This window comes from Lentzea sp. NPDC042327 (assembly GCF_040647275.1).
In the GTDB taxonomy this organism is placed as follows: Bacteria; Actinomycetota; Actinomycetes; order Mycobacteriales; family Pseudonocardiaceae; genus Lentzea.
On record NZ_JBEZBX010000012.1, the window covers coordinates 21778 to 76482 of the forward strand.

At 71.7% G+C, this 54705-nt stretch carries 58 protein-coding genes (1 of these 58 only partly in view); 32 read left to right on the plus strand and 26 right to left on the minus strand.

What is annotated here, in order from left to right:
• Nucleotides 1–132 precede the first annotated feature (132 nt).
• From AB0A63_RS27650 to AB0A63_RS27660, 3 genes are all read right to left on the minus strand, one after another.
• Nucleotides 133–540, minus strand: coding sequence for a hypothetical protein (locus AB0A63_RS27650; protein ID WP_360396539.1), 408 nt, complete (start codon nt 538–540; stop codon nt 133–135).
• 112 nt (nt 541–652) lie between these two features.
• Entirely contained in the window at nt 653–1900 is a 1248-nt protein-coding gene (locus tag AB0A63_RS27655; RefSeq protein ID WP_360396540.1) for an MFS transporter, read from the minus strand.
• Nucleotides 1901–2059: 159 nt separating this feature from the next.
• The gene (locus AB0A63_RS27660; protein ID WP_360396542.1) at nt 2060–4882 is read right to left on the minus strand and encodes an AAA family ATPase; all 2823 of its coding nucleotides are present in this window, start codon (nt 4880–4882) and stop codon (nt 2060–2062) included.
• 239 nt (nt 4883–5121) lie between these two features.
• Between AB0A63_RS27660 and AB0A63_RS27665 the strand changes: the two genes are divergently transcribed.
• Together AB0A63_RS27665 and AB0A63_RS27670 are read left to right on the plus strand one after the other, a co-directional pair.
• Nucleotides 5122–6672 carry a S8 family serine peptidase gene (locus tag AB0A63_RS27665; RefSeq protein ID WP_360396543.1) on the plus strand — a complete coding sequence of 517 codons (1551 nt, stop codon included), beginning with the start codon at nt 5122–5124 and terminating at the stop codon, nt 6670–6672.
• A gap of 58 nt (nt 6673–6730) precedes the next feature.
• Nucleotides 6731–8188, plus strand: coding sequence for a serine protease (locus tag AB0A63_RS27670; protein WP_360396545.1), 1458 nt, complete (start codon nt 6731–6733; stop codon nt 8186–8188).
• A gap of 104 nt (nt 8189–8292) precedes the next feature.
• Here the strand turns inward: AB0A63_RS27670 and AB0A63_RS27675 are convergent, their stop codons facing one another.
• From AB0A63_RS27675 to AB0A63_RS27690, 4 genes are all read right to left on the minus strand, one after another.
• Nucleotides 8293–9399 (minus strand): pectate lyase, encoded by a 1107-nt coding sequence (locus AB0A63_RS27675; protein ID WP_360396547.1) that lies wholly within the window; start codon nt 9397–9399, stop codon nt 8293–8295.
• Between the two features lie 253 nt (nt 9400–9652).
• The gene (locus tag AB0A63_RS27680; RefSeq protein WP_360396882.1) at nt 9653–11623 is read right to left on the minus strand and encodes an ABC transporter ATP-binding protein; all 1971 of its coding nucleotides are present in this window, start codon (nt 11621–11623) and stop codon (nt 9653–9655) included.
• Nucleotides 11623–12201 (minus strand): helix-turn-helix domain-containing protein, encoded by a 579-nt coding sequence (locus AB0A63_RS27685; protein ID WP_360396883.1) that lies wholly within the window; start codon nt 12199–12201, stop codon nt 11623–11625. The genes AB0A63_RS27680 and AB0A63_RS27685 overlap by 1 nt, the downstream gene beginning before the upstream one ends.
• 241 nt (nt 12202–12442) lie before the next feature.
• Nucleotides 12443–13576, minus strand: a complete 1134-nt coding sequence (locus tag AB0A63_RS27690) for an epoxide hydrolase family protein (protein WP_360396549.1) — start codon at nt 13574–13576, stop codon at nt 12443–12445.
• 74 nt (nt 13577–13650) lie between these two features.
• Here AB0A63_RS27690 and AB0A63_RS27695 point away from each other — a divergent pair, with 74 nt between their 5' ends.
• The 3 genes from AB0A63_RS27695 (at nt 13651) to AB0A63_RS27705 (ending at nt 14996) form a co-directional block, all read left to right on the plus strand.
• Nucleotides 13651–14280, plus strand: a complete 630-nt coding sequence (locus AB0A63_RS27695; RefSeq protein WP_360396551.1) for a helix-turn-helix domain-containing protein — start codon at nt 13651–13653, stop codon at nt 14278–14280.
• Nucleotides 14277–14684, plus strand: coding sequence for a PPOX class F420-dependent oxidoreductase (locus AB0A63_RS27700; RefSeq protein ID WP_360396553.1), 408 nt, complete (start codon nt 14277–14279; stop codon nt 14682–14684). The genes AB0A63_RS27695 and AB0A63_RS27700 overlap by 4 nt, the downstream gene beginning before the upstream one ends.
• A gap of 96 nt (nt 14685–14780) precedes the next feature.
• Nucleotides 14781–14996 carry a hypothetical protein gene (locus AB0A63_RS27705; RefSeq protein WP_360396554.1) on the plus strand — a complete coding sequence of 72 codons (216 nt, stop codon included), beginning with the start codon at nt 14781–14783 and terminating at the stop codon, nt 14994–14996.
• Between the two features lie 10 nt (nt 14997–15006).
• Here the strand turns inward: AB0A63_RS27705 and AB0A63_RS27710 are convergent, their stop codons facing one another.
• Nucleotides 15007–16632 carry a hypothetical protein gene (locus AB0A63_RS27710; RefSeq protein WP_360396556.1) on the minus strand — a complete coding sequence of 542 codons (1626 nt, stop codon included), beginning with the start codon at nt 16630–16632 and terminating at the stop codon, nt 15007–15009.
• A 344-nt stretch (nt 16633–16976) separates the two neighbouring features.
• Between AB0A63_RS27710 and AB0A63_RS27715 the strand changes: the two genes are divergently transcribed.
• The 3 genes from AB0A63_RS27715 to AB0A63_RS27725 all read left to right on the plus strand — a co-directional run bounded on the left by AB0A63_RS27715 (nt 16977) and on the right by AB0A63_RS27725 (nt 18840).
• On the plus strand, nt 16977–17345 hold the full coding sequence (locus AB0A63_RS27715) for a hypothetical protein (RefSeq protein ID WP_360396558.1): 369 nt from the start codon (nt 16977–16979) through the stop codon (nt 17343–17345).
• A gap of 124 nt (nt 17346–17469) precedes the next feature.
• Complete coding sequence (locus AB0A63_RS27720) at nt 17470–17907, plus strand: VOC family protein (RefSeq protein WP_360396560.1); 438 nt, start codon at nt 17470–17472, stop codon at nt 17905–17907.
• A 246-nt stretch (nt 17908–18153) separates the two neighbouring features.
• Entirely contained in the window at nt 18154–18840 is a 687-nt protein-coding gene (locus AB0A63_RS27725; protein ID WP_360396562.1) for a nitroreductase, read from the plus strand.
• A 6-nt stretch (nt 18841–18846) separates the two neighbouring features.
• Here the strand turns inward: AB0A63_RS27725 and AB0A63_RS27730 are convergent, their stop codons facing one another.
• Nucleotides 18847–19749 (minus strand): AraC family transcriptional regulator, encoded by a 903-nt coding sequence (locus AB0A63_RS27730; protein WP_360396564.1) that lies wholly within the window; start codon nt 19747–19749, stop codon nt 18847–18849.
• A 12-nt stretch (nt 19750–19761) separates the two neighbouring features.
• Complete coding sequence (locus AB0A63_RS27735) at nt 19762–20055, minus strand: antibiotic biosynthesis monooxygenase family protein (RefSeq protein ID WP_360396566.1); 294 nt, start codon at nt 20053–20055, stop codon at nt 19762–19764.
• A 188-nt stretch (nt 20056–20243) separates the two neighbouring features.
• On the opposite strand from AB0A63_RS27735, the gene AB0A63_RS27740 reads away from it, so the two are divergent.
• Nucleotides 20244–20612, plus strand: coding sequence for a MerR family transcriptional regulator (locus AB0A63_RS27740; RefSeq protein WP_360396568.1), 369 nt, complete (start codon nt 20244–20246; stop codon nt 20610–20612).
• 6 nt (nt 20613–20618) lie between these two features.
• On the opposite strand, the gene AB0A63_RS27745 is transcribed toward AB0A63_RS27740, so the two are convergent.
• On the minus strand, nt 20619–21545 hold the full coding sequence (locus AB0A63_RS27745; protein ID WP_360396569.1) for an NADP-dependent oxidoreductase: 927 nt from the start codon (nt 21543–21545) through the stop codon (nt 20619–20621).
• A 316-nt stretch (nt 21546–21861) separates the two neighbouring features.
• Here AB0A63_RS27745 and AB0A63_RS27750 point away from each other — a divergent pair, with 316 nt between their 5' ends.
• Nucleotides 21862–22098 (plus strand): hypothetical protein, encoded by a 237-nt coding sequence (locus AB0A63_RS27750; protein WP_360396571.1) that lies wholly within the window; start codon nt 21862–21864, stop codon nt 22096–22098.
• Nucleotides 22099–22348: 250 nt separating this feature from the next.
• Here AB0A63_RS27750 and AB0A63_RS27755 read toward each other — a convergent pair whose 3' ends face one another.
• The 4 genes from AB0A63_RS27755 to AB0A63_RS27770 are packed head-to-tail and all read right to left on the minus strand — an operon-like array spanning nt 22349 to nt 26395.
• Nucleotides 22349–23341, minus strand: coding sequence for a serine hydrolase domain-containing protein (locus AB0A63_RS27755; RefSeq protein ID WP_360396573.1), 993 nt, complete (start codon nt 23339–23341; stop codon nt 22349–22351).
• Nucleotides 23342–23388: 47 nt separating this feature from the next.
• A complete protein-coding gene (locus tag AB0A63_RS27760; RefSeq protein WP_360396575.1) occupies nt 23389–24048 on the minus strand; it encodes a response regulator transcription factor in 660 nt (219 codons plus the stop codon).
• Nucleotides 24045–25280, minus strand: a complete 1236-nt coding sequence (locus AB0A63_RS27765) for a histidine kinase (RefSeq protein ID WP_360396576.1) — start codon at nt 25278–25280, stop codon at nt 24045–24047. Before AB0A63_RS27765 ends, AB0A63_RS27760 begins: the two co-directional genes overlap by 4 nt.
• The gene (locus AB0A63_RS27770) at nt 25277–26395 is read right to left on the minus strand and encodes a glycosyltransferase 87 family protein (RefSeq protein ID WP_360396578.1); all 1119 of its coding nucleotides are present in this window, start codon (nt 26393–26395) and stop codon (nt 25277–25279) included. Before AB0A63_RS27770 ends, AB0A63_RS27765 begins: the two co-directional genes overlap by 4 nt.
• A 189-nt stretch (nt 26396–26584) precedes the next feature.
• Here AB0A63_RS27770 and AB0A63_RS27775 point away from each other — a divergent pair, with 189 nt between their 5' ends.
• The gene (locus AB0A63_RS27775; RefSeq protein WP_360396580.1) at nt 26585–27364 is read left to right on the plus strand and encodes an IclR family transcriptional regulator; all 780 of its coding nucleotides are present in this window, start codon (nt 26585–26587) and stop codon (nt 27362–27364) included.
• A gap of 34 nt (nt 27365–27398) precedes the next feature.
• Here the strand turns inward: AB0A63_RS27775 and AB0A63_RS27780 are convergent, their stop codons facing one another.
• Nucleotides 27399–28058 carry a GntR family transcriptional regulator gene (locus tag AB0A63_RS27780; protein WP_360396581.1) on the minus strand — a complete coding sequence of 220 codons (660 nt, stop codon included), beginning with the start codon at nt 28056–28058 and terminating at the stop codon, nt 27399–27401.
• A gap of 68 nt (nt 28059–28126) precedes the next feature.
• Between AB0A63_RS27780 and AB0A63_RS27785 the strand changes: the two genes are divergently transcribed.
• The 7 genes from AB0A63_RS27785 (at nt 28127) to AB0A63_RS27815 (ending at nt 35675) form a co-directional block, all read left to right on the plus strand.
• Nucleotides 28127–29356 (plus strand): sarcosine oxidase subunit beta family protein, encoded by a 1230-nt coding sequence (locus AB0A63_RS27785; RefSeq protein ID WP_360396583.1) that lies wholly within the window; start codon nt 28127–28129, stop codon nt 29354–29356.
• 179 nt (nt 29357–29535) lie between these two features.
• Nucleotides 29536–29817 (plus strand): sarcosine oxidase subunit delta, encoded by a 282-nt coding sequence (locus AB0A63_RS27790; protein WP_360396584.1) that lies wholly within the window; start codon nt 29536–29538, stop codon nt 29815–29817.
• Nucleotides 29814–32630, plus strand: coding sequence for a 2Fe-2S iron-sulfur cluster-binding protein (locus AB0A63_RS27795; protein ID WP_360396585.1), 2817 nt, complete (start codon nt 29814–29816; stop codon nt 32628–32630). The genes AB0A63_RS27790 and AB0A63_RS27795 overlap by 4 nt, the downstream gene beginning before the upstream one ends.
• Nucleotides 32620–33237: a sarcosine oxidase subunit gamma family protein gene (locus AB0A63_RS27800; protein ID WP_360396586.1), complete on the plus strand. Its 618-nt coding sequence runs from the start codon at nt 32620–32622 to the stop codon at nt 33235–33237. Before AB0A63_RS27795 ends, AB0A63_RS27800 begins: the two co-directional genes overlap by 11 nt.
• A gap of 73 nt (nt 33238–33310) precedes the next feature.
• Nucleotides 33311–33667 carry an OsmC family protein gene (locus AB0A63_RS27805; protein WP_360396588.1) on the plus strand — a complete coding sequence of 119 codons (357 nt, stop codon included), beginning with the start codon at nt 33311–33313 and terminating at the stop codon, nt 33665–33667.
• A gap of 90 nt (nt 33668–33757) precedes the next feature.
• Nucleotides 33758–34093, plus strand: coding sequence for a hypothetical protein (locus tag AB0A63_RS27810; protein ID WP_360396590.1), 336 nt, complete (start codon nt 33758–33760; stop codon nt 34091–34093).
• 46 nt (nt 34094–34139) lie between these two features.
• Nucleotides 34140–35675, plus strand: coding sequence for a PQQ-binding-like beta-propeller repeat protein (locus AB0A63_RS27815; protein WP_360396592.1), 1536 nt, complete (start codon nt 34140–34142; stop codon nt 35673–35675).
• Nucleotides 35676–35689: 14 nt separating this feature from the next.
• Here AB0A63_RS27815 and AB0A63_RS27820 read toward each other — a convergent pair whose 3' ends face one another.
• A complete protein-coding gene (locus AB0A63_RS27820) occupies nt 35690–37312 on the minus strand; it encodes a RecQ family ATP-dependent DNA helicase (protein ID WP_360396594.1) in 1623 nt (540 codons plus the stop codon).
• Nucleotides 37309–38076 (minus strand): alpha/beta fold hydrolase, encoded by a 768-nt coding sequence (locus tag AB0A63_RS27825; RefSeq protein ID WP_360396596.1) that lies wholly within the window; start codon nt 38074–38076, stop codon nt 37309–37311. Before AB0A63_RS27825 ends, AB0A63_RS27820 begins: the two co-directional genes overlap by 4 nt.
• A gap of 186 nt (nt 38077–38262) precedes the next feature.
• Between AB0A63_RS27825 and AB0A63_RS27830 the strand changes: the two genes are divergently transcribed.
• The 8 genes from AB0A63_RS27830 (at nt 38263) to AB0A63_RS27865 (ending at nt 43907) form a co-directional block, all read left to right on the plus strand.
• On the plus strand, nt 38263–39159 hold the full coding sequence (locus tag AB0A63_RS27830) for a hypothetical protein (RefSeq protein WP_360396598.1): 897 nt from the start codon (nt 38263–38265) through the stop codon (nt 39157–39159).
• Nucleotides 39146–39553, plus strand: coding sequence for a phage holin family protein (locus AB0A63_RS27835; RefSeq protein WP_360396600.1), 408 nt, complete (start codon nt 39146–39148; stop codon nt 39551–39553). The genes AB0A63_RS27830 and AB0A63_RS27835 overlap by 14 nt, the downstream gene beginning before the upstream one ends.
• Complete coding sequence (locus tag AB0A63_RS27840) at nt 39529–40194, plus strand: DUF3618 domain-containing protein (protein WP_360396602.1); 666 nt, start codon at nt 39529–39531, stop codon at nt 40192–40194. The genes AB0A63_RS27835 and AB0A63_RS27840 overlap by 25 nt, the downstream gene beginning before the upstream one ends.
• Nucleotides 40195–40237: 43 nt before the next feature.
• The gene (locus AB0A63_RS27845) at nt 40238–40489 is read left to right on the plus strand and encodes a hypothetical protein (protein WP_360396604.1); all 252 of its coding nucleotides are present in this window, start codon (nt 40238–40240) and stop codon (nt 40487–40489) included.
• A 118-nt stretch (nt 40490–40607) separates the two neighbouring features.
• Nucleotides 40608–40883, plus strand: a complete 276-nt coding sequence (locus AB0A63_RS27850; protein ID WP_360396606.1) for a hypothetical protein — start codon at nt 40608–40610, stop codon at nt 40881–40883.
• Between the two features lie 92 nt (nt 40884–40975).
• Nucleotides 40976–42193 carry an extracellular solute-binding protein gene (locus AB0A63_RS27855; RefSeq protein WP_360396608.1) on the plus strand — a complete coding sequence of 406 codons (1218 nt, stop codon included), beginning with the start codon at nt 40976–40978 and terminating at the stop codon, nt 42191–42193.
• Entirely contained in the window at nt 42193–43089 is an 897-nt protein-coding gene (locus AB0A63_RS27860) for a sugar ABC transporter permease (protein WP_360396610.1), read from the plus strand. Before AB0A63_RS27855 ends, AB0A63_RS27860 begins: the two co-directional genes overlap by 1 nt.
• The gene (locus AB0A63_RS27865) at nt 43086–43907 is read left to right on the plus strand and encodes a carbohydrate ABC transporter permease (protein ID WP_360396612.1); all 822 of its coding nucleotides are present in this window, start codon (nt 43086–43088) and stop codon (nt 43905–43907) included. Before AB0A63_RS27860 ends, AB0A63_RS27865 begins: the two co-directional genes overlap by 4 nt.
• 1 nt (nt 43908) lies before the next feature.
• Here AB0A63_RS27865 and AB0A63_RS27870 read toward each other — a convergent pair whose 3' ends face one another.
• On the minus strand, nt 43909–44079 hold the full coding sequence (locus AB0A63_RS27870) for a hypothetical protein (RefSeq protein ID WP_360396613.1): 171 nt from the start codon (nt 44077–44079) through the stop codon (nt 43909–43911).
• Nucleotides 44076–44423 carry a hypothetical protein gene (locus AB0A63_RS27875; protein WP_360396615.1) on the minus strand — a complete coding sequence of 116 codons (348 nt, stop codon included), beginning with the start codon at nt 44421–44423 and terminating at the stop codon, nt 44076–44078. The genes AB0A63_RS27870 and AB0A63_RS27875 overlap by 4 nt, the downstream gene beginning before the upstream one ends.
• Before the next feature lie 69 nt (nt 44424–44492).
• Between AB0A63_RS27875 and AB0A63_RS27880 the strand changes: the two genes are divergently transcribed.
• Nucleotides 44493–44987: a DUF2231 domain-containing protein gene (locus AB0A63_RS27880; RefSeq protein ID WP_360396617.1), complete on the plus strand. Its 495-nt coding sequence runs from the start codon at nt 44493–44495 to the stop codon at nt 44985–44987.
• Nucleotides 44988–45188: 201 nt separating this feature from the next.
• On the opposite strand, the gene AB0A63_RS27885 is transcribed toward AB0A63_RS27880, so the two are convergent.
• Genes AB0A63_RS27885 through AB0A63_RS27900 form a run of 4 tightly spaced genes read right to left on the minus strand, consistent with a single transcriptional unit; the run spans nt 45189 to nt 48962 of the window.
• Nucleotides 45189–46013, minus strand: a complete 825-nt coding sequence (locus AB0A63_RS27885) for an SDR family oxidoreductase (RefSeq protein ID WP_360396619.1) — start codon at nt 46011–46013, stop codon at nt 45189–45191.
• Nucleotides 46014–46017: 4 nt separating this feature from the next.
• On the minus strand, nt 46018–47055 hold the full coding sequence (locus AB0A63_RS27890) for a type III polyketide synthase (protein ID WP_360396621.1): 1038 nt from the start codon (nt 47053–47055) through the stop codon (nt 46018–46020).
• Entirely contained in the window at nt 47052–48194 is a 1143-nt protein-coding gene (locus AB0A63_RS27895; RefSeq protein ID WP_360396623.1) for an acyl-CoA dehydrogenase family protein, read from the minus strand. Before AB0A63_RS27895 ends, AB0A63_RS27890 begins: the two co-directional genes overlap by 4 nt.
• Before the next feature lie 3 nt (nt 48195–48197).
• On the minus strand, nt 48198–48962 hold the full coding sequence (locus AB0A63_RS27900) for a methyltransferase domain-containing protein (RefSeq protein WP_360396625.1): 765 nt from the start codon (nt 48960–48962) through the stop codon (nt 48198–48200).
• Between AB0A63_RS27900 and AB0A63_RS27905 the strand changes: the two genes are divergently transcribed.
• Nucleotides 48927–49766 carry a UbiA family prenyltransferase gene (locus tag AB0A63_RS27905; RefSeq protein ID WP_360396627.1) on the plus strand — a complete coding sequence of 280 codons (840 nt, stop codon included), beginning with the start codon at nt 48927–48929 and terminating at the stop codon, nt 49764–49766. The two genes, AB0A63_RS27900 and AB0A63_RS27905, sit on opposite strands and share 36 nt — an antisense overlap.
• Here AB0A63_RS27905 and AB0A63_RS27910 read toward each other — a convergent pair.
• Nucleotides 49759–50001, minus strand: a complete 243-nt coding sequence (locus AB0A63_RS27910) for an acyl carrier protein (RefSeq protein WP_360396629.1) — start codon at nt 49999–50001, stop codon at nt 49759–49761. The two genes, AB0A63_RS27905 and AB0A63_RS27910, sit on opposite strands and share 8 nt — an antisense overlap.
• Nucleotides 50002–50120: 119 nt before the next feature.
• On the opposite strand from AB0A63_RS27910, the gene AB0A63_RS27915 reads away from it, so the two are divergent.
• Both AB0A63_RS27915 and AB0A63_RS27920 read left to right on the plus strand, forming a co-directional pair.
• Complete coding sequence (locus AB0A63_RS27915) at nt 50121–50519, plus strand: hypothetical protein (RefSeq protein WP_360396631.1); 399 nt, start codon at nt 50121–50123, stop codon at nt 50517–50519.
• Entirely contained in the window at nt 50516–51685 is a 1170-nt protein-coding gene (locus AB0A63_RS27920) for a zinc-dependent alcohol dehydrogenase (protein ID WP_360396633.1), read from the plus strand. Before AB0A63_RS27915 ends, AB0A63_RS27920 begins: the two co-directional genes overlap by 4 nt.
• Nucleotides 51686–51726: 41 nt before the next feature.
• Here the strand turns inward: AB0A63_RS27920 and AB0A63_RS27925 are convergent, their stop codons facing one another.
• Complete coding sequence (locus AB0A63_RS27925) at nt 51727–52053, minus strand: hypothetical protein (RefSeq protein ID WP_360396635.1); 327 nt, start codon at nt 52051–52053, stop codon at nt 51727–51729.
• A gap of 94 nt (nt 52054–52147) precedes the next feature.
• Between AB0A63_RS27925 and AB0A63_RS27930 the strand changes: the two genes are divergently transcribed.
• Together AB0A63_RS27930 and AB0A63_RS27935 are read left to right on the plus strand one after the other, a co-directional pair.
• On the plus strand, nt 52148–53239 hold the full coding sequence (locus AB0A63_RS27930; protein WP_360396637.1) for an amidohydrolase family protein: 1092 nt from the start codon (nt 52148–52150) through the stop codon (nt 53237–53239).
• Nucleotides 53240–53341: 102 nt separating this feature from the next.
• On the plus strand, nt 53342–54705 hold the 5' portion of the coding sequence (locus AB0A63_RS27935) for a M28 family peptidase (protein ID WP_360396639.1). Its footprint extends 907 nt past the window's final position; only the first 1364 of its 2271 coding nucleotides appear in the window; the start codon lies at nt 53342–53344; the stop codon falls past the right edge of the window.

The window sequence follows — 54705 nt, forward strand, 5'->3', positions numbered from 1 at the left end:
GGGGGGTGGGGGGGGGTGGGGGCGCGCCCCCGGGGGTTTCGTTGCGGGGGTGGTTGTCTGGGGGTCGGCCCCCCCCCCCCCTGGGGGGGGGGCCCCCCACCTCCCCCGAGCGTCGCCCTGTGCCCGACGGGCTCAGTCCTCCACGCAGCCCTGCCTGGTGCAGACCACGCCACCGCGGTAGGTGTCGCCTTCCCACAGGGCCACGTAGACGTTGGTGAGTCCACCCGGGTAGTCGCAGTTGAGCCCGACGTTGAACCCCCTGTTCTCGCCGGGTTGTGCCGTTCGCGTCTCGAGAGGTGTCACGCAGTTCGCGGACGTACCGCGGAACCGGCCCTGCTTCTCGGAGGAGCGAGCCCTCAGCTCACCCGGGATGGAGACGCTGCGGTTGTACCACGTGATGGAACCGGAGAGGACGCTCGCGCCGTACTCGATCCGGAAGGGCGTGACCGGGTAGTCGCTCGTGCCGGCGACGCCGATCCCGGGAGCCGCGGCGGCCATCAGGGTGACCGCGCTCAACGTCGCGATGATTGTCTTGCGCATTGTCGTGATCCTTCGTCCGTTCAGCTGGAGCGCGGATTTCCGCACGTTGAACGAACGTAATGAGGCGTTCTACACGGCACCTACACGTGACACCGGGACGCGGCCCTCGCCGTCAACGGCTGAGTTCTTTCTCGTCACGGTCGGCGCCGAAAGTGCGCACACCGCGCACGGCGAACGGCAGCGCTGTGGTCGCGACGAGCGCGCTGATGCTCACCCAGATCGCCGCCGCGATGCCCGCGACCGCCGCGAACGGCGCGGTGAGTGCCAGCCCGACCGGTTCGAGCCCCAGCTGACCCAGGTAGTCCAACGACACCACCCGCGCCAGCACGGTGTCCGGCACCCGCCGTTGCAGGGCGCTGACCCACAGCACCGCGAACAGCGATCCGCCGGCCCCGTAGACCGCCATCAGCAGCGCGAGCACCGGTACCGGGAACCCAGCAGCCAACCCGACGAGCACCGGACCGGCACCCAGCATCGCCAGCAGGGCAACGGTTCCGGGTTCCTTCGGCTTCCACCGCCCGGCCATCAGCGCGCCGCCCACGGCTCCGGCCGCCTGCAGGGACAGCAGCCAGCCGTAGGACCCCAGCTCCCCGCGGGAACGCAGCACGATCGGGGCGAGCACCGCCAGCGGCGCGTGCACGAGCAGGACCTGCACCGCGCCCTGGAGGATGACCGCACCCACCCACGGCTGCCGCCCGACCGCCCGAACCCCCTCCAGCGCCTCCGAGACGGGCGACCGGCCGGACTCGGCCCGGCGCGGCGCGGAGCCGGTCGTCCGCAGGCCGATCAGAGCGACCACCGAGATGAGGAAGGTGGCGGCGTCCACCGCGAACACGACCGACGGGCCGAGGGCGGTGAACAGCGCCGCGCCCACCGGGGGCCCGATGATCAGCGCCACCCGGTTGGTCACGCCGTTGAGCCCGTTCGCCGCCTGCAGGTCGTCGTCGGGCACCAGCGAGGGGAGCAGGGCTCGCGCCGCCGGTTCGAACATGGCGCCGCCGACCCCGAGCACGAACGTGATCACCATCAGCGTCGGGACCGCCGCACCGGAGCCGACGGTGGCCAGCACCAACACGGCCACGAGCCGGACGACGTCGGCGAGCGTCATCAGCAGCACCCGGTCGCCCCGGTCGCCCAGCATCCCGCCGACCACCACGAACAGGATCAGCCCTGCGCTCTGCGCACCGAGCACCCAGCCCAGCGCGCTGGCCGGCCGGTCACCGCCCAGGACCAGCAACGTCAAAGCGACCGGTGTGAGCCCGTTTCCCAGTGCGCTGAACACCTGCCCGGTCCACAACCGCCGAAATCGCCGATGCCGGAGCGGGTGGAAAGCCTTCGGCAACCGCATGCGCGGGATCATGCCACCGCCGAATGATCGTCCTCCGGCACCGAACCGATCGAGAGTTCCTGACGTCCGATGAAATTGATGCACGTGCGGATGTCGTTCGGGGAGCCGTGCCCTGCGCAACCGCGACCACGTGCGGTGGCTGGTCGACGGCCGGCTCGGGTGACGTCGTGCTCAGCCGAGCCGGACGTCGTGCCGGGAACGGGCGTTGAGCTTGCGGCGGACCTTGACGACGTACTCCTCGACCGTGCGGCGGGAGAGGAAGAGGGCCTGGGCGATCTCCCGGTTGGTGTGGCCGCCCGCCAGGAGGCGGGCCACGTCCTGCTCGCGCGGGGAGAGGTCGTCGCCGTAGCCGCGTCGCCCACGGTGGGACGGGGTGGTCGCGCCGGTGCTGCGGATGCGGTGGCGGCAGCGCGCGGCGTCGACCGTCGCCCCCAGCGACTCGTAGGACCGGGCGAGGGCGTCGAGCACGCCGGCCGGGGGAGTGTCGCCCTCGGCCTGCTCGGCGAGCTGGGTGACCCGGTAAGGCAGACCCAGCTGCCGGTGCAGCTCGATCGCCTCGCGGTAAAGGTGGTCTGCCTCGGCGCGGTCCCCGGCCGCGGAGGCGAGTCGCGCCCGGCACGCGGTCAGCGCCGCCTGGGCCAGTGGAGCGTCGGCACCTCGCAGGCCGGCGGCGGTCTCCGCGACGAGCATCCGCGCGGTGTCGACGCGGCCGAGGGCCAGCAGGCAGTCCACGGCCTGGGGCAGGACGTCGCCCGACCACACCCACGCGTCCTTGCTCCGCAGCATCTTCACCCCACGGCCGACGTGCGCCTCGGCCGCGGCGGCCTGGCCCCGGCTGAGCAGCATCCCCGCCATGCCGCCCGCCGCCGAGATGCCCACCGGGAAGACCGGGGCGCCTGAGTGCGAACCCGCCGCCAGGAAGGCCTCCTCGGCCCGCACCCACTCACCCCTGGCCGTCGCCAGCCAGCCGCGCGTGAGGTTCAGGTCGGTGGCGAGCAGCAGGTTCGCATAGGTGCCGAGCAGGCGGTCGATCCGCTGTCCCAGCCCCGACCACCGCCCGCTGAGCCAGTCGAGCCGGACCTCGGTGGCCTCGGCGGTGCCGACGACGTAGGAGGCGCCGGCCCGCTCGGCCAGGTCGAACCCGTGGCGCAGGAACTCCCGTGCCCGCGAGTAGTGCCCGATCCACGAGCACGCGTCCGCCACGTTGCAGTGCGCCCTGGCCAGCTGGTGGACCTCTTCGGGATCGTGCACCTCCGCCGGGGAGGGCAGCTGGGCGATGCGCTCCCAGGTGCTCGGGTCACCGGCGATGAGCCGCCCGCCGAGCGTGGTGGCAAGGACGGCGATGCGCAGGGCCGGGGTGGGCAGGTGGTCGACGACCCCCTCCACCCGGCTGAGCGAGGCGCGATGCTCGGTGATGGACCCCATCCCCAGGTACGGGCCCGCCGCGGCCGCCATGCCGCGCACGGTGCGTTCCGGTTGCCCGCCGAGCAGGTCGAGGGCGTGGGCGATCTCCTCGGCACCCCGGTCCACCTTCCCGGTCTCGCGCTGCAGCAGCAGTCCGAACCACAGGTGCACCTCGCCCCGGACGTCCGGGTCCAGCCGGTGGTCCGACAGCAGGGCCTCGACCCGCGCGGTCACCACTCCGCCGGGCAGTCCGGTCAGGGCGTAGCCGCACATCCTGGTGGCCAGCCGGTTGGCGTCCCGCGCGCTGGTCCCCGGGTCGGCCAGCACCTCCGAGAGCAGGCCGACCGCGGTGGGCACGTCCTCGACCTCCTCGGCGGCGAGGTCGCCGAAGCGCAGCCACTCGTCCCTCATGCCCGCCGCCTTGGCGTGCACGGCCAGGCGGACAGCCGACGCGTTGTCCAGTGCGGAGAGCACCGCCACCGCGCGTTCGTGCAGCTCCCGCCTGCGGGGACCGGGCAGCGAAGCGCACACCGCGCGCCGGGCGGTGTTGCACCGGAAGCCGAACCTGTTCGCGGTTCCCTCCACCAACACCCCGGACTCCACCAGCGCGACGAGGTGCTCCGTCGCCGTCTCGCCCGCCACCGCGCAGAGGACGTCCGCGGTCTCCGGCACGCCCAGCACCGCGGCGGCCTCGGCCAGCGATCGGGCGGCGCCGGACAGGGCGCCCAGCCGCTCCCGAACCGCATCCGCCACGAGGACCGGCACGTCGAGTCCGGCCACGACCTCTCGCGCGAGATCGCCTTCCGCGCGCACATCGCGCACCGGGTCGCGCAGCGCGCGAACCGTTTCCTCCACCACGAACGGAAATCCGGCCGTCTCGCGCAGGACGGCGTCGGCGAACGCCGCCGAGGTGATCTCGGCCCCCACGAGCGCGTCGGCCATGGTCCGCACGTCCACCGCGTCGAAGGGGCGCAGGACCAGGTCGAGCCCGTGCGGGACGTGCACGACCTGGCCGAGCGGAGCCGCGGTGGGCAGGTCCTCGCGGCGGTAGGTGACCACCACCGACAGGTCCGGCGGCGGGGTGCCCAGCACGAACCGCAGCACCCGGCGGGTCTCCTCGTCCGCCCAGTGCAGGTCCTCCAGCACGAGGACGGTCGGCCCCAGGCAGCGGAGCAGCTCCCGCACCGCGCGGAAGACCCGGTGCCGCTCAGCCGCGGGATCGGGCAGGGGACGCGGCGCGGGTGGCAGCAGGTCGGCGAGTTCGGGCAGGTGGTCGCGCAGCGCGCCGGTGACGGGACCGGGATCGGCCAGCCGGTCACCGCACCGGCTGAGGCAGTCCAGGAGCACCCCGTACGGGAACGGCTCCGGCAGCGGCTGGCACGTACCCACGACCACCCGCGCGTCCCCGTCCCAGACCGCGGTGAACTCGGTCACCAGCCGCGTCTTGCCCACCCCGGCCTGGCCCTCCACGAAGACAGCGGCCGGCGCGTGCCGCACGGCGTCGAGCAGGGCGGCCAGCTCCGCGTCCCGGCCGACCAGCGGTACCGACCCGGACCGGACGGAGAGCGGGCGCACCCCACCACGTCCCATGCCTGCTCGCTCCTGTCGACGGCCCACCCGCAGCGGAACTCCCGCCAGGCTAGGTCGGTCGAGCGGGCACGGTAAACCCCGCGAAATAGAACGCCGTCGACCACGTGTCTTTTCCCGTACCCCTACGGGTCCCAGCCACACTTGTTCACCCCGTCGCCCAGGCCGAATGGTGGTTGCCGAGCGGCCCGACGTCTCGAGCCCCTGCCAGCGGCCGCTCGAAACGCGCGATGGAGGAACAGATGCAAGAGCGCAGAAAGCGGTGGGCGGCAAGCCTGGTCACGGTCGTGGTCGCCACCGCCACCGTGGCGGCCACGGCGGGCCAAGCCGTGGCGCAGCAGCCGGAAGCCGCTGTCGCCCAAGCCGAACGGCACCACCCCGGGCAGTACGTGGTGGTGCTCAAGGCCGAGGCCCGCGCGGCTGCCGGGGGCCAGGCCGAGGCGCTCACCCGGCGCTACGGTGGCCGCGTGACCGACACGTACTCGGTCACCCTGAACGGTTTCGCGGTCCGCGACCTGTCCGAGCAGCAGGCACGGCGGCTGGCGGCCGACCCGTCGGTCAGGTCCGTGCACCAGGACGGCACCAGCAGGGCCACCGGCGAGCAGCCGAACCCGCCGTCGTGGGGGCTGGACCAGGTCGACCAGCGCACCACCGCCCTGGACAAGAAGTACGCCTACCCCAACGAGGGCGAGGGCGTGACCGCCTACGTCATCGACTCCGGGATCAGCGTCCAGCACCCCGAGTTCGAGGGCAGGGCGAGCCACGGCTACGACCTGCTCGACAACGACGCCGACGCGAGTGACTGCTACTGGCACGGTTCGCACGTGGCCGGCACGATCGCGGGCAAGACCGTGGGCGTGGCGAAGAAGGCCAAGGTCGTGGCCGTGCGCTCGCTGGACTGCCGGGGCTCCGGCCCGGACTCGGTCACCGTCAGCGCCATGGAGTGGGTGGCCAAGAACGCGGTGAAGCCCGCCGTGGTGAACCTGAGCCTGGGCATGGACGTCCTCGGCGTCGGTGACGAGCAGGTCAAGGCGATGGTGGCCAAGGGGCTCGTGGTGGTGGTCTCCGCCGGCAACAACGGCGAGGACGCGTGCGGGGTCAGCCCGGCCCGCGTCCCCGAGGCGCTCACGGTCGGCTGGTTCAACAAGGACCGCACGCGCGGCGGGAACTACGGTCGCTGCGTCGACCTGTTCGCTCCGGGTGGCAACATCCACTCCAGCGACAACGCCGGGTCCTTCCGCACCGCCAGCGGCACCTCGATGGCCTCACCGCACGTGGCGGGCGCCGCCGCGCTGTACCTGTCGGCCCACCCCGGCGCGACCCCGCAGCAGGTCGGCGATGCGCTGGTGCGCAGCGCCACCCCCGACCTGGTCAGCAATCCCGGGACCGGCTCGCCCAACAGGCTGCTCTTCGTCGGTGACGTCGGCGGCGGCACCCCGCCCCGGTGCGGAGCCAGGAGCAACGACGAGGACGTGGCGATCCCCGACGCGGGTACCGCGGTCGGCACCTCGGTGACCCAGGACTCCTGTGACGGCAAGGCTTCTGCCGCGCTGTCGGTCCGGGTCGACATCGACCACGGCTACACCGGGGACCTCGCCATCGGTCTCGTCGGACCGAGCGGAACGGCCTACCCGCTCCAGCGCGCCGGCGGTGTCGGCGAGTCCGGCGGCGTGCACCGCAGCTTCACCGTCGACGCCTCGCGCGAGGAGGCCAACGGCACCTGGCGGCTCCTGGTGACCGACACCTACCGGTTCGACACCGGCACGCTCACCGGCTGGTCCATCACGTTCTGACCGAAGTGGACGGACAACGCCCTCCGGCTCCACCACACCCCTGCACCGAAGGAACACGATGAGAACACCACGCTTCGCAGCGGTACTCACCCTGGCACTGGCCGCGGTGACCATGCCCGTCGTCACCGCGGCGGGCGCCACGCCCGCCGGCGGGACCAGCACCGCGGCGACCCCGACCGACCAGCTGCGCCCCGGTGGCGCCGGAGCCCTGATCGTCAACGGGGAACGCACCACCGTGAAGGAACACCCGTTCGTCATCGCCGGCATGCGCGTCGGTGGCAACGGCCCGCAGGGGCAGTCCTGCACCGCCTCGGTGGTCGGCAAGCGCAAGATCCTCACCGCGGCGCACTGCATGGTCGACGCCACCGGCGCCAAGAGCTACGTCTACGGCGACGACGACCTGAACACCCCTGGCGACGAGACGTTCCGCACCGCCGTCGAGTCGTTCAAGACCCACCCCGGCTACACCGGCTCCGGCGGCTGGCGCACCGGTTACGACGTCGCCGTCGTCACCACGGCCGACGACCTGCCGGTCCCGCAGAGCCAGTGGGCCGCGGTGGCCGGCTCGGGGGACAGCGCCCTCACCCGGCCCGGCGGGGCCGGCTTCTCCCTGGGCTACGGCAAGACCTCCTCGGCCGGCGGGTCCGGCGAGCTGCGCAAGACCACCCTGCCGGTCAACGACCCCGCGGGCTGCCAGGTCTTCGACATCAGGGTCAACGGCGACCTGATGGTGTGCACCGGCTACGACGACGGGCGCACCGCCAACTGCTCGGGTGACAGCGGCGGTCCGTTCATCGTGGACGGCGTGATCGTCGGCGTCTCGTCGTGGGGTGCCAGCGGCTGCAACCGCTACAGCATCATGGCGCGGCTGACCAACTCCATGGGCGACTGGGCCAAGGGCGAGATCGGCGGTGGTACCCAGCCCGGCAGGTTCGCGGTGGCGTTGTCGCCGTCCTCCGGCAAGGCCGAGCCCGGCAAGCACGTCTCCACCAGCGTCACCACCACGGCAGGCGACCAGGGCCCGGAGAAGCTGGAGCTGAGCGCGTCCGCCCTGCCCGCGGGAACGACGGCCACGTTCCAGCCCGCGGCCGTCAACTCCGGTGAGGTGGCCAAGCTGACCCTCGCGACCTCGGCCACCACCCCGGCGGGCACGTACAAGGTCACCGTCACGGCCAAGGGCACCGCGGAGTCCAGGACCGCCGAGTACACGCTCACCGTCGGCAGCGGCACCGTGAACGGCCCCACGCCCTCGGTGTCGCCGAACTCCGGCAGCGTCCCGCCAGGCGGCTACGCCACCGCGACGATCACCGTCACCGGTGGCACGGGCACCATCCGGCTCACCGGCGCCGGCCTGCCCAACGCGCCGATGTTCACCCCGCAGACCGTCAACCCGGGCGGCACCACCCGGATGACGCTGATGGGCCCGTACCAGCGCGGCACCTACAGGGTGACCGTCACGGCGACGGACAGCGCGGGCAAGACCGGAACCGCGGAGTACACCCTCACCGTTCGCTGATCTCCCCACCGGGAAGGTCTTGCGAACATGGGGGAGCCCGTGACCGCCTCGGCGGTCACGGGCTCCCCTCGTCGAACAGGATCTCGCTCAGTCCGTGCGGAGTTCTACTGGCAGCTGCCGTTCGACTCCGCCAGACCCGTTCCCGAGCCCGCCGTGCGGCTCACGACGCCCGGAACGCAGGTGGCCTGGTCGAGGGTGAAGGCGTAGGGCACGGAGACGGTCGTCGTGGACTTGACGTCGGGCCCGGCGGGCCTGTGGTCGCTGCTCGGGGCGGACCACGTCACGGTGTCGAAGACGTTGCCGCTGACCTGCCAGTAACCGGCCTCCGTGGTGTAGAAGGTGCCGAGGACGTCGCGGGAGTTCTTGAAGTAGTTGTTGTCCACCTTGGCCTTGGCGCCGGCCCGGGAGTTGATGCCGGACTCGTTCAAGCTCACGTAGTGGTTGTTGTACATGTGGGCGATGCCGCCGCGCAGCAAAGGCGCCCGGGAGTCGATGTTCTGGTACAGGTTGTGGTGGTAGGTGATGAACCCGTTCGAGCGGTCGCTCTCGCTGGATCCGACCAGGCCGCCGCGACCGGAGTTGCGCAGGGTGCTGTAGGACAGGGTCACGTACTGGGTGTTGTTCTTCATGTCGAACAGGCCGTCGTAGCCCTCCGACTCGCCACCCGAGGCCAGGAGGTCGACGTGGTCGACCCAGACGTTGCGGACGTTGCTCTCCATCCCGATGGCGTCGCCGCCGTTCGAGGTGGGGGAGCCCGACTTCTTGACGTTCCTGACCGTCACGTTCCGGATGATGATGTTGCGGGACTCGCGGATGTGGATGCCCAGCTGGTCGAAGACGGCTCCGCTGCCGACGCCGATGATCGTGACGTTGCTGATCCGCTTGAGCTCGATCACGCCGGCGGCGGTCTCGCAGCTGCTGCCGGAGACCTTGGCGGTGTTGCCGTGGTTGATCGTGCCCGACACCTCGATGACGATCGGCGTGCTGCTGCTCGCGCGGCCGCACAGGGCCTGGTGGATCTGGGTTCCCGTGGTGGCCCGGACCGTCGCCCCGCCCTGTCCGCCGGTGGTCCCGCCGTTCTGGGAGGCGTAGCCGGTCGCGGTGCCGGCCGCCGCCGACGCCGGTGACGTCACCAGCACCGCGCCGGTCGAGGTCGCGACGGCCACCGCGGCCACGACAGCGGAGATCCGCCGTGCGACTGGTCGTTTCATTTGTCCTCCTGCGTCTTCGAAGATCGGACGAATTCATCGAAATGACGCTGATCGCTATGGCGGTGGGAGTCAGCGTAGCTGGCGGCGCTTTTGTCGAGTATTGCGCAACAACGCGTGCTGAGCAATAAAATTCACGGTCATGAACTCGAAGCCCCAGTCGTGCGGGTCGTACGGATGATTCATGAATATGAACGATTCGATTTTCCGCAGCCTGGAGGACGTGATTTCGCCTGTTCGAATCGAACAGGACGCGCTATTCGACGCGTGCGCCCGGCACCTCGTCCAGGTACGCCTTGGCCTGCAACGTGAACAGCTCGGCATACCCGGCCCCGGCCGCCATCAGCTCCTCGTGCGTCCCGTACTCGGCGACCTTCCCGTGCTCCAGCAGCAGGATCCGCTCCGCCTGCCGCACGGTGGAGAACCGGTGCGAGATGTAGAGGGTCGTGCGGCCTTCCGAGAGCTCCCGCAGGCGGGCGAACAGGTCGTGCTCGGCCTGGGCGTCCAGCGCGGAGGTCGGTTCGTCCAGCACCAGGATCGGTGCCTCCCGCTGGAACGCCCTGGCCAGCGCGATCTTCTGCCACTCGCCGCCGGACAGGCTGACGCCCTGGTCGAACCAGCGGCCGAGGGGGCTGTCGTAGCCCTGCGGCAGCCGTTCGATGCGCTCGTCGGCACCGGCGCGGCGGGCCGAGTTCTCGATGTGCGGCCGGTCTTCGAGCCGGGCGAGGTCGCCGAGGCCGATGTTCTCCGCGGCGGTGCCCTGGTAGGTCACGTAGTCCTGGAACATCGCGCTGACGCGGGTGCGCAGCTCGACCGGGTCGTACTCGCGGATGTCGACGCCGTCGAGCAGGATGCGGCCGCCGGTCGGGTCGTAAAGGCGGCACAGCAGCTTGAACAACGTCGACTTGCCCGCGCCGTTGCGGCCGACCACCGCCACCGTCTCGCCGGGGCGGATCTCGAAGCTCACGTCGTCGAGCGCGGGTTCCCCCGCGCCGGGGTAGCTGAAGGTCACCGAGTCGAACTCGATGTGCCCCTCCACGGTGGACGGCATCGGCCGCGGTGCCGGTGGGGCGGTGATCTCCGGCTTGGTGTCGAGGAACCGGTACAGCGTGTCGAGGTAGAGGTTGTTCTCGTACATCCCCGAGAACGCCGTGAACAGCCCCGAGACCGACGCCTGCACCGACGCCGCCGCGGCCGTGTACAGCGCCAGGTCGCCCAGGGTGAGCCGGCCGCCGACCGCTTCCAGCGCGATGTACAGCGTGATCGCCGAGCCCGCGAGGGTGCTCAGCAGGCCCCAGGACGTCGAGCTGACGTTGCGGTTGACCGTGAGCTTGCGCTGCCGCTCGTAGGAGACGGTGCCGAGCCGGCGGAACCGGTCGACGAAGTACGGGCCGAGCCCGAACAGCTTCGTCTCCTTGGCGTAGGTGTCGGTCGTGACCAGCGAGGACAGGTAGTCCATCCGGCGCTTGATCGGCGACATCATGAAGGTCAGCCAGAACGCGCGCGATCCGTACCTCGACTGCGAGATGAACGCCGGGATCGGCGCCAGCAGCGCGACCAGCGCCAGCAGGGGGCTGATCGAGACGAGCAACGCGATCATGCTGCCGAACGTGATCAGCGTCCGCAGCAGCCCCAGCGCGGAGTTCATCATCGACAACGGCCGGGTGGGCGCCTCCTGCGCGGCCTGGCGCAGCATGTCGTACGACGCGGAGCCCTCGAAGTAGGCGAGGTGCAGGTCGCTGGCGTGGGTCATGACCCGGTGGCGGATGGTCAGCGTCATGCGTTCCTGCAGCAGCGACTGCGCGATCGACGTCAGCGCGCTGCTGACCGCGGTCGCGGCGAGCACGCCGAACTGGAGTGCCGCGACCTTCGCGATGTCCCCGGTGGTGCCGGTGTGCTGGATCGCCGCGACGACGGAGTCCAGCAGCAGCTTCGCGATGTAGGCGGTCGCGGTCGGCAGCAGCCCGGACAGCAGCGTGATCAGCGTCAGCACGACCGTCAGGACCGGGCTGGCCTGCCACGTCAGCTTCGCGACCTTCGGCAGGCCGCGGACGGTGCCCGCCACGGACGTCCTGACCCGCCTGAGGCGGGAGCGCAGGTCCTTCGGTTGCGGCTCCGGTGTCGGTTCGGGGATGTCGACCGGTCCGGTGAGCCCGCTGTCCGGAACGGTCGTGGGAGCGCGCCTGCGGCCGCGCCGGCCCATCAGGAACTCCACGCCGCCCGGCATCATGCGGCCTCCACGGCGCCGTGCAGGAAGAAGTCGACCACCTGGCGCGTGGTGGGCGCGTCGACGTCGGAGGCCAGCCTGCGGCCGCCGAACAGCAGGGTCAGGAACAGGGCGGCGAGCTGGTCGGGTGGCAGGCGCAACCGGTCGGTGTCGGGCACGAACAGCTCGACCACGGCCTCCCGGATCGCGATCATCGACTCGTGCCGCCGGCTCCTGCCGCCGTGCTCCCCGCGGCGGTGGTCGCGGTGCTTGGGACGGCCGGACGCGCGCAGCGCCCCCATGAGCGCGCCCATCCGCTCGAGGTGCGCGCCGAGCGCTTCTGCCGCCTCGACGAGGCGGTCCTCCAGCGGCTGGTCGAGGGGGATCTCGGCGATGGCGTCGAGCACGTGGTCGGGCTTGAGCGCCTCGGCCGTGCAGGCGTCGAACAGCTCGTCCTTGTCCTTGAACGCGCGGAAGACGGTGCCCTCGCCGATGCCGGCGGCGCGGGCGATCTGGCTGCTCGTGACGTTCGTGCCGTGCTCGACCAGCAGCGGCAGCACGGCGTGCACGATCATGGCGCGGCGGTCCTCCGCGCTCATGCCCGGCGCTCGCCGCCGGGCCTCGGATGTCGGTGTCATGCGCCCAGCATGCGGAGTGAGTGCTCACTCCGTCAAGCGGGTTCGCCAGGAGCGGACCGGCCGATCTCGCACGAGTGGCACCTGGTCGCGGTCGAAGCCGGGTTCAACCTGTGGCGCGGGGGAGCGGGCAACGCCATCGAGAGCTCCTCGGTCTCCGTGGACGACCGGGAACCCCGGTGAGCTGCCGAGCCGAGCTGCGTGCTCAGCGCAGCGACCGGAACGTCGTCCGGATCTCCTCGGTGAGGACGCGCGGCTGTTCGAGGGCCGCGAAGTGGCCGCCGCGCTCCAGCTGGGCGTGGTGCAGCACCGTCGTGTACCGCCGCTCCACCCACCGCCGCGACGCCTGCACCGCCTCGCCGGGGAAGATGCTGAACCCGGCGGGCACGGGGTTGGGTTCCTGGGCGCCGCCGCCGGTCCTGGCCTCCTCCCAGTAGAGGCGCGCGGACGACGCGGCGGCGTTGGGCAGCCAGTAGAGCATGATGTCGTCGAGGATCTCGTCGCGGTCGATGACGTCCTCGGGGTTGCCGTCGCTGTCGGTGACGTCCTGGAAGAGCGTGTAGATCCAGGCCGCGAGGCCGGCCGGTGAGTCCGCGAGCGAGTAGCCGATCGTCTGCGGTCGGGTGGCCTGTTCGCGGGCGTACGCGCTGAGCTCGTCCTGGTAGCGCTGGGCGCGGGCCACCATCCGCTGCTCCTCCTCGGTCGCCTCGGCCAGTTCGGCGGCGGTGGGGAACACCAGGGGCAGGTTGAAGTGCACGCCCCGGCACCGTTCGGGTGCCCTGCGGGTCAGCTGCTCGACCACGGCCGCGCCCCAGTCGCCGCCCTGCGCGAACCAGGTGTCGTGACCCAGCCGCAGCATGAGGGTGGTCCACGCGTCGGCGACGCGGGCGGCGGTCCAGCCGGTCGTGGTCGGTTTGCCGGAGAACCCGAAGCCCGGCATCGACGGGATCACGACGTGGAACGCGTCGCGGGCGTCGCCGCCGTGGGCGACCGGGTCCGTCAGCGGGCCGACCAGGTGCCGGAACTCCAGGACCGAACCGGGCCAGCCGTGGCACAGCAGCAACGGCACCGCGTCCGGCTCGGCCGAGCGGACGTGCAGGAAGTGGACGTCGACGCCGTCGATGGTCGTGCGGGACGAGCCGAGGTCGTTGAGGACCTGCTCGGCCCGCCGCCAGTCGTAGCCGGTGGCCCAGTGCTCGCACAGGGCGCGGATGCGGTCGAGCTGCGGACCCTGGCTGCCGTCGGTGACGGTCTCGCGGTCGGGCCACCGGGTGGCGGTCAGGCGGGCGCGCAGGTCCAGCAGGTCGGCTTCGGGGACGGCGATCGGGAACGGCTCCATGGCACGAGCGTAACCCAGAAGTGGAAGAAATCTTCAACTTGGAATTTCTCTTCCACTTGTCTAGGGTTCGGTGCGTGACCGGACCCCCTCCCTTGCGGCGCGATGCCGAGCGCAACCGTCAGCTGCTGCTGCGCACGGCGTACGAGCTGATGGCCACCCAAGGACTTGACGTGTCCTATGAGGACATCGCGCGGGCCGCAGGCACCGGGATGGGCACGGTGTACCGCCGCTTCCCCGAGCGCCAAGACCTGCTGGACGCCCTCTTCAGCGACCACGTCGACACGGTGGTCGGCTTCGCGGAGGAGGCCGCCGAGCACGAGGACGCACTGGCGGGGCTCGCCTGGTTCCTCGAACGACAGCTGGAGGTCGAGGCGCAGAGCCGCGGCCTGGGGGAGCTGCTGCGCGGCCGCGACCAGGCCACGGCGCTGGTGCAGCGGGCGCACGACCGGATGACCCCGCTGGTGGCCGGCCTGGTCGACCGGGCCGTCCGCGCGGGTCAGCTCCCCGCCGGTGCGACGCCCGCCGACTTCGCCGCGGTGCACGTGATGGTCGGCAGCGTCATGGACGCCACCCGCACCCGCGCACCCGGCCTGTGGCGCCGTTCCCTGCGGATCGCCCTGGCCGGCCTGCGCCACGCCGACCTCTCCGGCGACGCCCCCGACGAGGCGCTCATCGGCCACCTCTACAACGACCAGACGAGATGAAGGCCCTCACCATGACGGCACTGCCCGCCGACCTGATCGCCGTGCTCGACGCCAAGGCGATCTGCTTCGTCACCACGCTCATGCCCGACGGCTCACCGCAGATCTCCCAGACCTGGGTGGGCACCGACGGCGACCACGTGCTGATCAACACGGTCGACACCCACCAGAAGACCCGCAACCTCCGCCGCGACCCGCGCATCGCGATCGGCATCGCCGACCCGGCCGCGCCCTCCCGGTACTGGGCGCTGCGCGGCAGCGTCGTGGACATCACCGCCGACGGCGCGCGCGAACACATCGACGAGCTGTCGCAGAAGTACCTCGGGCGGCCCTACCCGGGCTTCGGCGGCGGTGAGCAGCAGCGCGTCGTCCTCACGGTGAAGGTCGACCGCATGCACACGCCCTGATCAGGACCAGGCGAGCTCGCCCTCGCGTCCGGCTGCCGGCTCGAAGCACCTGAAGTCCTCCGCCGACCCGACCGGCCGCAGAGGGTGATGCGGCGGTTGTACTTCTTCTTGTCGTCCGGGCAGACGGTCGCCGCGCACCGCGAGGACCACAAGACGATCCACCCGCCGGTGGGCCCGGTCGAGGTCGACCGCGACGTCCTGGGCGACGGCGACACCGAGCTCAAGATCGTCGTCATGACGGCGGTGCCCGGCAGCGCGGACGAGACCAAGCTCCAGCTCGCCACCGTCACCGGCGCACCCGCCGCCGTCTGACGGGCGTGCGTCAGTCGCCCGGCGCCGCCCAGCCGAGCTCCTCCAGCAACGGCAACGGCACCGTGGAGTACTCCGGGAACCGGTGGTACGGCTTGACCATCGGGCGGAAGCGCTCCGGCAACCCGCCCGACCGGGCCAGGGCGGCCAGTGCCGTGCCGATGCGTTCACCGGGGACCTGGAACGCCAGGTCGTGACCGTCCAGTTCGGACACCCGAGGCAGCCACCCGTCCAGGAACGCCTCCATCCGTGGGCGGTGGCCGGCGAGTGCGTCGGCGAAGACCGAGGACAGCGCGAGCGTGACGGCGGAGTCGTGGCGGTCGCCGCGGAAGTAGCGCACGGTCAAGCTGATCGACTCGTTCGTGCTGTCCGGCCCGCGCTGGGCGAACACCTCGCCGAGCGCGGCCCACGCGTCGACCTCGGCCAGGGCGGTGAGGGCGGACTCCCGGTCGCCGCGGGCGAGCAGGGCGTCCTCCAGCACGAACCACAGCGGACCCAGTGAGGTGCGCCGGGTCAGCTCGCCGGTCGCGGTGCCGAGCAGCCGCTGCGCCGCGGCGACCGTTCCCGGGACGTCGACCCACAGGTAGTCGACGTCGGCACCGGTGATCGTCTGCGGTGAGGAGCGGAGCGCGGTCTCCAGGGTCGTGCGCTGGGCCGCGGTCAGCTCCTCCGGCGCCAGCGGGCGGTAGCCGTCCCCGCTGCCGCGGAACTGGCGCGCCATCCGTTCGAGCAGCCGGGCGTGCAACGTCGGACGGCTGCCCTCGGGCGCGGTCAGCAGTCCGTCGTCGTCCGTGCCGAAGGTCCACGCCGCCGCGGCCAGCTCGCCGAGGTCACCCGTCCACGTGTCGTGCACCGGGTACTCGCCCTGCGCGAGGTGGTGCAGCAACGCCCGCGTGCCGTCGTCGGCGAAACCCGAGTAGACCAGGCACGCTGCTGCGGCACCGCGCACGTGCAACGACGGGCTGGTCGTCATCAGATCCCGTGCCGCGGCAACGTGGTCCACCCTCGCGTCGGTGCGTCGCGCGCTGCCGGGCGTGACTCCGTTGTCGCGCGCGGCCAGGAAACCGTGGGCCAGGCAGAGTCCCGCGGACGCGTCGGGTGTCAGGGCGGGCAGCCTCTCCGGCTCCCGGCCCAGCAGCACCAGCAGCCGCAGCGCCTCGTCGTCACCGGTGCGGGTCCACATCGCCTCGACGTCGGCGGCGAATTCCGCGACCAGCCCCGCATACTCGCTCGTGGCCTTGGCGACGTCGTCCGGCCGGGCCACGAAGTGCGTCTCGCCGACCGCGATCCTGGCCAGGAACAGCGGTGCCAGCTCGTTGTCCTGATGCAGCAGCTCGGCCAGGAACGGGATCGCGGCCTCGGACGCCGTGTAGACCGACCCCTGGTGTGTGGTGGCCGAGTAGAGGCCGTACACGCCGAAGTTCCGGTCGCCGTCGTCGTCGCTCGTGATCGCCTCGATGAACAACGGCGTGTCGGCGGCCGTGCCGTAGGCGTCCTCCAGGGCCGCCCAGTCCACGTCGGCCAACCCGGGGGGAGGCGTCGTGCGGCCGCGCAACGGCGGCCGTTCCGCGTCGTCCCCGTCCTCGTGCCCGCCGAGGTCCGGCGGTGCGAAGGCGGGCAGCGCAGCAGCGTCGAACATGGTCCGTCCTGCCAGGTCAGAGGATTGACGTGGAGGCTAGCAGTGCCGTGCTGGTGGTGTTGCCCAGATCGTTGACCAGGTAATTGGTCTTCCGCGCTGACCGGGCAAGGCTGGTCCCGCTTGTCGAGTGCGGAGGTAGCCATGGCTCGTCGTCCAGGCGTGTTCATCCGCATGGAGCGGGGGCGACCGGAGACGATCGGTGACCGGATCTGCCTGATCGCCCGGACGTCCCCCGCCGACTGGGGCATCACCGCGTTCTCCACCTGGTCGCTGAGTACGCTGTGCGCTCCACCTGCTCGACCGCGGCACCGTCGCCGCGATCAGCCGGGAGACCCTGCACCGAGATGCACCGTGTCCTGGACCTCTACGATCACCCGCCCGCCGACGGCCGGGTGATCTGCGCAGACGAGTTCGGCCCACTCAACTGGCCTCCGGCGGAGGTCATCCCAACTGAGTGCATCACGATTCACGCTGAAAGGCCCGGCTCATCCGCGAAGCAAGTCCAGGTTCCAGAGGCGATGTCTTTTGAACGCTTCTCGGCGGCAGTGCGGTTGCGGGAGAAAGACGCCGTCAGAAAGGAGCAACACTCGGCTTTGATGTTTCTCGCGCCACTCATTCGCCGCTTGTTCGAAGTCTTCGTCGGTGGGCCGGGATTGAACAAGTCCGCAAAGTCATTCGGCAGCGCCTATCGAGACGCAAGGAGAGGACGGTGACCCGTCCAGTGGTGCGCTTACGGCCGTGCTCCTCCGTCGAGTGTGGACAAGATCTTGCACAACACATTATGTTGCGCTTGATCGTCCCCCGCGACCGCATCGAACGCCCGGAGGTGCGCACGCCATGGAAGTCCGCCTGAGCTACGCCAAGATTGTGGTCAGCGATCTGAAACGGTCCATCGACTTCTACACGAAAGCGATCGGATTGTCAGTGCTGCAACGGGTCGAGTTCACCGCACCGGACGTCACCGAGGTGGTGCTCGCCGACGCGAGCGGTCAGGGCAGGGTGGTGCTGATGTGCGGCGACAGCATGCCGGTCCAGTCCGGCGCGCCCGCGTGGACGCCGTTCGTCCTCACCGTCGACGACGCCGCGGCAGCCGCCGCCGAGATCGCGGACGCGGGCTACGCCCTCGCGTGCGACCCGCCGCTGAAGGTCGGCGGCATCACCATCACGCTGGCCCCGGACCCCGACGGCTACCTCATCGAGGTCATCTCGTTCCCGTCGGACCCGTCGGGCCACCCACCGGTGCCCGAGGGCAAGGTCCCGCACCCGCTCCCGTAGTTCCACGACCGCGTCCTGAACTGAGGACGCCCCGGAGGTGGTGGTCCCGCCCGCTGGCGACCCATCGCCCCGCCTCGGCGGACCGGGCTGGCGACTGTCCCGGGGCGCTCAGCCCCCGAGCCGACCTCCGCACTCGACAAGCGGGACCAGCCTGGCCGGTCAGCGCGGAAGATCAATTACCGGGTCAACGATCTGGGCAGCACCACTGGCTCCGGCCGGGAGATCGACACCGCCGCGGAGGTCGCAGTGAGCACGACGACCGGGTTGCACGAGGCGCTGCGGCGGCTGCTGGACGAGAGGTGGACCTGCCGGCAGTTCCTGCCCGACCCGGTCCCGAGGTCCACGATCGAGCAGCTGCTCGCGCTCGCGCAGCGCACCCCGTCGTGGTGCAACACCCAGCCGTGGCACGTGGTCGTCACCGAGGGCGCCGGCACCGAGCGGTTCCGCACCCGGCTGCTCGGACACCTGCGGGAGCACCCCGGTCAGCCGGACTTCCCGTTCCCCGTCCAGTACACCGGGGTCTACCAGGAACGCCGGCGGGAGTGCGGCAAGCAGCTCTACACCAGCGTCGGCGTCGAACGCGGTGACCACGAGGGCGCCGCACGGCAGCTGCTGCGCAACTTCGAGCTGTTCGACGCACCGCACGTCGCGATCATCACGACCGAGGCGGACCTGGGCGTCTACGGCGCCGTCGACTGCGGCCTCTACCTCGGCTCGTTCCTGCTCGCCGCCCAGAGCCTCGGCCTGGGCGCCGCACCCCAGGCCGCCCTCGCCGGGTACAGCGACTTCCTGCGCGACCACTTCGAGCTCCCCGCGACCAGGCGGGTGGTGGCCGGCGTCTCGTTCGGCCACCCCGACCTCGCGCACCCGGTGAACGGCTTCCGCACCTCCCGCGCGGACGTCGGCAGCGCCGTCACCTGGCACTCCTCGTAGCGCGCTTCAACGCCTGGCTTTCCGGAGACTTCCGGGCGCTCTCCCCGTCGAGCGCTTGAACGCGACGTTGAACGCGCTCGATGACGAATATTCAAGATGTCGCGCAATCTGGTCGACCGACATCTCCGTGGTTTCCAAGAGGCTGAGTGCCAGCTGCATCTTCCACTGCAACACGTACGAGGCCGGAGGAATCCCGGCACTTTCGCGGAACTTTTCGATGAAGACCGTCCGCGAAAGCCCGCAGGCGCGCGCCAACTCGCCGACCGACAGGGCGAATTTGCGCTCGTGGTGGATCAGTCTCACGGCAGGGCTGAGCACCGGGTCTGCAAAGAGGTGGATCCAGCCGGCGGGGAGTGCCAAGCCGGCCGACAGCCACTCGCGCATGACGTGTATGAAGAGGATCTCCAAAACGTGTTCGGAGGCGCGGTGAGATGCGGGCAGCCGGTGCTTCATCTCAACGTCCAGCTGCCGCAGCAGCCATCCCATGGCCGGGCCGGCGTTCGAATCAGCGGAAACGTGGGTGACAGCCGGCACGGCTTGTTGCAGGAACAGATCAGCCCCGCCTCTCAGGTCGACGTGCGCGGTGACGCACACGGTCTCATCGTCAGGCGAGGGCGAGATGTCTTGCTCGCCGAGGACGGCCTGCGTGGGTGCCATGTCGAGCTTCGTGCCGAACACGAACGGAGACCGGCCATCCAGGACAAGCGCTTCACCGGCTGCTACTTCGAGCCACTCCGGCTCCTTGCCGAGGCGGAACTTGATCTGCCCTCGCGTCACCGCCAGGACCTTGACCCTGCCGGGCGGCGGCGATTGGATCAACCAATCGCCCGAACCGGATCGATGACCGGCAAGGACGCAACTGAGACGCAATGTGCTCATCACGTCGGAAAAAATGTCTTCGCCGGTCATGACTCTCCGGTGTCAGGCGTTGATCTCATCCCACCACTCCAGCGAGAACGAGTCGATCATCTCGCTGAAAGCCTCGCTGACTTCCGGTGTGGTGGCGCGCCAGGCGGCGTAAGCGGCCTGGTCCTCCTTGGAATCCCACTGCTCGATCAGCATGAAGTTGTCGGGGTTTTTCGCCTCGCGCACCACGCGAAGCCCGATGAGTCCCGGACGGGAGCGCGTGGCAGCCAGCGTGACCCGGTAAAAATCGATGACGTCTGACGCGCGGCCGGGCTTGGCTGTGACTTTCAGCAGAGCGGTGTGTGCCATGAGGAGCCTTCTTCTGGGGGAGTGGCCGGTTCGGCCTGGAACTACCTGTCGCAGGTCGCTCAGCCAAGCTACAGGCTCTGATGCGGACCGCAGTCGTCATTCTGACCGCCGTTGTTGTCAATGCGTACGGCGTGGGCAGTCGAATGACGCAGCTACAAGATCCGCATGCCACCGCCTAGGCTGGTGGCATGCGGATCGGAGAACTGGCCCGGCTGACCGGGGTCAGCGCCCGCTCGCTGCGCTACTACGAGCAGCAGGGCCTGATGCACAGCACGCGGTCCGTCGGCGGGCAACGGCACTACCCGCCGACGACGGCCGTGCGCGTCGAGATCATCCGGCGGCTGTTCGACGCGGGCCTGAGCAGCAAGGTGATCGCGCGGCTGCTGCCCTGCGTGGACAGCGACAGCAGGGCCGTCGCCGAGGACGCCTTCACCACGATGACCGGCGAACGGGACCGGCTGACCGCCGACATCGCCAGGCTCGTCGAGGCCAGGGCCGTCCTCGACGAGCTGATCGAGATCAACACCAGCTACCGGCAGGGGACGGCCACCGGCTGAGCGCCGTCAGCGGCTCAGGTCGACGACGAGCTTGCCCGTGGCGTGCCGCGACTCGACGAGCGCCAGCGCCTCCTGCGCCCGCGCGAGCGGGTAGGTGCCGGTGATGTGCGGGTCGAGCCGCCCGGCGACCATCAGCTCCGCCACGCGTTCGAGCCCCGCCCGGTCCAGCCGCCGCCGGACCGCCGCGCCACCCAGGTCGGCCACCGACGGGTCACCGACGGAGACGAGCGCCTCCGGCTTCACCGCGAGTGCGGCCACCGCGCGCAACGACTCGCCGCCGACGGTGTCGACCACCGCGTCGAACCCGTCGGGCGCCAACTCGCGCAACCGCTGCACGACATCGCCCCCGGTGTAGTCGACGAAGGTCGCACCGGTCTTCGCGACGAGCTCCCGCTTGGCCGAGCTCGCCGTGCCCGTCACGACCAGGCCGCGGTCACGCGCGACCTGCGCCAGCGCGATGCCGACACCGCCGCCGATCCCGTTCACCAGCAGCGAGGAACCGGCGGGCAGGTCGAGCTGGTCGACCACGTCCAGCGCCGTGGTGCCCGCGACGGGAATGGTCGCCGCCCACGTCGCCGGCAGCGCGTCGGGGATGCGGGCCGTGGACTCGGCGAGCAACAGCGTCGTCTCGGCATAGGTGCCCGCGAACGTGAGCGCGAACCCGGTGACCCGGTCACCGACGGCCAGCCCGGTCACGTCGGCGCCTACAGCGAGGACCGTTCCCGCTGCTTCCATGCCGAGCACCTGCGGAAAGGGCACGTCGCCGTTCATCGCGGTCACGTGCCCGGAGCGCAGCAGGTGGTCGAGCGGGTTGACCCCGGCGGCCTCGACGCGGACGAGGACCTCCGCCGGACCGGGCACCGGATCGGGCCGCTCGAAGAACTCCTGGACCTCCGGTCCGCCGAAAGCCTTGTAGCCCAACGCAGTGCCCATCGCGGATCTCCTCCACCGGTGGCGTTCCGGCCTTCGGAACGCGCTGCCCCGACGCTAGGTGCTGACACCGGTGTCAACTTCCACCCGATGTGACGCGGGCAACTCGGGGAGGGCGGGAACCACCTGAAACGGACGACACGGCGCAAACATCAATTGCGCGAAACAACCCGATGGTGTGGTGATCGGCCGACATTCACACCATCGCGTGATCATGGATTTCTGGGTCCCGCACCGGTCTGGCTACGGTGCTGCGAGGTTCCGGCTGAGCGGTTGCTCGCCGAGTCCCGAGTGAACACAACCATTCTTAGGAGATTTCGTGCTGAAGAAGGCAGGAGCGGCCGTCGCCATCGCGGGCGCTTTCCTCGGTTTCGGTTCGCAGGCCATGGCCGCCACCCCCGAGCTGGACCTCACCCACCAGGTCGGCCTCGTCGACCTCGACGACACCGAGATCGCCAGCGACATCAACGCCTGTTTCATCGACGTCAACGTCATCGCCGTGCCGGTCCTGTCGGACAACGACAGCGGCCTCTGCGGCAACCCGGACGACAAGTAGGCGGTGGGCCGGGCGCCTGGGCGGCGCCCGGTCTGCCCCGCCGGTGCCGGAAGTCGGCGCGCGGGCTGTGACGGCTGGTACTTCGGGGATCGGCCGCCTGTCCGCCGCGCCGGCGCCGGTGCGGCGCTCGCCACCGGGAGGAGCGTGCCGGCAGCGGCTCCGGTGCTCCTCGCCGCACCGTCCATTCGGAACAGACTGCTGGTGGTGTCGGATTACGCCATCGCGAAGGCCGACGACGCCAGCCACTCGATCACCATCGTCCGCCGGCCATGGCGCGGGCGATCGGCCAGGCGCCGGGGGAGGTGTTGGACAGCACCGTGCAGGTGGTGCCGGTGTGCGGGTCGTGAGTCGACTTGAACGACACCCCGGCGTCGCTGCCGACGAGCATCACCGTGTCGGTGCCGCCGCGCAGCCAGAAGCCCAGCGCGTACTGCACCGGTTCGTCCTCGGGCACGTCGAACCGCGGGCGCACGACCTCCTCGACGTCGGGCACGATCCGCCCGGCGAACAGGGCGCGCCAGAACGCCGACATGTCCGCCGCGGTGGTGTGGATGCCGCCGTCGCCGGTGGCCAGCACCGGCAGGTGGAAGACGTTGGAGCGGTCCACGCCGTCGATCGGCAGGTAGCCGACGGCCGCGTCGCCGGGCAGCTCGTCGGAGCGCAGGAAGTCGGTCCTGGTCATGCCGGCGGGCCGCAGGACGCGTTCGCGGACCAGGTCGTGGTAGCCGGTGCCGCTCGCGCGTTCGGCGAGCAGGGCGAGGACGACGAAGCCGCTGTTGCAGTAGCTGAACCGTTCGCCCGCGGGGAACTTGGCCGGGTGGCCGTCGAGCAGCGGCAGGAACGCCTCGGTGGTCGTCAGCTCGTGCGCGGCGCCGACGACGTAGTCGGTGAGCTCGTGGCCGGCTTCCTCGTCGAGGTAGTCGCCGATGCCGGAGGTGTGGGTGAGCAGGTGCTCGACGGTCACGTCGTCCGCGATCAGCGGCAGGTCGTCGCCGAGCAGCGAACGGGCCGCGGTGTCCAGGGCCAGCTTGCCCTCGTGCACCAGCGAGAGCACGGCCAGCGCGGTGAAACCCTTGCTGCCGCTGGCGATGCCGAACCTGGTGTCGACGGTGTTGGGCACCCGGTGGGCGCGGTCGGCGAGCCCGTAGGCGCGTGCGATCTCGACCTCTCCGCCGTGGTCGAGCCACGCGACCCCGGAGAAGTCCTCTTCCTCTGCTGTGCGGTCGATCTCCCCCTGCACCATCCAGGCAGGGTAGGTCCGGTGAACGCGCCGGACGAACGATTTACCGCTCACTCACCGGGGACCACGATGCCCATCTCGTAGGCGGCCACGATCGCCTGCGCCCGGTCGCGCACGCCGAGCTTCGCGAACACCCGGCTGACGTGCGTCTTCGCCGTCTGCTCGACGATCACCAGCGCGGCCGCGATCTCGGTGTTCGAGAGGCCGCGCGCGACCAGCCGCAGCACCTTCAGCTCCTGCGCGGTCAGCCGGTCGGCGCGTTCGGGCCGCACCGCGCCTGGGCGGCGGGCGGCGAACTCCGCGACCAGCCGACGGGTCACGGCGGGCGCGAACAGGGCGTTGCCGGCCGCCACCACCCGCACGGCGTTGACGAGGTCCTCCAGCGGGGCGTCCTTGAGCAGGAAGCCGGAGGCGCCGACCCGCAGGGCGCCGTAGACGTACTCGTCGACGTCGAACGTCGTCAGCATCAGCACGCGGGTGCCGAGGTCCGGGGTGCCGAGGATCAGCCGGGTGGCCTCCAGGCCGTCCATCACCGGCATGCGCACGTCCATCAGCACGACGTCGGGGCGGTCGCGGACGGCCGCGTGCACGGCGTCGGCGCCGTTGCTCGCCTCGCCGACCACGGTGATGTCCGGCTGTGCGGCGAGCACGGCGCGGAAGCTCTGCCGGACCATCGTCTGGTCGTCGGCGATCAGCACTGTCGTGTTCACGGCTGGTCCTCGTTCCCGGTCAGGGGCAGCGTGACCGCCACGACGAAACCACCCCGTTCGCCCGGACCCGCGACGATCGTGCCGCGCAGGGTCGCGACCCGCTCCCGCATGCCGAGCAGGCCGTGCTTGGCCCGGTCGTCCGTCGGCGGCCCGGGTTCGGCGGCGGCGCTGTTGCGCACCACCACCCGCAGGTCGGCGCCCGCCGTGACGCGCACGTCCACAATGGACCCCGGGGCGTGCCGGACGGCGTTGCTCAGCGCCTCCTGCGCGATCCGGTACGCCGACAGCGCGACACCGCCGGGCACACCGCTCACGTCGCCGTCGAACCGCACGGTCACCGCGACTCCAGCGCTGCGCAGGCGGTCGACCAGCTCGGCGATCTGCTCCACGCGCGGCTGGGGCGCGGTCTCGGCCTCGCCGTTCTCGTTGCGCAGCACGCCGAGCAGCCGCCGCATCTCGGTCAGGCCCTCCCGCGCGGTCTCCTGCATCTCGGCGAACTCGCCCTCCAGCTCCGCCGACAGGCCGGGGAACCGGTACCGCGCGCTCCCGGCCCGCAGCGCCAGCACGGACATGTGGTGCGCCACCACGTCGTGCAGCTCGCGGGCGATGACCGCGCGTTCCTGCAGCGTGGCGGCGCGGACCTCCTCGACCTCGCGGCGCCGGGACTGCTCGTTGCGGTCGGCTTCGGCCACGCGCCGCAACCGCATCGCGTTGCCCACGACGAGCACACCGCCCACGATGGCACCGACCAGGAAGATGTCCCGGTAGTCCCACATGTGCGCCCACACGACGACCATCGAGAAGAAGAACACCCACACGAGCACGGTCTGCCGGTAGGCCTGGGCGGTGGTCAGCAGTGCCGCCGCGGCTGCGAGGACCGTGCCGGGCGTCCACGGCCAGCCCCACGCCGAGCGGAAGTCGTGCAGGACCACCGGTTCGAACACCATCACGACCGCGAGCATCCGCCACGCCCACAGCGGGTGGACCTGCGTCAGCAGCACGGCGGCGACGGCGAGACCGGTGAACCACCACGCGGGGATCGACGAGTAGGTGAACCGCAGCTCGGCCGGGCCGACCACGTTCAGGAAGACCACCCAGGACGCGACGCCGAGCACGAGCACGATCCGCAGGCGCCGCCAGCCCGCCGACGCCGGCGTCCTGACCAGCCTGCTCGCCGAGAACAACGTGAACACGCCGGCGGCGAGGAACTGCCGCACCACGGCACCCCTCATCCGCCCCACCGCCCCGGAAGATCATCCACTCGCGCCGAACCTACTCCACCCCCGGACAGGAGGCCGCGCCACGCGAGCACCCCACCGACGACCGCGACCAGCACGTAGAGGTTGTCCAGCACGGCGTTCCCCGTCGGCACCAGCAGCGGCCACAGGACGAAGACCGCCCAGACGGGCACCTGCGCGGCACCTGGCCCGCGCAGGAGGAACGCCACCAGCGGCACGACCCACACCCAGTGGTGCGACCACGAGATCGGGCTGACCAGCAGCCCGCAGAACGCTGTGACCAGCAGCGCCCCCAGGGGCTCACCGCGCAGGTGCGCCCGCCGGGCCAGCACCGCCGCCGCGGCCACGCAGCCCAGGCAGAGCGCCGCGACCAGCAGGGGAGCCCACGGTGCCGCACCGGTCAGCCGCTGCACCGCACCGGAGATCGACTGGTTGGCGAGGTGCCCGTTGCCCGTCGCGTCGTTGCCGCGGAGGACCGCCGACCCCCAGTACCGCAGCGAGTCACCGGGCAGCAGCAGGAACCCGAGCAGCTGCAGACCGCCGAACACCGCCAGCGCCCGCCCCGCGTCCCGCACCCGCCCGGTGACCAGCAGGTGCAGCACGAACACCAACGGCGTCAGCTTCACCGCCGCGGCGATCCCGACCAGCACGCCGGAGAACCGGCCCTGCCGCAGCACGTCGACCACGACGACGGCCATGAGCAGCACGTTGACCTGCCCGTAGCCGACGGTCCGCCACACCGGTTCGAGACCGAACACCGCCGCGAACAGCAGCGGTGACGGCGTCCGGCCGGTGGTCCACCGCAGCACCACGCCCACGCCGAACGCGGTGGCGGCGGCGAACACCGCCCACGTGAGCTGGGTCGGCAGCACCGCCAGCGGCGTGAACAGCACGGCCGCGACCGGCGGGTAGGTGAACGGCAGGTCGACCGCCCACTCCGGTGTGGCGGTGAGGTGGTCGTACAACGCCTCACCGCGGAGCACGGCCAGCGCGCCGGAGCGGTACACCGCGCTGTCGAGGCCCAGCGGCAGCCGCAGCGCCCACCCGGCCAGTCCGAACAGGACGAACGAACCGGCGAGGAGCACCGGGGCGGAACGGGAGCTGAGCACACCGGGAACGCTAGGGGGACGGCGCCGTGGCGTCGTCGTACCCCGGCGCCCACCGCGAGCGCTACCGCGGTAGCGGGTGTTCGGGCGTGCTACCGGGGTAGCACGGAACGCCTTCACCACCGACCGTCCTCACGCAACAGCCCGGTGACGGACGCCGGGGAAGCCGGTCGAAAGCGTTACCTTGGCTTCATGAGCAACAACGGGGAGGGGCGCGACGGAGCGCTCGTGCAGTCCGTCGACCGGGCTATCGCCGTCCTGGAGCTGTTGGCGCGCAACGGCGAGGCCGGCATCACCGAGATCGCGGCCGAGCTCGGCGTGCACAAGTCCTCCGCGTCCAGACTCGTCTACACCCTGCGCGCCCGCGACCTCGTCGAGCAGAACGGGGAGCGCGGACCGTTCCGGATCGGACTGGGCATGCTCCGGTTCGCGGGCGCCGTCACCGGCCAGCTCGACTACGCCCGGCTGGGTGGCCCGGTCTGCTCGGCGCTCGCCGACCAGCTGGGGGAGACGGTCAACATCGCCGTCCTCGACGGCGACAACGCGCTCAACGTCAGCCAGGCCCGCGGCAGCTCCGCCGTGGCGGCGCAGAACTGGGTCGGCCAGCGCACGCCGCTGCACGCCACGTCCAGCGGCAAGGTCCTGCTCGCCGGTGCGTCCGGTGCGGACCGGGAACGCGTGCTCGGCGGCGACCTGGAGGCCTGCGCGCCGCGCACGATCACCGATCCGGTGCGGCTGCGGGAGGAGTTGCGGCGCACCGCCACGGACGGTTACGCGACCTGCTTCGAGGAGCTCGAACCCGGCCTGCACGCGGTCGCCGTCCCGGTGTTCGGCGCGCACGGCGACGTGGTGGCCGCGATCAGCGCCGCCGGACCGGCCTACCGGCTCTCGCAGAAGCGCGTGCCCGAGGTCGTCGAGGAGCTGCGCGCCGCGTCCCGCGACCTCTCGACCCGCCTGGGGCACCCCGCCTGACCGACCCCGCCCGCCGCGGCGACCGGCGCCAAGGTCAGATCAGGGCCCGGATCGCCCGCTCGAACCCGATGACGTGCTGGGAGGCCAGCTCGGCCGCCTTCTCGGCATCGCCCTCGACGATCGCGGTCAGCAACGGCACGTGCTCGTCGACGTGCCCGGCCATCCCGGACAGGCGCGGCAGGAACACGCACCAGATGCGGGTGGCGAGGTTGTCGTAGGAGATGAGCGTGTCCTCCAGGAACGGGTTGTGCACGCACCGGTAGATCGCGCGGTGCACGTCCACGTCGGCGCGCAGCAGCGCGGTGTTGTCGCCCGGCCGGGCTGCGGTCTCCAGCTGAGACCGCAGCCCGGTCAGGGCGGCCCGGTCCGCTGCGGTCGCGCGCTCGGCCGCGGCGGCGGCGGCCAGCGGTTCGAGCGTGCGGCGCACCTCGGAGACGTGGGAGAGGTCGGAGATGTTCACGTCGGTGGCGAACGTGCCGCGGCGGGGGAAGGCGACGACGAGCCGTTCCTGCTCCAGGCGCTTGAGCGCCTCGCGGATCGGCGTGCGGCCGACGCCGAGCTCCGCGCGCAGCCGGTCCTCGTTGATGGGCTCGCCCGGCCTGATCTCCAGCATCACCAGCCGGTCGCGCAGCACGGCGTACGCCCGTTCGGTGAGCGAGACGGCCGCCGGCTCGTCGTTGACCCGTGCGTTCATGTGACCTACGGTAACCCACAGACTGATATACCAGAAGTCGACCAGATGATTCCCGCTGGAGGCGTCGCATGACCAGCCCGCCAGGAGCCCATCTGCCCGAGCACCCGGACTTCCTGTGGGAGAACCCGGAGCCGAAGGCCTCCTACGACGTCGTGGTCGTCGGCGGCGGGGGCCACGGCCTGGCCACCGCCTACTACCTCGCGAAGGTCCACGGCATCACGAACGTGGCGGTGCTGGAGAAGGGCTGGCTCGCGGGCGGCAACATGGCCCGCAACACCACGATCATCCGGTCGAACTACCTGTGGGACGAGAGCTCCGGCATCTACGAGCACTCGCTCAAGCTCTGGGAGGGCCTGGAGGACGACCTCGGCTACCCGGTCCTGTTCGACCAGCGCGGCGTGCTGAACCTCGCGCACAGCCTCCAGGACGTCCGCGACAGCGTCCGGCGGGTCAACGCCAACCGCCTCAACGGCATCGACGCCGAGTGGGTGGACCCCGACGGCGTCGAGGAACTCTGCCCGATCGTCAACACCTCGCCGGACGTGCGCTACCCGGTGCTGGGCGCGACCTACCAGCCGCGTGCGGGCATCGCGAAGCACGACTACGTGGCCTGGGGCTACGCGCGGGCCGCGCACGCCATGGGCGTCGACCTGATCCAGAACTGCGAGGTCACCGGCCTGGAAACGGCTCACGGCCGGATCACCGCGGTGCGGACGTCGCGTGGCCGGATCGCCGCGGGCAAGGTCGCGTTGTGCGCGGCCGGCCACAGCTCCGTGCTCGCGCAGATGGTCGGCCTGCGGCTGCCGCTCGCCTCGCACCCGTTGCAGGCCCTGGTGTCCGAACTGCTCGAACCCGTGCACCCGACCGTCGTGATGTCCAACGCGGTGCACGTCTACGTCTCCCAGGCGCACAAGGGCGAACTGGTGATGGGCGCGGGCATCGACAGCTACAACGGCTACGGCCAGCGGGGTTCGTTCCACGTCATCGAGGAGCAGATGGCCGCGGCGCTGGAGCTGTTCCCGGTGTTCGCGCGGGCACACCTGCTGCGGACGTGGGCGGGCATCGTCGACGTCTCGCCGGACGCCTCGCCGATCGTCGGCCTCACCCCGGTCGGCGGCCTGTACCTCAACTGCGGCTGGGGGACCGGCGGGTTCAAGGCCACGCCCGGTGTCGGCGACTGCTTCGCGCACACGGTCGCGCACGACGAACCGCACCCGTACAACGAGCCGTTCACCCTCGACCGCTTCACCACCGGCGCCCTCGTCGACGAGCACGGCGCCGCCGCCGTCGCGCATTAGGGCCTGTGTCGAGGTCCGTGTTCGCGATAGCCGGGCCTGAGGCGGCCCCAGGGGGCACGGGCGGACAGCCCACATACAACACCGCGGTATGCGGGCTGTCCGCCCGCACCGCCAGGAACCACCTCAGGCACGACTCTCATCGAACGGGACCTCGACACAGGCCCTGGCAGGAGCTGACGATGCAACTCATCCCGTGCCCGTGGTGCGGACCGCGCGAGGAAGCCGAGTTCCACTACGGCGGCCAGGCCCACGTCGCCTACCCCGAGGACCCGTCGGCGCTGACCGACGAGCAGTGGGCGCAGTACGTGTTCTTCCGGGACAACCCCAGCGGCCCGTTCGCCGAGCGCTGGAGCCACAGCGCCGGGTGCCGCCGCTGGTTCAACGCCGTGCGCGACACCCGCACCCACGAGCTCCTCGCCACCTACCGGTCCGGCGAGCCGATGCCGGAGGTGGCCCCGTGACGTTCCGGACCCCGACCGGCGGCGAGGTCGACCGGACCACGCTGCTGCGCTTCACGTTCAACGGACAGGACTACACCGGCCACCCCGGCGACACGCTCGCCTCCGCGTTGCTGGCCAACGGTGTCCACGAGATCGGCACCAGCGTGAAGCTGGGCCGCCCGCGCGGGATCGTCGCGGCCGGGTCGGAGGACCCGACGTCATTGGTGCAGGTCGAGGCGCCGTTCCCCGAGCCGATGCTGCTCGCCACGACCGTCGAGCTGTACGACGGCCTGGTGGCGCGCGGCCTGGCCGGGCAGGGACGGCTCGCCGCCGAACCTGACCCGGCGCGCTACGACGCCAAGCACGTGCACTGCGACGTGCTGGTCGTCGGCGCCGGACCGGCGGGGCTGATGGCCGCGCTGACCGCCGCCCGCAGCGGTGCCCGCGTGGTGCTGGTGGACGAGCAGAACCGGCCCGGCGGTGCGCTGCCGGTCTTCGAGGAGCACCTGGACGACCGGCCGGCGGCCGCGTGGGTCGCCGACGTGGTCGCGGAGCTCAAGGGCACGCCCGGTGTGCTGGTGCTGGACCGCACCACCGCGTTCGGCATGTACCAGGACGGGTTCGTGCTCGCGCTGCAGAAGCGCACCGACCACCTCGGGTTCGCCGCACCCGCCGGCGTCGCCCGGCAGCGGGTGTGGCGGATCCGCACCAAGCAGACAGTGCTCGCCACCGGTGCCCACGAACGCCCGGTCGTGTTCCCGGACAACGACCGGCCCGGGATCATGCTGGCGTCCTCGGCCCGCACGTTCCTGCGCCGCTACGGCGTGCTGCCCGGTTCACGCGCGGTCGTGTTCACCACCCATGACAGCGCGTACTGCGCGGCGATCGACCTCGCAGAGTCCGGTGTGGACGTCGCGCTGGTGGTCGACGCCCGGCCGGAGGCACCCGCCGCGCTCGCGGCCGAGTGCGCGGCGCGGGGGATCGAGGTCCGCGCCGGGCGGGTGGTCACCGGCACGGAGGGCGAGGGACGGATCACGGCGGTGCACGTCGGCGACGAGGTCGTCGCGTGTGACACCCTGCTGGTGTCGGGCGGCTGGAACCCGGTGGTGAGCCTGTTCAGCCAGGCCGGCGGCACACTGCTCCACGACGACGGGCTCGGCGCGTTCGTGCCGGGACCGGCCGAGCCGACGGTGCGGGTCGCCGGTGCGGCGAACGGGAACCTCGACCTCGCCCGGTGCCTGGGCGACGGCAGCGTCTGCGGTGCCGAGGCGTCGCTCGGCGCCGGGTTCGACCCCCGGACGATGGTGCCGCGACCGGTGCCGGACGCGCGGTGCACGGGCCGGTCCGGTCTGGTGCTGTGGCGGGTGCCCGGCTCCGACGAGACGAGCTTCGTCGACCTGCAACGGGACTCGACGGTCGCGGACGTGCTGCGCGCGACGGGCGCGGGGTTGCGGTCGTTGGAGCACATCAAGCGGTACACGACCATCGGCACCGCGCACGACCAGGGCAAGACCTCGGGCATGATCGCGGCCGGCATCGTCGCGGAGGCCCTCGGCGTCGAACTGGCCGAGCAGCGGCCGACGACGTTCCGACCGCCCTACACCCCGGTGTCGTTCGCCGCGCTGGCCGGGCGCAACCGCGGCGAGCTGCACGATCCGGTGCGGGTCACGGCGATCCACCCGTGGCACGTCGCGCACGGGGCGGTGTTCGAGAACGTCGGCCAGTGGAAGCGGCCCTGGTACTACCCGCGGCCGGGTGAGGACCTGCACACGGCCGTGCTGCGCGAATGCCGGGCCGCACGCGAGGGCGTCGCGCTGATGGACGGCTCCACGCTGGGCAAGATCGACGTCCAGGGCGCGGACGCCGGCGAGTTCCTCGACCTGCTCTACACCAACCTGATGAGCACGCTGAAGGTCGGCCGGATCCGCTACGGCGTCATGTGCGGCGTGGACGGCATGGTGATCGACGACGGCACCGTGATCCGCGTCGGCGAGGAGCGCTACCTCGTCACCACGACGACCGGCAATGCCGCCAAAATCCTCGACTGGATGGAGGAGTGGCTGCAGACGGAGTGGCCGCACCTCGACGTGCACTGCGCGTCGGTCACCGAGCACTGGGCCACGATCCCGCTGGTGGGGCCGAAGTCCCGTGCGGTGCTCGCCGCGGTGGCGCCCTCGCTCGACGTCTCGAACGCGGCGTTCGAGTTCATGACCTGGCACGACACCGAGGTCGCCGGTGTGCCCGCGCGGGTGTGCCGGATCAGCTTCTCCGGCGAGCTGGCCTACGAGATCAACGTGACCGCCTGGCACGGCATCGCCGTGTGGGAGGCGCTGATGGCGGCGGGGGAGGAGCACGGGATCACGCCGTACGGCACCGAGACCATGCACGTCCTGCGCGCCGAGAAGGGCTACCCGATCATCGGCCAGGAGACCGACGCCACCGTCACACCCCAGGACCTCGGCATGTCGTGGGCGGTGTCGAAGAAGAAGGCCGACTTCATCGGCAAGAGGTCCTTCGCCCGTGCGGAGAACAACCGCGCCGACCGCAAACAGCTCGTCGGCCTGCTGCCAGTCGACCCGCGGGTGCTGCTGCCGGAGGGCGCGCAGGTCGTCGAGACCGACCGGCTGCCCGAACCGCCGGTGCGGATGCTCGGCCACGTCACCTCCAGCTACCCCAGCGCGGCGCTGGGCCGCACCTTCGCGCTCGCCCTCGTGCGCTCCGGCCGCGACCGCATCGGCGAGACCCTCCACGTGCCGGTCGGGGACGCGCTCGTCCCGGTCACCGTGACCGGCTCCGTGCTCTACGACCAGGAAGGAACCCGCCGTGACGGCTGACCCGGTGAGCCCGCTGGCGGCCTGGACCGACCGGCTGACCGCGCTCGCACCCGCGCTGGGCGTGCGCGAGGTGCCGTTCCGCTCCCAGCTCACGGTGCGGGTGTCCAACTCCGGCGCCATCGCGGCCATGGGCGGCGCGCTGGGTGTGGTGTTCCCGGCGGATGCGTGCACGTTCACCATGGACACCGGCCCGTTCGGTGCCGTGGAGGTGCTGTGGCTGGGGCCTGACGAGTTCCTGGTCGTGGCCGGACCCGATCTGCAGGCGGTGGTCGAGGAGGTGCTGCGTGGCGCGCTCGGTGGTGAAAGGGGGTCCGTTGTGGACACTTCGGCTCAGCGCACGACCGTGGAGCTGGAAGGTCCGCACGTCCGCGACGTGCTGGCTCACGGATGTGCCGTGGACCTGCACCCGGCTGCGGCTCCCGTCGGCACTTGCGTGCAGACGCTGCTCGCACGCACAGGGGTCATCCTGCAGGTGACCGGGCCCGACCGGGTCGCGCTGCTGGTGCGGTCGTCGTTCGCCGGGTACCTGGCGGCGTGGCTGGCCGACGCGTGCACCGAGTACCTGGCGGTGCCGTTCGACGGCAGCGGCACTGTCGTGTTCCGCTGACCCCGATCGCGGTTGAGCCGCCAGGCCACGGGTATGCGCGGAGGGTTCACACCCGTCGACGAAGCAGGTGGCGATGAAGGTCGAAGAGGTCGAGGCGGTCTCCCGGAACGACGAGGTCGAGGTGTCGGGGTCCGCGCTCCCCGTCGGTGACGGGTCCTGGGACCCCGAGAAGCTGTACGCCGCGGCGCTGGCCACGTGCCTGCACCAGGCCGTGGCGCTGGCGGCCTCCACCGGCGACCTCGACACGACCGGCAGCGCCGTGCGCGCACGGGTGGCGCTGAACCACGGCACCGCCCAGGACTACACCGTCGACGCGTCGCTCTCGGTCGCGCTGCCCAACGTCCCGAGCGAACGCCGGGCCGACCTGCTCGACCAGGCGGTCCGGCATTGCCCGCTGGTCGGTGACTGGCCCGTCGCCCTGGACGGCTGATCCTGTTTTCGGCGGGTGCGCTGTGGGTAGGCACTGCGCATGGCCGACAGTTCAGCAACCACGGTTCGTTGTCAGGTCTCGCAGGCTGAGGTGACGCTGCGGTCCAAGACGGTGCTCCTGGACCTGGTCGGAGAGTGCCGCGTCGAGGGCGGCGCGGTGGCCGTCCTGCGGCTGTCCGCGGACCTGCCCGACGCGGGCGGGCCCGAGGACGGCGGCACCGTCGTGCTGGAGCAGGACGGGGACGGGCTCACCGCCGTGGTGACGCAGCCCGGCGGTGAGGTGCGGCTGAGGAGCGAGGAACCCGTGCGCTGGACCGGGAGCGGATCGCGGTTCGAGACGGGGGAGCTGACGCTCGTGCTGGCCGAGGCACCGGACGCGCCGGTGCTGTCCGCGCCGGGGTTGGAGCTGCAGGTGGAGGGGCAGTAGCGCCGGGTCGTGTCACGGCGCGCCTGCGGAGCGCGACACTCCTCAGGTGGAGCCCAACGAGCAGTACGACTTCGCGCTGTCGTTCGCCGGACCCGACCGGGTGTTCGCACGCGGTCTCGCCGAGGCGCTGAAGGCCGACGGGCACAGGGTGTTCTTCGACGAGTACCACCAGGCCGAGCTGTGGGGCACGAACCTCTTCGAGAAGCTGCTGGACGTCTACGGCAAGCGGTCCCGGTACGTCGTGGTGGTCGTGTCCCGCCACTACCTCGACAGCGTGTGGACTAGGTGGGAGCTGCGCTCGGCGCTGGAGACGGTGCTCCAGGGCAGGGACGACGCCGTGCTGCCGCTGCGCCTCGACGACACCGAGCTGCCCGGCCTGCCCAGGAGCACCGCCTGGATCGACGTGCGGGAGGACGGCGAGACCGACGTCGAGCTGCTCACCCGGCTGCTGGCCGGCAAGCTCGCCGCCGCCACACCGGTGCGCCGGCGGCGGGTGCTCGCACTGGGCCTGGGCGGGGTCGCGGTGGCCGCGACGGGCACCTACTTCGGGACCCGGTTGTTCGCACGCGCTGAGCCGGGCAGCGAACTGTGGCACAGGGGGTTCGAGTCGGCCTGCTTCCCCGTCGTCAACGGTGCCGACGTGGTGCTGTCGTTGCGGGACGGCGGCGTGGTCGGGCTGGGCCAGGACGACGGCGCGCAGCGCTGGCGGGTGGACCTCGGCGGCGCGATGACCGGGCCGTGCTCCGTCGTTCGCGGTCTGGTGCTCGCCGGCCGGGCGATGACGCAGAACCGAGGACGCCTGACCGCGATCGAGGACGGCGGCGCCGTGCGCTGGTCGCTGGACACGGACGGCCTCCCGGCCTGCCACCGGGAGGCGCGGGACGGCACGGTCCTGGTCGGCACGAACACCGGCTGGGTGTTGCGCGTCGACGAACGCTCCGGTCAGGTCGTCGAGCAGGTGCGGGTCTCCAGGCAGGTCAACGACGTCGTGGAACAGCAGGGGTTCGTGTACTCGGCGACGGCGGTCGACGGCGTTCAGGTGCACGCCGACGGCAAGCAGGCGTGGAGCCGCACCACCGCCGGGGCCGTCCAGGGGCTCGCCACCGACGCGAACCACCTCTACGCGACGGTCGGCATCACCCGGCAGGGGGCGTCGAGCGGGCAGGCCGTCAGGTACGACGCGATCACCGGTGAGCTCGGCTGGCAGCATAGCTTCGACGCGCTCGTGCAGGCGGCACCGGTGGTCGTGCGCGGCCAGCTCGTCGTCTCCGACATCGGCGGCACGGTGCACTCGCTCGACGTGGAGAGCGGCGCCGTGCGGTGGCAGCAGAACGTCGGTGCCGCTGCGCAGAGCCGGACGACGTGGGACGGCGACGCCCTGTACGTCGGGACCCGCCGCGGCCTCGCCGTGCTCGACGTGCGCAGCGGCGCCGTGCGGTGGACCAAGGACGTCACGACCGCGGTGCCCACCACCGCGCACTGGGCGGCACGGCCGGTGCTGGGGGACAGGGCGGTCTTCCTCGGGTACGGCGACATGCAGACGTCCAGCACGAACGGCGACCTGTACGCGCTCGTGCGCTGAGCCGCCGGTCGTGCTCAGGCGGAGTCCAGGACCCCGGCCTCCTCCACCGCCGCCAGCGACAACGTCTTGTACCCGACCTCGTCGAACAGCACCATCAACCGGTCACCGTCCTGCTGCACCACCGTGCCGCGCCCCCACATCTCGTGCCGCACCTCGGAGTCCGGCCGGTGCTCAGCGGCCACGCCGGCCGCGTCGGCTGCCTCGGGCAACCCCTCGTCGCACCGGTCGCAGTGACCGCACGGCCCGTCGAGCTCCTGCCCGAAGTACCCCAGCAGGAACCGGCGGCGGCAGCCGCGGGTTCCGGCGTACTCGCGCATGACCTCGACCCGTGACCGGTCGCGTTTCAGCTGCCGCTCGGCTTCTTCCTCGACGACCGCGACCGACTTCGCCGGCGTGGGTGCACCGTCCGCGTACCGCACGCCGTCGCGCGTGATCTCCACGATTCCGGCGCTCTCCAAGAGGTTCACCGTGCCGGTGACCTTCCGGCGCGAGCACTCGACCCGGTCCGCCAGCGCGGTGAGCGTGATGCCGGGCTGCTCGCGCACGAGCGCGGCCACCTCGCGGGCGCAGTCGAGGTCGGCGCGGCGGGTGTTGAGGAACCGTTGCAGGCCCTCGTCCTCCTGCCGGTGGAACAGGACGACCTCGGCGGGCTCGCCGTCGCGGCCGGCGCGGCCGATCTCCTGGTAGTAGGCGTCGAGCGAACCGGGGGTGGCCGCGTGCACCACGAAGCGCACGTCGGGCTTGTCGATGCCCATGCCGAACGCGGAGGTGGCCGCGACGACGTCGAGGCGGTCGGCCATGAAGTCGTCCTGGACCCGTTTGCGGTCGGCTGCCTTCATGCCGGCGTGGAACGCGGCCGCCCGCAGTCCCTTGGCGGCGAGGGTCTCGGCGTAGCGCTCGGCGTCTTTGCGGGTGGCCGTGTAGAGCAGGCCTGGGCCCTTCCGCTCGACCACCCGGTCCACAACGGACCGGGAGCGGTCGTCCTCGTCGGTGCCGAAGCGCACGGACAGGTGCAGGTTGGGCCGGTCGAACCCGGCGACCACCACGGCGGGGTCGCGCAGGCCCAGGTGCTCCACCACGTCGCCGCGGACCGGGCCGCTCGCCGTGGCGGTCAGCGCGAGCACGACGGGGTGGCCGAGGCGGTCGACGACCTCGCGCAGCCGCAGGTAGTCGGGCCGGAAGTCGTGACCCCACGCCGACACGCAGTGCGCCTCGTCGACCACGAACAACGACGGCCGACGGCGGTCGAGTCGGTCGAGCACGTCGGGGTTCGCGAGCTGTTCGGGGGAGAGGAACAGGTACTCCGTCCGCCCCTCCGCGAACTCCCGCCACGCGTCCTCGTTGGACTCCGCCGAACGTGTTGAGTTCACGGCCGCAGCCGGGGGAGCGCCCGCCGCGCGCAGTGCCGCGACCTGGTCGCGTTGCAGCGCCACCAACGGCGAGACCACCACCGTCGGGCCGTCGAGCAGGATCGCGGGGACCTGGTAGATCGCGGACTTGCCCGCGCCGGTGGGCATCACGACCAGCGCGTCGCGCCCGTCCAGCACGTGCCGCATCGCGCACAGCTGCTCGGGCCGCAGCTCGGTCCAGCCGAAGACGTCCTCCGCCGTGCGCACCAGCCGGTCGTGCGAGCTCATCCGGTCGCCCGCAGGTCGTAGCGCTGGGCCGCCCACTCGGCCAGCCGCGGCCGCAGGATCTGGTACACGTCCGGATCGAGCGCCATGCCGGTGTGGGTGCTGTGCACCTCCACGCACTCGGCCGACGGGTCCTGGCACAGCTGCCACGGCACGATGCCGTCCGACCTGGAGTAGATCGACACGGCGGGCAGTTCCGGCGGCAACGGCGCGGCGGCGGCCTGGACGTTGTCCTCGAAGCAGTCACCGGCGAGGCACTCCGGGTCCATCAGCCCCGGCACGCCGACGCGGGACAGCTGCGCCAGCGCCCGTGCCGCGAGCAGCACCTGCGGGTGCGCGCCCATCGGGTCGAGCACCGGGCTGCCCATCATCACCAGACCGCTCACCAGGTCGGGCCGGCGGGTGGCGGCCACCCTCGCGAGCCCGCCGCCGCGGCTCTGCCCGAGCAGCACGACCGGGCCGCCGGTGGCCTCCGCGTGCTCGACCAGCCGCTGCTCGACCCGGTCGACCAGCTCGGACGTGCAGCCCACGGTGAACCCGGTGCCCGCGCCGGTCGGGACGTAACCGCGGTCGCGCAGCCACGTCGTGGTGAAGGTGAGGCTCAGGTCGCTCGCACCGAAACCCGGCACCAGCACGACACCGAGACCGGCTCCCTCGTGCGGGTTCGCGTCGCGCCACACCCGGTGGCGCAGCAGCCGCGGGATGGTCAGCGCGGCGACGGCGACGTGTTCACGTGCGAGTGAACGCAGTTGTCCAGCAGGGGTCATCCGTGGTCTCCGCTTCCAGTTCGTGCGCGTGCGGAGGAATTAGCCCGGACGGGCGTCGGCAAACACGGACGGCGGTCACGTTTTCGGTTCAGCAGCTTTTGAAAATGATCAGAACCGAGTCGTTTGCGACGGATTTCGACGGGTAGCTCGTAGGCCAGGACACGACTACGAGCTGAGGAGTCAGCCGTGACCGAGAACCAGATGGGTGGAGTGCGCACCGCGGCCCGGGACGAAGGTTCCCAGGTCGCGCAGCACGCCAAGGAAGCAGCCGGCGAGGTCGGCGGCACAGTGCGCGACCAGGCCGCGCACGTGGCGCAGGAGGCGAAGCAGCAGACCCGCCACGTCGTCAACGACGTGCGCGACCGCGTCGCGGCGGAGGCGGAGCAGCAGGCCCAGCGGGTGTCGAAGCAGCTTGGCCGCATCGCCGACGAGCTGAGCGAGATGGCCGGCGGCGCGTCGTCCGACTCGATGTCGGCGGGTGCGATCCAGAGCGCGGCCGACACGAGCCGCCAGGCCGCGCGGTTCCTCGACGAGCGAGGAGCGCAGGGGCTGCTCGACTCCGCACGGGACTACGCGCGGCGCAAGCCGGGCACGTTCCTGCTGGGCGCCGCGGTGGCCGGGTTCCTCATCGGCCGTGTCGCGAAGAGCGCGACCGGTGGCGGCCAGAGCGGGCAGCGCTCCGGCGGCGGCGTCGTGCCGGTGACGTCGGAACGCGCCGACCTGGCACCGGGCTACACCGAGCCCACGGGATACCCGTCCACGCCGGGCTACGGCTCGACGCAGGGTTATGCGGAGTCGCCGGGCTACGGCTCGACGCAGGGTTATGCGGAGTCGCCGGGCTACGGCTCGACGCAGGGCTATGCGGAGTCCCCGGGCTACGGCTCGACGCAGGGCTACTCCGGGACGCAGGGCTACACCGGGACGCAGGGCTACACCGAGAGTTCCGGGTACGCCGGGACCACGGGTCAGCAGGTGACCGGTGAGACCCCCGGCTACGGCGCGACGCCCGACTACGGTGCCCCGGCCACGTCGAACCCGGCGCCCGGTCGGCCCGCGGCGGGGGTGCCGCATGTCGAGCCCTGAGTACCCGCAGGCCCGCACCGAGGAGTCGCTCGGTGATCTGGTCAGCGAGCTCACCGGTGACCTGTCGAAGCTGATGCGCCAGGAGCTCGAACTGGCGAAGGCCGAGCTGCGGCAGGAGGCGAGCAAGGCCGGCAAGGCCGGTGGCATGCTCGCCGCCGCCGGGTTCGCCGGGTACCTCACGACGGTGCTGCTGAGCTTCGCGCTCGTGTTCGCGCTCGGCGCGGTCATGCCGCTGGGCTGGGCCGCGCTGATCGTGGCCGTGCTGTGGGGCATCGCCGGCGCGGTCCTCTACACCAGCGGGCGGGCCAAGCTGCGCACCGTCAACCCGAAACCCGAACGCACCGTCGAAACGCTGAAGGAGGACGCGGAATGGGCGAAACACCCGACCAAATAAGGCGTGACATCGAAGTCACCCGCGCCGAGCTGAGGGCCGACGCGAACCGGCTCGTCGACCACACCAGCCCGAAGCGCATCGCCGAACGGCGGGTGCAGGGCGTGCGACGGGGACTGACCGCGATGAAGGACAGGGTGATGGGAACCGCGAGCGACACCGCCCAGAGCGTGCGGGCACAGGGGCAGAACACCGGGCAGGCCGTGGCCGAACGGGCCGAGCAGGCCGGTCAGGCCGTTGCGGACCGCGCGCAGCAGGCCGCGCAGGTGGTGCAGGAGGCCCCGCAGCGGGTCGCCCGCCAGACGCAGGGCAGTCCGCTCGCGGCCGGCCTGATCGCGTTCGGCTCCGGACTGCTGCTGGCGGCCGTGCTGCCCCGCACCGACGCCGAACAGCAGGCGGTGCAGCAACTCTCCGACACCTTCAGCGATGCGATCGAACCGGCCAAGGAGGCGCTGACCGAGTCCGCTCAGCACCTGAAGGAGGACGTGACGTCCTCGGTGACCGACGCCGCCGGTGAGGTCAGGCAGGTCGCAGCGGACGCCGCGCAGACCACCGCCCAGCACACCCGCGAGGCGGCGCAGGACGTCGGCGGCCACGCCAAGGAGTCCGGTCAGCGCGTGGGCAACGAGGCCACCGGTCACTGACCGCCCGCACATCGCCGTTGTGGCGCGACGAGAGGAGAACGACGTGCCCGTTCCCGTCGAAGACCTGAGGAAGCTGCTCGACTCGCCGCGCCACAACGCGATGCTGGTGCACGTGGAGGGCCGGTACGTGGTGGCCGGCAGCACCGAGCTCGACCGGCCCGACCTGCGCGGCGCCCTGCCCGTGGTGTCCAGGGACGACCTGCTGGACCGGGCCGGTGGCGAGCCGGTCTCGGACCGGGCGCTCGCCGAGGCCGCCGCGGCACTGAGCTCCGCGGTCGACAACCGCGGCGGCTGATCGGGGGACACCGCGACTTTCCCGCGCACAACCCGTTTGCCACCCGTGAACCGCGGGTAGCCGGGATCGGCGTCAAGCAGTCGGCGCTCCCGTTCCCGACTGTCCGAAGGTGGCCACCGTGCAGCACCGCTCCCTCGACCAGGCCATCTGCGACGCCCTGGTGCTCCTCCGCGCGACCGGCGGCGCCGACCTGGCGCTGCAGGCGGAACAGGCCCGCAAGTGCCTGGCGCGCGCGGTGCTGAGCGCACCTGCGGCGCCGCAGCAGGCGCTGGCCCACGTCGCCGCCGCTGACGACCACCTGGAATACGGTGAGCTGATGGAGGCGCGGACGCTGCTGACGGCGGCGCGCAACCACCTCCGCGGCCGTCGCGCCGTGGTCGCCGCCCGCGCATGAGGGGGCCGGCCTTAGCACTGGCCGTTCTGTTCGTCGCGGGCTGCGGAGGCCTCGGGCCCAGCGCGGCCGATCGGCCGAACACGCTCGTCACCATGGGTTTCGGCCTGCCGGACGAGCACGCCACCGCCCGCGTGGCGGTCTTCAAGGCTGACCGGCCCGAGGTCGACCTGCGGGTCAACGAGGGCGTGTTCGACGAGCAGCAGTTCCTCTCCTCGGTGGCCGCGGGCGACCCGCCGGACCTGGTCTACGCCGACCGCCGCAAGCTCGGCGGGTACGCGGCCAGGGGAGCGGTGCAGGACCTCGGGCCGTGCCTGGCCCGCCACCGCGTCGACCTCGCCGGTTACCGCGAGGCGGCGGTGCGGCAGGTGACCTACGAGGGCACCGTGTACGGGGTGCCGGACTTCTTCACCGTCCGGGTGCTGATCCTCAACAACCCGGTGCTGCGCGAGAACGGCGTCGACCCGGCCCGGCTGTCCACAACGGACTGGAACGCTCTCGCCGAGGTCACCGCGCGGCTCGCCCGCGTGCAGGACGGCCGGGTGCAGCGCATCGGGTTCGACCCGCGCATGCCGGAGTTCGTGGCCATGTGGGCCAAGGCGAACGGCGCCGACCTGCTCGGCGACGAACCGCACCTGGACGACCCGCGCGTGGTCGAGGCCGTCCGCTACACCGCCGGGCTGGTGCGCGAGCAGGGTGGCTGGGCGGCGTTCAAGGCGTTCCGCGACACGTTCGACTCCTTCGGGGCGAAGAACGAGATCGCCACCGGCCAGGTCGCCGCCATGGCGATGGACTCCTGGTACGTCAACACCCTCGCCGCCAACTCGCCGGACGTCGACGTCACGATCGCACCGTTGACCGACCGGCGCGGTGCCCCGCTGACCGAGGCAGGAGGGCAGGCCTGGGCGATCCCGAAGGGCGCCCGCCACCCGGACCTCGCCTGCGACTTCATCACCACCATGACCGCGACCGACACGTGGGTCACCGCCGCGAAGGCGCGCAGGGACGCACTGGCCGCGAAGGGGAAGCCTTACAGCGGCACCTTCACCGCCAACCGCGCCGCCGACGAGAGGATCTTCGCCGAGGTCTACGACCCGCGCGGCATCCGGGTGCTCGAACAGGGCGTGCGAGTGCTGCAGTCCGTGCAGGACAAGGCCTTCGCGCTGCCACCGAGCCCCGCTGCCAGCGACCTCGTGCGGTCGTGGGAGGCCGCGGTCACCAGGGTGCTGCTCGGTCAGCAGAGCCCCGAGGAGTCGATGGCGCAGGCGCAACGCGAGGCCGGCCGGGCGCTGACCCGCGTCGGAGGACGCTGATGACGACCGCGCGGGAGGCCCGCGCGGGCTGGTTGTTCGTGTTGCCGTGGGTGCTCGGGTTCCTGCTGCTCACCGCCGGGCCGATGCTCTACAGCCTGTACCTGTCGTTCACCCACTACGACCTGCTCAAGCCCACGCGGTTCACCGGGCTGTCGAACTACCGGGAGATCCTGACCGACGACCGGGCGGCGACCGCGTTGTGGAACACGGTCTTCTTCACGCTGCTGCACGTGCCGCTGCAGATCGTGCTCGCTCTCGGGCTGGCCTCGCTGCTGCGCCGCGCCGGCCGGTCCGCCGGGTTCTTCCGCACCGTGCTGTTCCTGCCCACGATGACCCCGCCGGTCGCGCTGGCGGCGTTGTTCCTGTTGCTGCTCAACGGCCAGAACGGCGCGGTCAACGCGGTGCTGGGCTGGTTCGGGTTCACCGGTCCGCAGTGGACGACCGACCCGGACTGGATCAAACCGGGCCTGGTGCTGATGAGCCTGTGGACCGTCGGCAGCACCGCCGTGCTGTACCTGGCGGCGCTGACCAGGGTGCCGGGGGAGCGCTACGAGGCAGCCAGGCTCGACGGCGCCTCGCCGTGGCGGCAGTTCTGGCACATCACCCTGCCCGGCATCAGCGGCACGGTGTACTTCACGGTCATCGTCAACACCATCGCGTCGCTGCAGGTCTTCACCGAGGCCTACACGATGTTCTTCGGCGCCCGCCCGTCGTCACCGGCCGAGGGCGACGCGGCGCTGTTCTACGTGATCTACCTGTTCCAGGAGGCGTTCGGCTCGCTGCGCATGGGCTACGCCTCGGCGCTGGCGTGGGTGCTGTTCCTGGTGATCGCGGCGATCACCGCCGTGCAGGTGCGGCTCTCGCGCGACTACGTGCACTACGAGGACCGGTCATGATCCGCAGGCTGCCCGTGGTGCTGGCGCTGGTCGCCGTCGGGGTGCTGTTCGCGTACCCGTTCTGGTGGCTCGTCAGCGCGTCGCTGAAGGACCGCTCGCAGGTCTTCGACAACGTCCTGCTGCCCGAGGTGCTCCGGCCGGAGAACTACGCCGAGGTCTGGCGGGCCGTGCCGTTGCTCGCGTGGGTGGGCAACAGCGTGGCGGTCGGGTTCGCGGCCGCCGCGGCGGCGACGGTGTCGAGCGCGGTCGTGGCGTTCGGCTTCGCCCGCTTCCGGTTCCGCGGCCGCGGTGTCCTGTTCGGGCTCGTGCTCGCCACGATGATGCTGCCCGCCGCCGTCACGATGGTGCCGGTGTACCTGGAGTGGCACGCGGTCGGCCTCGCGACCACGCAGGTCCCGCTGTGGGCGGGCAACCTGTTCGGGTCGGCGTTCTACGTGTTCCTGCTGCGCCAGTTCTTCCTCGGCCTGCCCGCGGAGGTGTTCGACGCGGCACGGGTCGACGGCGCCGGACCGTGGCGGCAGTTCCGGTCCCTCGCACTGCCGCTGGCCCGGCCCGGCTTGATCGTCGTGTTCGTGTTCGAGCTCAAGGCCGCCTGGACGGACCTCATCCGGCCGCTGATCTACCTGCGCGAGCCGGAGCTGTACACGTTGCCGCGCGGGCTGAAGGCGGTGCTGGACCGGTTCGGCCAGGGCGGCGAGGCGCAGTGGGAGCTGGTGATGGCGGCCAGCGTCGTCGCCACCGTGCCGATGATCCTGCTGTTCCTGGTGGCCCAGCGGTACTTCGTGCGCGGCACGGTCACCCAGCAGGTCGAGGAGTGACTCACGGGTCCATGCCGCCCTCGTCGTCGGGCTCGGACTCGTCGGGTCCGCGGTGCGGGCCGCCGGGGTTCTCGTCGGCGTAGGTGGGCCGGGTGTGCTCGCCGCCGATGTCGGCGTCCTCCAGCTCGCTCTCGGCGGTCACCCGGTCGGGCTCGGGCGCGCGGCTCGTCATCGCCACTCCTCCTGCCAGTCGTGGTGCTCGTTGTAGGCGGACGCGACCAGCCGCAGCACCGCCTCGTCCTCGGTCTGCTCCACCTCGGTGCGCAGCAGGCCGACCTTCTCCGGGAACGGCACCGTCGCCCGTTCCTCCGCCGCCTGCACCGGGCCGGGCAGCAGGAGCAGCCCGGCGCCGTCGTCGGAGCGCACGACCCGCAACCGGCCGCGGCGCTCGGCGTCGTCGAGCCGCGGCAGCTCCTCGTCGGCCAGGCGGCGTTCGTCCTCGTCGAGCCGGTCCAGCACGAACCGCCGCAGTTCCTCGATCGGCACGCCAGGGGTGTTCACGCCAGAGTTGTTCATGAGAGAGGGGTATCCGCTCCGCCGCCGGGTACGCCTGCTGGCAGCAGTCGCTTCCGGAAGGAGCACCTCATGCGCAGTCGCGTCCGCGCCGCGGGCCACGCCGTCCACCCCATCCTCATCGTGTTCCCGTTGGGCCTGCTGACCACCGCGGTCGGCTTCGACGTGCTGTACCTGCTCACCGACCGGGTGAGCTTCCAGTTCACCGCCGCCCACCTCATCGCCGCGGGCGTGCTGATGGGGGTGGTCACCGCCGCCACGGGCTGGCTCGACTGGGCGCTGGTCGTCCCGCGCGGCACCCGAGCGCGGCGGATCGGGTTGCTGCACGGCCTGTCGAACGGCGTGGTGCTGGTGGCGTTCGCGATCAGCTGGTTGCTGCGCCTGGGCGAGCCGGACTGGCACCCCACCTGGCCCGCGATCGTCGTGGCCTGGCTGGGTTTCCTGGCCGGCGGCCTCGGTGGCTGGCTGGGCGGGGAACTGGTCGAACGCCTCGGCGTCAGCGTCGAGGAGAACGCCCACCCCGACGCACCCAGCTCCCTGAGCGGTGCCGCCCCGTCCCGGCGCTAACCGCCCCTTGGCTTTTCTGGCATCTGCAAGTACCCCCAACTCAACATCAACAGGCACTTTCCTACTACCAACAGCGTTTCCCGCCACCTGCGCACGCCGATCCGGTCCGGCGGGCGGCGACCATGTTGGTAGTGGTCAGCGGCGGTTTGATCATGAGTTGGTGGTACTTGCAGATGCGTGGGGCGACAACGGAGGGGCGGGCTAGGGGCTCAGGTGGCGGCCGTAGCGTCGGGCGGCTCGGACGATCGTGGTGGAGGCGGGTGCGACCACGAGGTCCAGCACCCGGCTCACCGGCGCGAGAGCACCCAGGCGTGCGACGGCCCACCAGCGCGGCGCGGCCATCGTCCTGGAGGTTCGCGCGGTCAGGCACCGCTCGACCGCGCGGGCCACGGCCTCCGGCGCCGAACCCGCGGACAGCCGGTTCGGGGCCTCCTGCTCGGACGGACGGCCGTTGAGGTCGCGGGAGAGCCACTCGGTGCGGATCGGACCGGGGCAGACCGCGTGCACCTTCACGCCTCGCGGCACCTCGCGCCGCAACCCGACCGCCAGCCCCAGCACACCGGCCTTGGTGGCCGAGTACAGCGACAACGGCGGCACGGGCACCCACGCGCCGATCGACGACATCATCACCACGTGCCCGCCGCGGGACTCCAGGTGCGGCAGCACCAGCCGGGTCAGCTCGACCACCGCCGTGAAGTTGACCTCGACGAGGCTGGTCGCCTGCTCGGCGTCCAGCTCGGCGAGCTTCGCGACCCGGCCCTGCCCCGCGTTGTTCACCAGGGCGTCGATGCGGCCGAACCGGTCGACGACACCGCGCACCAGCTCCTCGCGCGCCCGCGGATCGGTGACGTCGCAGCACATGCCCCAGGCACCGGGCAGCTCCTGCACCGCGGCGGTGAGCCGGTCCTGGTCACGGCCGCAGATCGCCACACGGGCACCGCGACGGGCGAGCCGCCGCGCGGTCACGCGGCCGATGCCGGCCGACCCTCCGGTGATGAGCACGACCTGACCTTCGACGGAGCGCACGGCGTCACCTCGCGGACAGCAGAGTGGTGTACAGGGTCAGACCGGGGCCGAACGCCATCGCCACCACCGGGTCACCCGGTCGCAGCCCAGCGCCCCGCACCAGCTCGTCGAGCACCAGCAGCACGGTCGGCGACGAGCAGTTGCCGTGCTCGCGCAGCACCCGCCGGGACGGCTCCAGCGCGTCCGGCGGCAGCCCGAGCTCGTGCTCGACGGTGTCGAGGATGCGCGGACCACCGGGGTGCACGGCCCAGCCGCGCACCTGCGGCACGGTCAGGCCGTGCTCGGCGAGCAGCCGTTCCACGGCGTCCCGCACGTGCTTGCCCAGCACGTCGGGCACCTGCGGGGACAGCGTCATCCGGAACCCGTGGTCGGTCACGGTCCACGTCATGTGGTCCGCGGTGGCCGGATCGGTGACGGCACCGGTCCCGACCACCTCCAGTCCGCCCTGACCGGGCAGCACGACCAGCGCGGTGGCCGCGTCGCCGAACAGCGCGTGCGTGACGACCTGCTGGAGGTCTTTCGTGGAAGGTTGGACGTGCAGTGACGTGAGCTCCAGGCACAGCAGCACCGCAGGACGGCGGTGCACGGTCACGTAGTCGGCCACGGAGCTGAGCGCGGGGAGCGCGGCGTAGCAGCCCATGTGCCCGACGAGCAGCCGCTGGGCGTCTTGGGGGAGTTCCAGCGACGCGGCCAGCTGCACGTCCAGGCCCGGTGCCGTGTAGCCGGTGCACGACACGACGGTGAGCTGACCGACGTCGGACGCGTCGAGACCGGCCGACCGCAGCGCGGCGGTCACGGCCTGGTGCCCCAGCGGCCGCGCGTGCTCGTCGTACAGGCGCATCCGCTCACCGGTCGTCCACGCCGACACGTCGAGCTCCAGCGGGCTCACGACGGCATGCCTGCGCTGCACGCCGGCCGCCGCGAAGATCCGCCCGGCCGCCCTGCTGCCGTCCAGCAACGGGCTGAAGTGGTGCTCCCACACGGCGTCCTGCTCGATCACCGGCGGGAACGCGGTGCCGATCGCGGCGATGTGCGCGGTCACCAGCGCGCCACCTCGTCCGGGTTGTCGCCCAGTGCGCTCGCGCCGAGCCAGTCGGCGCACACGTCGGACGTCGCCGGTTGCAGCGCACCGCAGCGGGCGTCGCGGTAGAGCCGTTCCAGCGGGTGCCCGCGCCGGGTCGCCGACGCCCCCGCCGCCTCCAGCACGGAGAACGCCACCTGCGCCGCCGTGTCTCCAGCGGTGAGCTTCGCGCGCCACACCCAGCGGTTCGTCTCCGGGCTGCCGGGGTCGTCGGTGACCTGCCGCGCCGCCCTGCGCACGACCAGCTCGGCCGCGGCGACCGCCACGTCGGCCCGCCCGAGCCGGGCGCGCACCATCGGCAACGTGTGCAGCCCGCGTTCCCGCAGGTGCGCCACGCCGTGCCGCAGCACGGACTGCGCGACACCCACGTAGACCGCGGCGTAGGAGGCGACCAGCCACTGCGGCATCACCTGGGCCAGCAGCAGCGCGGCCCCCTCGATCCCGCCGACCAGCGCGTCCTCGCCCACCTCGACGTCGAGGTCGAGGTCGTGGCTCGTGGTGGCGCGCATCCCGAGCGCGTCCCAGGTGGGCCTGATCTCGACGCCGGGGCCGGCCGGCACGAGGAAGTACGACACCTTCGGTTCCTCCGACGTGCTGTCCCGCGCGGCCACGAGGTAGGCGTCGGCGTGTCCCGCGCCGGAGACGAACGTCTTCGCGCCGGTGATCCGGAAACCGGAACCGGTGCGCTCGTAGGAGGTCCGCACCTGCGACAGCCGCGAGCCGACCCCGCGTTCGCTCATCGCCACCGCGTACAGGGCGCCTTCCGCGGCAGCGGCCAGCACCCGGTCGCGGGAGGCGAAGAAGCTCTCCGGCGCACCGAACTGGCGCACCAGCTCGTCGGGGGTGTGGGCGAGCGCGCCGGTGACCGACGCGTGCATGTTGAAGATCAACGCCGTCGCCCCGGCGCCACTGCCCAGCTGCACGGCGACGTCGGTGTAGTCGGCGAACGAGGCACCCGTGCCACCGAGCCGCTGCGGCACCATCAGGCCGAGCAGGCCCGCGGAGCGCAGGTCGGCGAAGTCCTCCTCGGGGAACTCCCCGGCCACGTCGTACTTCGACGCGCGGCCGGACATGCGGTCAACCAGTGCGGGGAGGTCCACGGATCATCCCTTCTTGCGGCCGGCGCCCTGGAAGAGCACGGCCGTGGACGCGGTCGGCACCATGCGGACGGACCGACTGCGGCGCGCGAACCACGTGAGCAGGTCGGGCAACGAGGGGCGGATACCCCGCAGAACCAGGCGCACACCGTGCCGGGCGCACTCGCGCACCAGCAGTGCCCGGTCGACGAACAGCGCCGGGTCGTGCACCCCGCGCGGCGCCAGGCCGAGCACGCGTTCCGCCACCCCGACGGCCACCAGCCGGCACAGCGCGGTGTCGGCCAGCGTGTCGAGCACCAGCAGGCCACCGGGGCGCAGCACCCGGCAGGCCTCGGCGACGGCCGCGGGCAGGTCGGGGACGTGTTCGAGGATCTCGCCGGCGACGACGACGTCGGCGCACCCGTCGGGCAGCGGCACGGCGAGCACGTCCGCGCGGACGGGCAGCACGCCGCGTTCGGCCGCCTGGCGCAGTGCTTCGTGGGAGAGGTCGACCCCGATGTGCCGGTAGCGGCGCACGTGCGGCGCGAGCAGGCCCGCACCGCAGCCCAGGTCGACCAGCACCGCACCGGGAACGGCCGGTGGAACCAGGGCGGCCCGTGCGGCGGCGAGCCAGTGCAGCATCACGAACGCGCCGCTCGGCCGCCACCACTCGGCGGCCAGCCGTTCGTACAGCTCGGGGTCGTTCGGTTCAAGATCGTTCTGCGCGGTGGCCGCCCACTGGCAGACTGGAGGCCCATGGGTCGCCTCGAAGCTCTCGCGCGTTCCTGTCATCCGCTGCCCTCCGTCGCGGTCACCGTGGTGGCCACCGTGCTGGCCGCGGCGGTCGGTCGGTCGGCCGCCGGACTGGTGGCCGTCGCGGCGGCGGTGCTGGCCGGGCAGCTGTCCGTCGGCTGGCTCAACGACCTGCTCGACGCCGGCCGGGACGCGCGCGTGGGCCGCGCGGACAAACCGGTCGCCACCGGCGTGGTGTCGAGGCGGGTGGTGGCGGTCGCGACGGTCGTCGCCGCGGTGGCCGCGGTCGGACTGTCGTTGCTGTCCGGTGTGGACGCAACGCTGCTGCACGTCGTGATGCTGTGTTCGGCGTGGGCGTACGACCTCGGGGTCAAGGCCATGGCGTTCTCCGTTGTGCCGTACGCGCTTTCGTTCGGGTTGCTGCCCGCGTTCGTGACGCTGGGCGGTCCGGACGGGCGGTGGCCACCGCTGTGGCTCATGGCGGCGGCCGCCGTGCTCGGCAGCGCCGCCCACTTCGCCAACGTCATCCCGGACCTCGACGACGACGCGGCGACCGGCGTGCGCGGGTTGCCGCACCGCATCGGCGGAACCGCCAGCGCGTGCGTTGCAGCCGCGCTGGCGGTGATCACCGGAGTGGTCCTCGCGGTCGGCCCGCCCGGCCCCGTCACTGCGGCGGGGCTCGTGGCGGTGCCGTTGTCGGTGCTGATCCTCGTGCTCGGCAGGCTGCGCGGACGACGGCCGGGGTCGCGGGCGAACTTCACCGCACTGCTCGCGGTGGCGGTCCTCGACGTGGCGCTGCTGATCATCACCGGTGGGGTGGAGCTGGGCGGCGCGGTCAGCTGACCGCGGGCCCGGAGTCGCTCGAACCCGACAGCTCCTTGATGAACTCGTGGCACTGCCGGGCGCGGGCGGAGTCCTCCTCCATCACGCGCCGGAAGAAGTCCGCGATGTCCTGACGGCCCGCGTTGTCGGCGTCCCGCACGTACTGGCCGTAGTCGTGACCGGCCTTGAGCGCGTGGTACTGCACGGAGATCAGGTCGTAGGTGACGTCGTCGAACCCGGTTTCACCCGTTGCCATTGATACCTCCAGTGTTTTGTTCGGCACCGGAGTCATACCCGCGCAGATCCGGTCGAACCCGGTTGTTCCGCGCAACGTCGGGTACTCACGGCTCTCGCGCTCCGAGAGAGGCAGAAACCATGAACTCAGCAGGGAAAGCGCTGCTGGCCGCGGGCGTGGTGACCGCGGCGGCGGTGGCGCGGCGCCGGCGGCAGGCGCAGGGGAAGGGGGAGCGGCCGCTGACCGTCACGGTCGACCGCGCTCCCACCGACGTGCAGGCGGCGTTACCGGACCTGACCGGGCCGTGGCGGGACCAGGCCGAGATCAGCATCCGCGCGGCCGCAGGGGACAAGGGCACCGAACTGGTCGCGCAGCCACTGGGCGACGCGTCCCGCGCCGAGTTGCGGGAGGCGCTGCGCAGGGCGAAGTCGGTGCTGGAGGCCGGCGAGGTGGTCGAACCCGACACCGCGCCGACGCACCCCGGCCCCCTGGGCAAGGCGCTGCAGCTGGTGACCGGAAGGGGAGGTGGCCGGCTGTGAAGGCGTTGTGCTGGGAGGGGATCAACGACGTCCGCGTGCAGGACGTGCCGGACCCGCGGCTGCTGAACGACCAGGACATGATCCTCAAGGTCCGGCTGAGCACCGTGTGCGGCTCCGACCTGCACCTGCTCACCGGCCACATCCCGTTCATGCAGGCCGGTGACGTGATCGGGCACGAGTTCATGGGTGAGGTGGTCGAGGTCGGGCCCGGTGTCACGCGGCACCGGCCGGGCGACCGCGTCGTCGTGTGCTCGTTCATCGCCTGCGGCCGCTGCTGGTACTGCCGCAACGAGCTGTACTCGTTGTGCGACAACACCAACACCAACCCGGCCATCACCCAGGGCCTCTGGGGCGCCAACCCCGGCGGCATCTTCGGCTACTCGCACGCGATGGGCGGCTTCCGCGGCAGCCACGCCGAGTACGTGCGCGTGCCGTTCGCCGACCACACCGCCATCCCCATCCCCGAAGCGGTCGACGACATGAGCGCGCTGTTCACGTCGGACTCGGCAGCGACGGGCTGGATGGGCGCCGACCTCGGCGGTGTGAAACCCGGTGACGTCGTCGCTGTGTGGGGGTGCGGCGCCGTCGGGCAGATGGCTGCCCGTGCGGCCCAACTGCTCGGCGCGGAACGGGTCCTGGTGATCGACCGGTTCGACTACCGGCTGCGCCAGGCGGAACAGCTGTTCGGCGTTGAGACCATCAACTACGAGAACACCTCCGTCGGTGACGCGCTGCTGGAGGCCACCGGCGGGCGCGGACCGGACGTGTGCATCGAGGCGGTCGGCTGCGAGGCGCACTCGACGGGGCCGCAGTACGCCTACGACCAGGTGAAGAGCAAGCTGAAGCTCGAAACGGACCGGCCGATCGCCGTGCGCGAGGCGATCTACAACTGCCGCAAGGGCGGGTCGGTGTTCGTGCTGGGCGTGTTCACCGGGTTCGTGGACAAGTTCCCGCTGGGCGCCATGATGAACAAGGGTCTGACCGTGCGCGGCGCACAGCAACACGGCCAGCGCTACATCCCGGCGCTGCTCGACCGCATCGCCACCGGCGAGCTCGTCACGAACCACCTGGCGACCCACGTCATGCCGTTGAGCGAGGGCGCACACGGCTACGACATCTTCAAGAAGAAGGACGACGGCTGCGTGCGGTCGGTCTTCAAGCTGTGAGCAGGTCCCGTGGGGGTGCGGTCACCGCACCCCCACGGGCATCAGCGGCCACGGGCCGGTGTCTGCTGGTACACGCCGTGCCGCAACGGGGTGTTGCCGTCCGGGGACTGCTGGGGCGACACCGGCGACCCGCCGGCCGTGCCGTCCGCCGGTGGCGTGTTGCGCTGGTCGCCGCCTGCCGGTTCGGCGCCGTCCGCGAGCTGCCGCAACCGTTCGTCGACGACCTCCAGCACCGGTGTGCGGTTGCCGTGCGCCTCCTCGTGCTCGCGCACCCGCCGCAGGTCCTGCTCGTCCAGCGACCGGATGCGGTGCTTGAGGTCGCCGAGCGTCAGCTGGTCGTAGCCGGAAATCGGGAGTTGTTCGCTCATGTGCGTCGGCTACCCGGCCGGGTCGGGGAAAAACGACCGGAGTTTGCCCGTGACCCCACCGGGCATTCGCGCACGGACAGGAACGGGGTGAGGTGTGTACGCAGACGACCTGGTGCGGCCGTGGTGGGAGGCGCTCGGGGAGACGGCGCCGTTGTTCGACATCCACACGCACGTGGGCACGAACGACCCGAGCGGGTTCTCCTGCACCTTCGACCAGCTGCTGGACGCCCTGTCCGAAGTGGACGCGGCCGCGGCGGTGTTCCCGCTGACCGAGCCGAAGGGCTACCGCCGTGCCAACGACGCGGTGATCGCCGCCGCGCAGTCACCGGTGGTCGCGTTCTGCCGGGTGGCGCCCGGTGACGACGCGGAGGCGGAGGCGCTGCGGTGCGTGCGGGCGGGTGCGCGGGGGATCAAGCTCCACCCGGCCAGCGACGAGTTCGCCCTCGACGACGACCGGTTGCACGGGGTGTTCGGCCTGGCGCATGAGCTGACGCTGCCCGTCGTGGTGCACGCCGGACCCGAGATCGACCCGTTCGGCGACACGCTGCTCGCGGTGCTGCGCCGCTACCCCCGTGCCCGGTTCGTGCTGGCGCACGCCGCGCTCACGGACCTGGCGTGGCTGTCCGGGCACCCGGTGGACAACCTGTACCTCGACACGTCCTGGTGGAGCCCGACCGACCTGGTCGTCGCGCTCGCCACGATGCCACCCGGACGGGTGTTGTTCGGCAGCGACGTGCCGTACTCGACGGCGCTGTGGGGCGCGCACGCGGCCGCACGCTGCGCCCGGTACGCCGGCCTGGACGACGAGCAGGTCGCGGGCGTGCTGGGCGGCAACGCGCTGCGGCTGGTGGAACGGCGGGACGCCCCCGACCTCGGTCCGGCGCCCGGCCGGGTGCCGGTGCTGGACCCGTTGCTGGAACGCCTGTACGTGTACCTCGCGGCCGGGGTGGAGGCCACCAAGCGCGGCGAGTCGCCCGGCCAGATGCTCGACCTGGCGCGGCACTGCTGCGGTGTCCGGCCGGAGCACCCCGACCGCGCGGTCTTCGAGTCGGTGCTAGAACTGCTCGACCGCTACGAGAAGCACGCACCGCACCTGGAGACCGGCAACGAGTACGCGCCCGGCTGGGACCTGATCGCGGCCGCCGCGCTGGTCGCCCGCACCCCCGGCACGGCGCTGCCGGGCTGAACCCGCACCACAACCCTCCGAACGACCGGATGTCGTCAGCGCTCCGCGGAGCTACCTTCGCCAGACCCTGCAAACCTGCAGACCCTGCGAAGGAGCTCCACCGTGCGAAGAAGACCCCTGCTCGGCACGGCACTGGCGGCAATCGTCGCCGCGGCGGTCGCCCTGCCCGCCTCCGCCACGGCCCAGGCCGGCTGTTCGGGCACCAACGACGGTGACGTCGCGATCGGTGACAACACCACCGTCGAGTCTCCGCTCACCATCACCGACTGCCCCTCGGCACCGTCCGCCACCAGCACGGTCCCGGTGAAGATCGTCCACACCTACATCGGCGACCTCGCGGTGACGCTGGTCGCCCCGGACGGCTCCACCTACCCCCTGCACAACCGCAGCGGTGGCTCCGCGGACAACATCGACCAGACCTACACCGTCGACCTGTCGGCCGAGACCTCGAACGGCACCTGGAAGCTGCGGGTCAACGACAACGCGACCAACGACGTCGGCCGGATCGACTCCTGGTCGCTGAACCTCGGCGGCTCCACCCCGGCCGGCGACTTCTCCGTCGCCGTGTCGCCCACGTCCGGCTCGGTCGCCGCGGGCTCGTCGGCCTCGGCCACCGTCTCGACCCAGACGACGGCCGGCCAGGCGCAGACCGTGCAGCTGACCGCCACCGGCCTGCCCTCCGGCGCCACCGCGTCGTTCAGCCCGGCCTCGGTCACCACGGGCGCGAGCTCCACGCTGTCGGTCAGCACCACGTCCTCGACCGCGTCGGGCACCTACCCGATCACCGTCCGGGCCGCGGGCGGCACCACCAAGACCGCGACCTACACGCTGACGGTCACCGGCGGCACCGGCCCGCAGATCCCCGACGTCGACGTCGCGGCGGTCAAGGCGCACCTGACCCAGTTCGCCACCATCGCCTCCCAGAACGGCGGCAACCGCCGTTCGACCACGGCCGGCTACCGCGCCTCGGTCGCCTACGTGAAGGACAAGCTGACCGCGGCCGGGTTCACGGTGTCCGAACAGGCCTGCACCTCCGGCTGCTCCACCGGCGCCGGCCCGAACGTGATCGCCGAGTGGCCCGGCGGCAACGCGAGCAACGTCTACATGTTCGGCGCCCACCTCGACGGCGTGTCCGCCGGTCCCGGCATCAACGACAACGGCTCGGGCTCCGCGGCGCTGCTGGAGACCGCGCTCGTGCTCTCCCGCAGCAACCCGGCGATGCTGAACAAGGTCCGGTTCGCCTGGTGGACCGACGAGGAGCAGGGCCTCAACGGCTCGCGCTTCTACGTCTCGCAGCTGCCGTCGACCGAACGTTCGAAGATCAAGACCTACTACAACTTCGACATGGTCGGTTCCGTCAACGGCGGCTACTTCATCAACAACATCAACTCCACCCAGTCCGTGCACATGAAGGCCTACTGGGACTCGCTGGGCCTGCAGCCCGAGGAGAACACCGAGGGCCGCAA

What these genes read in the sequence shown, in the direction of transcription:
- AB0A63_RS27740 (WP_360396568.1), top strand. Translation starts at nt 20,244, where the DNA reads ATGCGGATCGGAGAACTGGCCCGGCTGACCGGGGTCAGCGCCCGCTCG.
- AB0A63_RS27665 (WP_360396543.1), top strand. Translation starts at nt 5,122, where the DNA reads ATGCAAGAGCGCAGAAAGCGGTGGGCGGCAAGCCTGGTCACGGTCGTG.
- AB0A63_RS27790 (WP_360396584.1), top strand. Translation starts at nt 29,536, where the DNA reads ATGCAACTCATCCCGTGCCCGTGGTGCGGACCGCGCGAGGAAGCCGAG.
- AB0A63_RS27765 (WP_360396576.1), bottom strand. Translation starts at nt 25,280, where the DNA reads ATGAGGGGTGCCGTGGTGCGGCAGTTCCTCGCCGCCGGCGTGTTCACG.
- AB0A63_RS27690 (WP_360396549.1), bottom strand. Translation starts at nt 13,576, where the DNA reads ATGGAGCCGTTCCCGATCGCCGTCCCCGAAGCCGACCTGCTGGACCTG.
- AB0A63_RS27870 (WP_360396613.1), bottom strand. Translation starts at nt 44,079, where the DNA reads ATGACGAGCCGCGCGCCCGAGCCCGACCGGGTGACCGCCGAGAGCGAG.
- AB0A63_RS27685 (WP_360396883.1), bottom strand. Translation starts at nt 12,201, where the DNA reads ATGAGCGCGGAGGACCGCCGCGCCATGATCGTGCACGCCGTGCTGCCG.
- AB0A63_RS27715 (WP_360396558.1), top strand. Translation starts at nt 16,977, where the DNA reads ATGCACCGTGTCCTGGACCTCTACGATCACCCGCCCGCCGACGGCCGG.
- AB0A63_RS27785 (WP_360396583.1), top strand. Translation starts at nt 28,127, where the DNA reads ATGACCAGCCCGCCAGGAGCCCATCTGCCCGAGCACCCGGACTTCCTG.
- AB0A63_RS27710 (WP_360396556.1), bottom strand. Translation starts at nt 16,632, where the DNA reads ATGTTCGACGCTGCTGCGCTGCCCGCCTTCGCACCGCCGGACCTCGGC.
- AB0A63_RS27910 (WP_360396629.1), bottom strand. Translation starts at nt 50,001, where the DNA reads ATGGCAACGGGTGAAACCGGGTTCGACGACGTCACCTACGACCTGATC.
- AB0A63_RS27805 (WP_360396588.1), top strand. Translation starts at nt 33,311, where the DNA reads ATGAAGGTCGAAGAGGTCGAGGCGGTCTCCCGGAACGACGAGGTCGAG.
- AB0A63_RS27680 (WP_360396882.1), bottom strand. Translation starts at nt 11,623, where the DNA reads ATGCCGGGCGGCGTGGAGTTCCTGATGGGCCGGCGCGGCCGCAGGCGC.
- AB0A63_RS27675 (WP_360396547.1), bottom strand. Translation starts at nt 9,399, where the DNA reads ATGAAACGACCAGTCGCACGGCGGATCTCCGCTGTCGTGGCCGCGGTG.
- AB0A63_RS27900 (WP_360396625.1), bottom strand. Translation starts at nt 48,962, where the DNA reads ATGACAGGAACGCGCGAGAGCTTCGAGGCGACCCATGGGCCTCCAGTC.
- AB0A63_RS27825 (WP_360396596.1), bottom strand. Translation starts at nt 38,076, where the DNA reads ATGACCCCTGCTGGACAACTGCGTTCACTCGCACGTGAACACGTCGCC.
- AB0A63_RS27925 (WP_360396635.1), bottom strand. Translation starts at nt 52,053, where the DNA reads ATGAGCGAACAACTCCCGATTTCCGGCTACGACCAGCTGACGCTCGGC.
- AB0A63_RS27650 (WP_360396539.1), bottom strand. Translation starts at nt 540, where the DNA reads ATGCGCAAGACAATCATCGCGACGTTGAGCGCGGTCACCCTGATGGCC.
- AB0A63_RS27880 (WP_360396617.1), top strand. Translation starts at nt 44,493, where the DNA reads ATGCGCAGTCGCGTCCGCGCCGCGGGCCACGCCGTCCACCCCATCCTC.
- AB0A63_RS27835 (WP_360396600.1), top strand. Translation starts at nt 39,146, where the DNA reads ATGTCGAGCCCTGAGTACCCGCAGGCCCGCACCGAGGAGTCGCTCGGT.
- AB0A63_RS27735 (WP_360396566.1), bottom strand. Translation starts at nt 20,055, where the DNA reads ATGGCACACACCGCTCTGCTGAAAGTCACAGCCAAGCCCGGCCGCGCG.
- AB0A63_RS27745 (WP_360396569.1), bottom strand. Translation starts at nt 21,545, where the DNA reads ATGGGCACTGCGTTGGGCTACAAGGCTTTCGGCGGACCGGAGGTCCAG.
- AB0A63_RS27700 (WP_360396553.1), top strand. Translation starts at nt 14,277, where the DNA reads ATGAAGGCCCTCACCATGACGGCACTGCCCGCCGACCTGATCGCCGTG.
- AB0A63_RS27860 (WP_360396610.1), top strand. Translation starts at nt 42,193, where the DNA reads ATGACGACCGCGCGGGAGGCCCGCGCGGGCTGGTTGTTCGTGTTGCCG.
- AB0A63_RS27840 (WP_360396602.1), top strand. Translation starts at nt 39,529, where the DNA reads ATGGGCGAAACACCCGACCAAATAAGGCGTGACATCGAAGTCACCCGC.
- AB0A63_RS27670 (WP_360396545.1), top strand. Translation starts at nt 6,731, where the DNA reads ATGAGAACACCACGCTTCGCAGCGGTACTCACCCTGGCACTGGCCGCG.
- AB0A63_RS27755 (WP_360396573.1), bottom strand. Translation starts at nt 23,341, where the DNA reads ATGGTGCAGGGGGAGATCGACCGCACAGCAGAGGAAGAGGACTTCTCC.
- AB0A63_RS27720 (WP_360396560.1), top strand. Translation starts at nt 17,470, where the DNA reads ATGGAAGTCCGCCTGAGCTACGCCAAGATTGTGGTCAGCGATCTGAAA.
- AB0A63_RS27855 (WP_360396608.1), top strand. Translation starts at nt 40,976, where the DNA reads ATGGGTTTCGGCCTGCCGGACGAGCACGCCACCGCCCGCGTGGCGGTC.
- AB0A63_RS27775 (WP_360396580.1), top strand. Translation starts at nt 26,585, where the DNA reads ATGAGCAACAACGGGGAGGGGCGCGACGGAGCGCTCGTGCAGTCCGTC.
- AB0A63_RS27660 (WP_360396542.1), bottom strand. Translation starts at nt 4,882, where the DNA reads ATGGGACGTGGTGGGGTGCGCCCGCTCTCCGTCCGGTCCGGGTCGGTA.
- AB0A63_RS27780 (WP_360396581.1), bottom strand. Translation starts at nt 28,058, where the DNA reads ATGAACGCACGGGTCAACGACGAGCCGGCGGCCGTCTCGCTCACCGAA.
- AB0A63_RS27730 (WP_360396564.1), bottom strand. Translation starts at nt 19,749, where the DNA reads ATGACCGGCGAAGACATTTTTTCCGACGTGATGAGCACATTGCGTCTC.
- AB0A63_RS27865 (WP_360396612.1), top strand. Translation starts at nt 43,086, where the DNA reads ATGATCCGCAGGCTGCCCGTGGTGCTGGCGCTGGTCGCCGTCGGGGTG.
- AB0A63_RS27655 (WP_360396540.1), bottom strand. Translation starts at nt 1,900, where the DNA reads ATGATCCCGCGCATGCGGTTGCCGAAGGCTTTCCACCCGCTCCGGCAT.
- AB0A63_RS27905 (WP_360396627.1), top strand. Translation starts at nt 48,927, where the DNA reads ATGGGTCGCCTCGAAGCTCTCGCGCGTTCCTGTCATCCGCTGCCCTCC.
- AB0A63_RS27875 (WP_360396615.1), bottom strand. Translation starts at nt 44,423, where the DNA reads ATGAACAACTCTGGCGTGAACACCCCTGGCGTGCCGATCGAGGAACTG.
- AB0A63_RS27820 (WP_360396594.1), bottom strand. Translation starts at nt 37,312, where the DNA reads ATGAGCTCGCACGACCGGCTGGTGCGCACGGCGGAGGACGTCTTCGGC.
- AB0A63_RS27915 (WP_360396631.1), top strand. Translation starts at nt 50,121, where the DNA reads ATGAACTCAGCAGGGAAAGCGCTGCTGGCCGCGGGCGTGGTGACCGCG.